This window comes from Roseovarius sp., from assembly GCF_027019125.1.
Lineage (GTDB): Bacteria > Pseudomonadota > Alphaproteobacteria > Rhodobacterales > Rhodobacteraceae > Roseovarius.
On sequence record NZ_JALUXE010000014.1, the window covers coordinates 111,804 to 169,155 of the forward strand.

Here is a 57,352-nt window from a genome sequence, read left to right on the forward strand (position 1 = left end):
CTCGGCAATCCCAAATCGGTGCTTTTCGCCGCCTCCGTGCTGGTGGTGGTCTTTCCCAAGGGCCTTACCGCCACGGAAATCGCGCTCATCACCGCCAATCACATGCTGGTGGAATGGCTCTTTTACGCGGGCTTTGCCACGCTGCTGAGCGGGGCCGCCGCCCGCCGCGCCTATCTCGGCGCGAAACCGATCATCGACCGCGTGGCGGCCCTGTTGCTGGGCGCGCTCGGGCTGAAACTTCTCTTGAGCAGGTAACGACATGATGGACCGCCTCCCCCATGAAAAAGGCTTTCACGTAAGCTGGGATCAACTTCACCGCGACGCCCGCGCACTTGCGTGGCGGCTTCAGGGCGAGGCCCCCGAAGGCGGCTGGCGTGCGGTCGTGGCGATCACCCGCGGCGGCATGGCACCGGCAATGATCGTGGCACGCGAGCTCGACATCCGCACCGTCGACACGATCAGCGTCAAATCCTACAACCATCAAAGCCAGACCGCCCCAGTGGTGATCAAATCCCCCGATATGTCGATCGTTGGCGATGGCGCGGGCGTGCTGATCGTCGATGATCTCGTGGACACCGGCCGCACGCTCGAGGTGGTGCGCCAGCACATGCCGCGCGCCCATGTCGCCACGGTCTACGCCAAGCCGATGGGCCGCGCCCAGGTCAACACCTTCGTGACCGAAGTCAGCCAGGACACCTGGATTTTCTTCCCCTGGGACATGGCCCTGCAATATGTCGAACCCTACCGGGGTGCCTGACATGACCAGCCTGCCCCGCACCGCCTGCACCTTTTCGCCCCCCGTGATGGAGGCGCGGCGCTGGCTCGATGGGGTCACATTCCCGGCCGACCGGCCACTCATCAACGTAAGCCAGGCGGCCCCCGTCGCCCCGCCCCCCGAGGCGCTGCGCCGCGCGGTGGCCGAGGCGGCGCTGCATGAACCGCAGGCGCATCTTTATGGCCCCGTGCTGGGCCTGCCCGACCTGCGCGCCGAAGTGGCCGCACACTGGTCCGCCAGCTACGGCGGCAGCATCGCCGCCGGTCAAGTCGCCATCACCTCGGGCTGCAATCAGGCCTTTTGCGCGGCGATCACCACGCTCTGCGCCGAAGGAGATGAAGTTATCCTTCCAACCCCTTGGTATTTCAATCATAAAATGTGGCTCGACATGGCGGGTGTGCGCGCTGTCCCGCTGCCTGCGGGTGCCGAACTCTTGCCTGATCCGGATCATGCGGCGGCGCTGATCACGTCGCGCACCCGCGCCATCGTGCTCGTCACCCCCAACAATCCGGGCGGCGTGGAATATCCCGCCGACCTCACCCGCGCCTTTTACGCGCTGGCCCAAGAGCGCGGCATCGCCCTTATCGTCGATGAAACCTACCGTGATTTCGATGCCCGCCCCGGCGCGGGCCATGATCTCTTTCACGATCCCGACTGGGCCGACACGCTCATTCAGCTCTACTCGTTTTCCAAAGCCTATCGCCTGACAGGCCACCGCGTCGGCGCGATGGTGGCCTCACCGACCCGGCTGGCAGAGGTCGAGAAATTCCTCGATACCGTCACCATCTGCCCTAACCAACTGGGCCAGATCGCGGCGCTCTGGGGGATGCGCAACCTCGGGCAATGGCTGGCCGGTGAACGCGCCGAAATCCTCGACCGGCGCGCGGCGATCCATGACAACATGCCGAAACTTGCAGGCCAAGGCTGGAGCCTGCTGGGCTGCGGGGCCTATTTCGCCTATATGGCGCATCCATTCGACATGGCTTCGGACACGCTCGCACAGGCGCTGGTGCGCGACGCAGGCGTGCTCCTGCTCCCCGGCACGATGTTCCGGCCCGCCGATGACCCACAGGGGCTGCGCGAATTGCGCGTGGCCTTCGCCAATCTCGATCGCGCGGGGATCGACACGCTCTTTGACCGGCTCGCAGCCCTCCGCTGGCCCCTTGTCGCGGACGGTCACAGCGCGTAGACAGTCGCCCAACACGGGCGCAAGCCACCAACGAACAGGGGGCCATGATGGCGGGCAAAGGTATTTACAAAGGCTCAATGTGGGTTCTTATGGGCCTCTTGATCGTCGGCCTTGCCGGGTTCGGCGCAACGAACCTCTCGGGCAATGTACGCAGCATCGGCCATGTCGGCACCGCCGAGATTGACGTGACCAGCTATGCCCGCGCCCTGCAAAACGAAATCCGCGCCCTCGAAGCCCAACGCGGCAGCGCCATGACCTTTGCCGAGGCCCGCGCCGCCGGGGTGGATACCGATGTGCTGGGCCGCCTGGTGGCGCGCGCCGCGCTGGAACATGAGGCCGATCGCCTTGGTTTCTCGGTCGGCGACGAGAACCTGCGCGAACAGATCCTCGACATCCCCGCCTTTCAGGGCCTTGACGGCAGCTTTGATCGCGAGGCCTATCGCTTTGCGCTCGATCAGGCCGGGCTGAACGAATCCCAGTTCGAGGAAAACATCCGCGCCGAAACAGCAAGCACGCTGGTGCAGGCCGCCGCCTTGGCAGGATTGCAGACGCCCAGCGCCTATATGGACACGATGATGACATATCTGGCCGAGCGGCGCAGCCTGGCCTTTGCCGTTCTCGACCGCAACGCGCTGGAAACCGGTCTGCCGGTCCCGTCAGAGGACGACCTCAAGACCTATCACCAGAGCCATCTGCCCGATTTTACCACGCCGGAAACCAAGACCATTACCTATGCCTGGGTCACGCCCGCGATGATCCTCGACAATGTCGAGGTGGACGAGGCAGCGCTGCGCGAGGCCTATGCCGACCGTGAGGCCGATTTCAACCTGCCCGAACGCCGGCTGGTGGAACGCCTGGCCTTTGCCGATGCCGAGGCCGCGACCCGCGCGCGCGCCCGGATCGACGAAGGCATTGCCCTTGAAATGCTGGTCTCCGAACGGGGGCTCGACATGGCCGATATCGACATGGGCGATGTAACGCGCGAGGAACTGGGCGCAGCCGGGGATGCGGTGTTCTCCGCCGAGGCGGGCGAGGTGGTCGGCCCGATCGAAACCAATCTTGGCCCGGCGCTCTTTCGCGTCAACGCCGTGCTCGCCGCTCAGGTCACGAGCTTTGAAGAGGCGGAACCACGCTTGCGCGAGGAACTCGCCGCCGACCGCGCCCGTCGCGTGATCGAGGCCCAGATTGACGCCGTGGATGACCTGCTCGCCGGCGGGGCCACGCTCGAGGATGTGGCCAAGGAAACCGATCTCGAACTTGGCAGCATCGATTGGCATTCTGGCCTGACCGAGGGCATGGCGGGCTATGACAGCTTCCGCGCCGCCGCCGAGGCCGTGGCCGAAGGCGACTACCCCGAGGTTGCGCAGCTCGCCGATGGCGGCATTTTCGCCCTGCGTCTCGACGGCATCCAGGAGCCGCGCATCCAACCGCTCGAAACCGTGCGCGACGCGGTGCTGGCGGGCTGGCGGGCCGAGGCCACGGTGGCCGCGCTGCGCGCGCAACTCGAACCACAGCTTGCCGAACTGCGCGCGGGCGCGAGCTTTGCCGATCTCGGTCTGACCGCCACGGAAGTGACCGACATGACACGCCGCGACTACCGCCCCGAGGCACCGGCCGAATTCATCGACACGGTGTTTTCGATGACTTCCGGCGAGGTCCGCGTGATCGAGGGCCAAGGCCGCCTCTTCGTGCTGCGCCTCGACAACATCGCACCGCCCCTGCCCGCAGACGAGGACGAGGATATCGCCCGCCTGCGCAGCGCCCTTCAGGATCAGGTTGCCGCCGACCTCGGGCAGGATCTCTTTCAGGTACTGGCCAATGACATCCGCGCCCGCGCGGGCGTCGAGCTGGATCAAGCGGCCCTCAACGCCGTGCATGCCAATTTCAACTGAGGACCGCGCAATTGGAACTGACCCCGTCGTTCGAGGATTTCGCCCGCGCCTATGAGGCGGGCGAAAATCAGGTGGTACATGCGCGGCTTGCGGCCGATCTCGACACGCCCGTGTCGCTGATGCTCAAGCTGACGGGTGCGGCGCGCGATGCCTTCCTGCTCGAATCCGTGACGGGCGGCGAATTGCGCGGGCGCTACTCCATCATCGGCATGAAACCCGATGTCATCTGGCAATGTCATGGCACCGCCAGCCGCATCAACCGTCAGGCCCGGTTCGATCACGACGCCTTCGAGGATCAGCAAGGCGATCCCCTGGCCAACCTGCGTGCCCTCATCGCCGAAAGCCGCATCGCCCTGCCCGAAGGCATGCCGGCCGCGAGTGCCGGTCTCTTTGGCTATCTGGGCTATGACATGATCCGGCTGGTCGAGCATCTGCCGGATGTGAACCCCGATCCGCTTGGCCTGCCCGATGCCGTGATGCTCCGCCCCTCGGTCGTGGCGGTTCTGGATGGCGTCAAGGGCGAGGTGATGGTCGTGGCCCCCGCTTGGGTCAGTAGCGGACAATCGGCGCGTGCCGCCTATGCACAGGCCGCCGAGCGGGTCATGGATGCCGTGCGCGACCTCGAACGTGCCCTGCCGCAATCCAGCCGCAGACTCGGCGAAGCGCGTGAAGACGCGGCCCCGGTGTCGAACTTTACCCGCGAAGGCTACAAGGCCGCCGTGGAAAAGGCCAAGGACTACATTCGCGCAGGCGACATCTTTCAGGTCGTACCCAGCCAACGCTGGACGCAACCCTTTCGCCATCCCCCCTTCTCGCTCTATCGCAGCTTGCGGCGCACCAACCCGTCGCCCTTCATGTTCTATTTCAACTTCGGCGGCTTTCAGGTGATCGGTGCCAGCCCTGAGATCCTCGTGCGCGTCTTCGGCCAAGAGGTGACGATCCGCCCGATCGCGGGCACCCGGCCCCGTGGTGCCACCCCCGAAGAGGATCGCGCGCTCGAGGCCGATCTTCTCGCCGACAAAAAGGAACTGGCCGAGCATCTCATGCTGCTTGATCTGGGCCGCAACGACGCGGGCCGCGTCTGCAAGATCGGCACCGTACATCCGACCGAGAAATTCATCATCGAGCGCTATAGCCACGTCATGCACATCGTCTCGAACGTGGTTGGGGACTTGGCCGAGGATCAGGATGCGCTGAGCGCCCTCTTGGCCGGTCTGCCCGCAGGCACGGTCTCGGGCGCGCCCAAGGTCCGTGCGATGGAAATCATCGACGAGTTGGAGCCCGAGAAACGCGGCGTCTATGGCGGCGGGGTCGGGTATTTCAGTTCGGGTGGCGACATGGATGTCTGCATCGCCCTGCGCACCGCTGTGGTCAAAGAGGACAAACTCTATATTCAGGCCGGCGGCGGCGTGGTCTATGACAGCGACCCCGAGGCGGAATATATGGAAACCGTCCATAAATCCAACGCCATCCGCCGTGCCGCCGCCGATGCCGCGCGCTTTGGCGGCGACACCAACGGCTGAGCCATTTGACTCAGGTCATTGTGCGCGCGCGTTCGCAGGCTTAAGGCTATCCTTTCATATTCCTATTTAGGAATATAATGGAGGGAAGCCCATGACCCACATGACCCGATTCGCCGCACCGGCCCTCTTGGCCCTGTCACTGGCCCTTGCGCCGCTCGCCAGCGCCGCCAGCGAGACCCTGACCCTGCAAGAGCCCGTGGCCGCCGAAACGCTCAGCAAGAGCAAACAGACCGCCCCCGGTCTCTATATCACCGCCGCCGATGCCGCCCGCGTGCTGGCTGACCACCCCAATGTCGCCCTCATCGACGTGCGCACCCCGTCCGAGGTGAACCTGATCGGCTACGCCACCGCCGCCGCCGCCAATATCCCCTCGAAACTGATGGACCCGGCCCTCGCTTTCGATGCCGAGAAGGGCATGTATAAAATGGTCGATAATCCAGCTTTCGTGGACGAGGTGAACGCCTGGCTCGCCAGCGATGCCGCGAAGGGCGTGGATACCCTGCTGGTGATGTGCCGCTCCGGTTCACGCAGCGCCGCGGCAATCTCCCGGCTGGTAGAGGCCGGGGTGGATGTGACGCTCTACAATGTGGTGGACGGGTTCGAAGGCGACACGAACGACGCAGGCGCGCGCGTCGTCAACGGCTGGCGCAACGCCGGTCTCCCCTGGACCTACAAGGTGCGCGCGGGTCTGCGCCCCGGCTATAACTGAGACTTGCGGCGGGCTGTGCCCTCGGGCAAGACAGGCACATGGCCCGCCTCATCCTCTTCAACAAGCCCTATGACGTGCTGTCGCAATTCACCGACCGTGGAAGCGCAGGCAGCCCCCGCGCCACGCTCTCGGATTTCATCGACGTGCCGCGCGTCTATCCCGCCGGCCGGCTGGATCGTGACAGCGAGGGGCTGCTGCTGCTGACGGATGACGGCCAACTTCAAGCGCGCATCGCAAACCCGCGTTTCAAAATGGAAAAAACCTATTACGCCCAGGTCGAGGGCCTGCCCGATGACGCGGCCCTCGCGGCCCTGCGTGCCGGTGTCACGCTCAACGACGGCCCAACACGCCCCGCGCGCGTGGAACGGGCGGCGCCGCCAATTCTCTGGCCCCGCACACCGCCTGTCCGATTTCGCAAATCCGTCCCCGATTGCTGGCTGAAACTGACCATCTCGGAGGGGCGCAACCGCCAAGTGCGCCGCATGACCGCCCATATCGGCCATCCCACGCTCCGCCTGATCCGCTGGCGCATCGGGGAGTGGACGCTGGATGGGCTCAGCCCCGGTCAATGGCGGGGCTGAGACCTCTGTCTCAGAGAAACTCCGCCTTCGCCTCAGGCACCGCGCGCGCAATCGCCAGCGCCTCGCCCAGGTCGACATCCTTGGACATCAGAGCGCGTCCGATCATGGTGCCGGCGATATTCGGAATATAGCGCAGCCGCGCCACATCATCGACCGTCCGAACCGTGCCGCGCGCAATGACGGCATGCCGCGTTCCAGCCGCCAGCCCGGAAATCAGCCCCAGACTGCCATCGCTATCCTCGATATCTGCGTCAATATCGGTGATCAACAAACCCGCCAGCGGCACACCGTCAAAGGCTGCGATGAACTCGGCCGGGCCAAAGGCCGACGCCGTGCGCCAACCATCGGTCATCAACTGCCCTTGATATATGTCGACGGCCACAACGATCTGATCCGGGTGATACTTGGCCAAGGCCTTGACCGCATCGGGGTTCTGCACGGCCATTGTGCCCAGCACGATCCGCCCTGCCCCCTTGTCGATCCAGCGCTCCACCGCCTCACGCGTGCGGAACCCGCCCCCAAGCTGCACGGGAATACCCACGGCACGGATGATCTGCTCGATGAGATCATCGTTGTCGCCCGCACCACGCAGCCCGTTCATGTCCGTCAGATGCATCCACTCGGCGCCCGTCGCCGCATAGCTGCGCGCAGTCTCGACCGGGTCCACATGCCAACGCACCGGTTCGTCCAGCCGCCCACGAGTCAGGGTGACACATTTGCCGTCGAGAATTTCCAAGGTGGGATAGAGGATCATCGCCGTGCCCTTTCGCAATGGATTTGCGCGTAAGGTGGGCGCAATCCGCCATCCCGGCTGTCCCCGGTGCGGCATCATGAGGCCCTTTCGCGGCCTGAGTCGGATACCGGCCCTCGGGGGCTATTCCGCCTCCAACACCGCCGAGATCGGTGCCAGCGCCACGCTCGCCGCCCGGTCCGCCAAGCCCCACAGCAGAAGCGCGCTGATCGTATCGGCCCGCAAACGGCCCAGCATGATCACGCCGCCCTCTTGCTGATCGGCACGCATCGCGGCCTGATCCAGAAATCGGCGGATCGCGGCGGCATTCTGCCCCTGCCCGTCGAAATCCCGGAACAGGCTTGCCGAGGGCACGCCCTCGCGCGCAATCAGCTTTTGCGCGGTGTTGAGGCCATTCGGATGCATCACCAAGCCATGCCCGCTTTCTTTCAGGATCGGGGCGAGTTGCGCCGTGGCCTCGCGATTCGATTGCAGGCCAGCGCCCGTGCCCTCCAGCACCGCCACCGCCTGCGGCACCTGCGCAAACCACGCCTGCATCGCCACCTCGGCATCCTCGGGCCGCGCGCCCTCTGGCAGATCGGCCATGGCCAAGACCTCGAACCCGGCCGCGTGATAACGCTCCGCCGCCGCTGCCGCGCCGGGCCAGGTCACATCGACCGCGAAACTCAGCGGATAGGGAAAACTCTGGAGCGCCTCTATCCCGATCGGACTCTGCCCGTCATCCATCAGGATGATCGCCATCAGCGGCTTGCCCTCGGGATTGTCGAACGCCACCCGATTGCGCGCGAGCGCGCCTTTCACCGTCTCAGGTTCTACGACACTCTCCACCGCAGTCTCTGGCGTCTCCGGCGTGGGTGCGCCGACACTGGGTAAACGGTTGGTTGTCACCCCCTCGGCCCGGTTGCCGATCGTGCCCAGCGCAGGCAGGGTCTTGGGACCGCTCTCGGTTTCTGCGTCAGCCTCGGGCAAGGGTGCCACCTCGGCCTGTGCCTCGGCTTCGGGCGACATATCCGTCACCCCCTCAGAGCCAGAGGCGTCCGGGATCAGCACCGGTGCCGGCTCTTCCTGCGGAAAGATCGAAGCGGTCTCGCTCTCTTCCGTTGCCGCCTCCGGCACAGTCAGCCCCGCGCTCTCCTCGGTTGGCGCAGGTGCAGGCGGCTGCGCGGGATCGGTTGACACCGCCACGGCCCCCTCGCTCGACGGCACCACCGGCGGCGTCCCCTGCGGACTGGGCAACACCGGATCATCGCTCTCGACCGTCACACCGGCCCCCTCGACCGCAACCTCGGGGGCATCGGCCAAAGCCGCCACATCGCCCGTCTCGGGCACTGCCGCCGGTGCGGTTTCGACCGCGCCGATCCCTGCGCTGTCATCCGTTGCGGGCGGGGCCACCTGCGGCACGGCCGCTGCCCCGGGCGCGGGCTGTGTTTCAGGCAGATCCGCTTCCGCATCCTCGCGCCGCAGATCGAACCCCGATCCCGCCGGCACTTCAAGGCTGACCGCCTCGGGCGGGACCTCGCCCGGTGCGCCGCTCAGCACAGACAGCGTGCCCAACGCCAGTCCCGAGACCAGCGTTCCCGTCATCATGCCTGCCAATACTCCGCGTGCCACTGCCTTTGCCCCCTGATCTGCCTGTTTTGCCTGTTATCCGGCCTAGCGCCCCTTGACGGTGCCGCGCAAGACTGAACAAGTATACCGCGACCGGCCCCTTGGCCTCCAGCCCCCTTTGCATGAGGACAGGCGCGAATGCTGCTTCTGATCGATAACTATGACAGTTTCACCTATAATCTCGTCCATTATGTCGGCGAATTGGGTGCACAAACCCGCGTCGTGCGCAACGATGCGCTCAACGTCCAGGAGGCGATGGCGATGCGCCCCGATGGTATCCTGCTCTCGCCCGGCCCCTGCGACCCGGATCAGGCGGGCATCTGCCTGCCGCTGACCCTCGCCGCCGCCGAGGCAGGGATTCCCCTTCTCGGGGTCTGTCTCGGGCATCAGACCATCGGTCAGGCCTTCGGAGGCCGAGTCATCCGCCATTCCGAGATCGTGCACGGCAAGATGGGCCAGATCCACCATGAAGGCAAAGGCGTCTTTGCCGGTCTGCCCTCGCCGTTCGAGGCCACGCGCTATCACTCGTTGGTGGTGGAGCGCTCGAGCCTGCCCGACTGCCTCGAAATCACGGCAGAGCTGGCAGATGGCACCATCATGGGCCTGCAACACCGCGACCTGCCCATTCAGGGCGTGCAGTTTCACCCCGAATCCATCGCCTCTCAACATGGTCACGCCCTGCTCCAGAATTTCATCGACATGATGAAGGTCCCGGCATGAGCGACCGGCTGAAACCGCTGATCGGGGCCACCGCTGATCGCCCGCTGACCCGTGCCGAGGCGGAAACCGCCTTTCAGATCCTGTTCGAAGGCGAGGCGACGCCCGCCCAGACCGGCGGCTTTCTCATGGCGCTGCGCACGCGGGGCGAAACGGTCGACGAATACGCCGCCGCCGCCGCCGTGATGCGCGCCAAATGCAACGCGGTGCGCGCACCCGAGGGCGCGATGGACATCGTGGGCACCGGCGGCGATGGCAAGGGCACGCTCAATATCTCGACCGCCACCGCCTTTGTCGTGGCGGGCGCAGGCGTGCCGGTGGCCAAACATGGCAATCGCAACCTCTCGTCCAAATCCGGGGCCGCCGATGCGCTGACCGAAATGGGGATCAAGGTGATGGTGGGCGTGCCCGTGGTCGAACGCGCGCTGGCTGAGGTGGGAATCGCCTTCATGATGGCGCCCATGCACCATCCGGCGATGGCCCATGTCGGCCCCGTGCGCACCGAACTGGGCACGCGCACCATTTTCAACATCCTCGGCCCGCTCACCAACCCCGCCGGGGTCAAACGCCAACTGACGGGGGCCTTCTCCCGCGATCTCATCCGCCCCATGGCCGAAACGCTGGGGCAATTGGGATCGACCCGCGCCTGGCTCGTGCATGGCTCGGACGGCACCGACGAGATGACCATCACCGGCATCTCTTGGGTCGCCGCCCTCGAAGAAGACGGCAGCATCCACGAGACCGAATTGCACCCGGAGGATTTCGGCTTGCCCGTGCATCCATTCGAGGCCATCTTGGGCGGCACCCCGGCGGAGAACGCCGCCGCCCTGCGCGCGCTGCTCGATGGGGCACCCGGCGCCTACCGCGATGCCGTGCTGCTCAATGCCGCCGCGGCCCTGACCGTGGCCGGACATGCCAGCGACCTGCGCGACGGCGTGGCCAAGGCCGCCGAGAGCATCGACAGCGGCGCAGCCCGCGCCAAGATCGCCGCCCTCGCGAAACTGACATCGGAGACCGTATGACCAGCCCGACCATTCTCGACAAGATCAAAGCCTACAAGCTCGAGGAAATCGCCGCCGCCAAGACGGCACATCCCATGGCCGAGATGGAATCGCTGGCGCATGAGGCAGCCCCCGTGCGCCCCTTCGCCGACGCGCTGCTCAAGGCTGCCAAGACCGGCTATGGCCTCATTGCCGAGATCAAGAAGGCCAGCCCGTCCAAGGGCCTGATCCGTGCCGATTTCGATCCCGCCGCCCTCGCGCAGGCCTACGAGGCAGGCGGCGCGACTTGCCTCTCGGTGCTGACCGACACGCCCAGCTTTCAGGGCGCACCCGAATTTCTTGGGCTCGCGCGCGACGCCTGCAACCTGCCGGTGCTGCGCAAGGATTTCATGTATGACCCCTATCAGGTGGCCGAGGCGCGCGCCTGGGGCGCCGATTGCATCCTGATCATCATGGCCAGCGTTTCCGACGCACAGGCGACCGAACTGGAAGAGGCCGCGACCCACTGGGGCATGGATGCGCTGATCGAGGTGCACAACCGCGACGAACTCGACCGTGCGAGCCGTCTCAAGTCGCGGATGATCGGCATCAACAACCGTGATCTCAACACCTTTGAAACCTCGCTCGACACGACGCGGAAACTGTCCAAATTCGTCCCCCCCGAGCGCATGATCGTCTGCGAAAGCGGTCTTGCCACGCCCGAGGATCTGGCCGACATGGCCCGCTACGGCGCGCGCACCTTCCTGATCGGCGAAACCCTGATGCGCGCCGAGGATGTCACGCAGGCCACCCGCAGTCTGCTCGCCAATCCGCTCACACCGGGCGGATTCTGATGTCCGGGCTCAGCCATTTCGATGGCCAGGGGCATGCCCATATGGTCGATGTCTCGGACAAGGACGTGACCGCGCGCGTGGCCATCGCCGAAGGCCACATCAAGATGGCCCGCGAAACCTTTGAAATCATTTCCGAAGGTCGCGCGAAGAAGGGCGATGTTCTGGCCGTCGCGCGCCTGGCCGGGATCATGGCGGCCAAGCGCACCCCGGACCTGATCCCGCTCTGCCATCCGCTCGCGATCACCAAGGTCACGGTGGACCTGACCCTTGATCCCGACCTGCCCGGCGTCCGCATTGCCGCGACGGTCAAGACCACCGGCCAGACCGGGGTCGAGATGGAGGCGCTGACTGCCGCCTCTGTCACTGCCCTCACGGTCTATGACATGACCAAGGCCGTCGATAAGGCGATGGAAATCGGCGGCCTCCGGGTCATTCTGAAAGATGGTGGAAAATCAGGGCGGTATGAGGCGACATGATCACCGTTGACGCGGCCCTCGCGCATCTTTTCACCCTCGTGCAGCCGCTCGACATCGAAGAGGTGCCGCTGGCGCAGGCCGCAGGGCGCATCCTTGCCCGTGACGTGGCCGCCCGGCGCGATCAGCCACCATTCGCCGCCTCTGCCATGGACGGCTATGCGATCTGCGGCGCTGATGCGGCACCCGGCACCACCCTCACGGTGATCGGCGAGGCCGCCGCTGGCCACGCCTACGCCGGGTCCGTGTCGTCCGGCGAAGCGGTGCGCATCTTCACCGGCGCGCCCATTCCGCACGGGGCCTCCCGCGTGATCATACAAGAGGATGTGACCCGCGACGCCGACCGCATCACCCTAGGCCAAAATCTCGACCGCAAGGATCATATCCGCCCCTTGGGCTGTGACTTTCGCGAAGGCCAGACCATCACCGCCCCGCGCCGCCTGCGCCCCGCCGATATTGCCCTTCTCGCCTCGATGAACGTGGCCTTCGTGCCGGTGCGCCGCAAGCCGCAGGTGGCGCTTATGTCCACCGGCGACGAATTGGTCATGCCCGGAGAAAGCCCCGGCCCCGATCAGATCATCGCGTCCAACACCTTTGGCCTCAAGGCGCTGTTCGACGCCATGGGGGCCGAGGCGCGCATTCTGCCCATAGCGCGCGATACCGTGGCCTCGCTCACCGCCGGTTTTGCCCTGACGCGCGGGGCCGATCTGATCGTTACCATCGGCGGGGCCTCAGTGGGCGATCATGATCTCGTGGGTCGTGTGGCGGGTGATCTCGGCATGGAACGCGCCTTCTACAAGGTCGCCATGCGCCCCGGAAAACCGCTGATGGCCGGGCGCATGAACGGCGCGGCCATGGTCGGCCTGCCGGGCAACCCGGTCTCGGCCATGGTCTGTGGCCATGTGTTCATCGCGCCGATGATCAACGCCATGCTCGGTCTGAGCACAGCGCCTGCGCCGCGCCTGCGCGCGCCGTTGGCCGTTCCCCTGCCGCCCAACGGCCCACGCGAACATTACATGCGCGCGGCCCTCACGCCGCAAGGGATCCACCCCGAGGATAAACAGGATAGCTCGCTTCTGAGCATCCTCGCCAATGCCGAGGCGCTGATGGTGCGTCCGGTCAATGACCCGGCGCGCGAGGTGGGCGAGATGATGGACTATCTCCCGCTTTAGTACGTTTTGCGCGTCATCGAAACCACACCCGTCCCGGGCTTGACCCGGGACCGCACCGAAGCAGCGTCGAGGCCCCGACCCGGGGTCCGGGGCGACATGAACCCGATCAGAAGCAACGGATAGTTTAACTGCGCCCGCCGAAACTGATCACCTCAAGCTCCGTCACCACCATGTCGAGCGGCTGATCGGTCGGCTCAAGCGGCAATTCCGCCGCCTCCTGCGCGCCGTAGGCAAAGCCAATCGCCAATGTTCCACGGCGCGCGCGCAACATTTCCAGCGTGCGGTCATAGAACCCGCCGCCATAGCCCAGCCTCCCGCCGCGCCGATCAAAGGCCACCAGCGGCACAATCAGAATCTCCGGCTCGAAAAAATCGTCAGCCTCCGGCACCATCGCGCCAAACGGCCCTGTCCGCAGCGCGCATCCCGGCCCCCAGCGCGAGAAATCAAGCGGCTGGCCCTCACCCCGGATCACCGGCACGCCCACCGGCCCATGCGCAGCCGCCTCTTCCATCGCGGGCAGCAGATCAATCTCGGACCGGATCGGCATGTAACCCGCCAGCGGCACCCCGCGATAGCCCGCCAGCACCCCCGACAAGAGCGCCGCCGCCCCCGGCCCGCGACCGCGATGCGCCTCGGCCCGCCGCGCAAAGGCTGCCTTGCGCGCCGCTGCCTTCACCTCACTCAGATCGCTCATATCAAAAACACCGTCGCCAGCCCCAGAAACGCGAAAAAGCCCACCACATCCGTCACGGTGGTGACAAAGGTGCCCGATCCCAGCGCCGGATCGACACCCATCCGGTCCATGATCACAGGAACAGCGGCGCCCGCCAATCCGGCAACGACCAGATTGATCACCATCGCGGCACCGATCACATAGCCAAGTTCGGGTCCCCCGAACCAGACCACCCCGACCACGCCCATCACCAGCGCGAATATCAACCCGTTGATCAGCCCCACCAGCGTTTCGCGCCTGAGCACCCGCCAGACATTCGCGCCGGTCAAGTCCTTGGTCGCGAGCGCCCGCACCGCCACCGTCAGGCTCTGCGTGCCGGCATTGCCCCCCATCGAGGCGACAATCGGCATCAAGACCGCCAGCGCCACCAGTTGCGCAATCGCCATTTCGAATTGCGCAATCACAAGCGAGGCCAGAATCGCCGTCGCCAGATTGACCGCAAGCCATGGCACCCGCTGCTTGGAGGTCTCGATCACGGAATCGTTGATCCCCCCCTCGCCCACGCCGGCCAGACGCATGATGTCTTCTTCATGCTCTTCATCCAGCACCGCCATCGCGTCATCAATCGTGATGACCCCCACCAGGCGGCCATCCTCATCCACGACGGGGGCCGAAATCAGGTGATACTGGTTGAACATATAGGCCACGTCGCCGTCATAGCGCGTGACCGGAATGGTGTGGAATGTCTCCTCCACAATATCCATGAGCGGCGTATCGCGGCGCGCGGCCATGATCCGGCCCAGCGTGACATTGCCCACCGGATGCAGCCGGGGATCGACCAGCACGATATGATAGAACTGCTCCGGCAATTCTTGGGCATTGCGCATGAAATCAATGGCATCGCCCACCAGCCAATGCTCGGGGGCCATCACCACTTCGCGCTGCATCAGGCGCCCGGCGGAATATTCCGGATAGGTCAGCGATTGCTCGACCGCTGCCCGGTCGCTGTCCTCGAGGACACTCAGGATCGCCTCTTGCTGCTGATCCTCCAGATCCTCGACCAGATCGACCACGTCGTCGGAGTCCAGCTCGCGGACGGCATCGGCCAGAACCTCGGGCGTCAAGAGGCCGATCACCTCTTCGCGGATCGACTCATCCAGTTCCGACAGGATATCGCCGTCAAACTCCTGCCCGTAGAGTTCGATCAACCGCCGCCGGTCATAGGCATTGCTCTGCTCCAGAAGGTCGGCGATGTCGGCCGCATGCAGCGGCTCCATCTCGGCCCAGAGCATGTCGCGGTTCTGTGTCTCGACCGCATACATGATCCGCGCGATCAGCGATCGCGTGAGCGGCGTGTCATCCTCAAGCTCTTCCACCTCGGGGGTCAGATCGTGTTCTTGTTCTGCCATGGTGCCCCCCTGCAATCCCTGTTGCGGGCAGGATTAAAGAACCGGTTTGCGGAAAACAATCACAATGGGCCAATTTACCCCGGCCCTGTGGCCCCTTATCCTGCTCCCTGCGCAATCCTTCGCCCAAGGGGGGCATATGTCAGCGATCACCCTGCTCACCGGCCAGATTCTCGCCTTCGACCGCTCACCCTTCGCGGACGATCCGCAGGGGGCGGCGCGTCTGCACGAGGCGCTCCTGATCGAGAATGGCCTGATCACCGCCCTCGGCTCCGCGCAGGATCTGCGCGCCATGGCGCCGCAGGCACAAGCGACCGACATGGGGGCCCGTCTCATCACTGCCGGGTTTGTCGATGCCCATGTCCATTACCCCCAGACCGCAATCATCGCCAGTTGGGGCAAACGCCTGATCGAGTGGCTCAACACCTATACATTCCCCGAGGAAATGCGCTTTGCCGATCCCACCTACGCGGCAGAAATCGCTGCCCGCTATCTCGATCTCATGCTCGCCCATGGCACCACCACCTGCGCCAGCTACGCCACCATCCACCCCGCCAGCGTCACCGCGTTCTTCGAGGCGGCCCAGGCACGGGGCCTGCGCGTGGTGGCGGGCAAGACCTGCATGGACCGCAACGCGCCCGATGGGCTGCGCGACACCGCGCAATCCGCCTATGACGACAGCAAGGCGCTGCTCACCCGCTGGCACGGGGTCGACCGGCTCTCTTATGCCATCACACCCCGGTTTTCGCCCACCTCGACGCCCGATCAACTCGCCGCCCTGGGTGCACTCTGGGCGGAATACCCCGATTGCCTGATGCAAACCCACCTGTCAGAGCAGGTGGACGAGGTGGCATGGGTCAAATCCCTCTATCCTGAGGCGCGCGACTATCTCGATACATACGAAACCCACGGCCTCCTCGGCGCGCGCGGGCTCTACGGCCATGCCATCTACCTCGACCCACGCGAGCGCGACCGCCTGCGCGAGGTGGGCGCGGCGCTTATCCATTGCCCCACCTCCAACACCTTCATCGGCTCCGGTTGTTTCAATCTCGCGGCCCGCATGGCCGAAGGGCAGCGCGTTGGCCTGGCCACCGACACCGGCGGCGGCTCCTCCTTTTCCATGCTGCGCACCATGGCCGCCGCCTATGAGATCGGGCAATTGACCGGCACGGCGCTGCATCCCGCCCAGCTTCTGTGGCTTGCCACCGCAGGCTCGGCAGAGGCGCTGCACATGGGCGCACGGATCGGCAATATCGCGCCGGGAATGGAGGCCGATCTTGTCGCGCTCGATCTCGCCTCGACCCCCGCCATCGCCCAACGCAGCGCCCGCGCGACGGATATCTGGGAGGCGCTCTTTCCCACGATCATGATGGGCGACGACCGCGCCATTGCCGGGGTTTGGGTGGCGGGCAAGGCGGTGTGAGCGGGCAACGCGAGAGCAACGCAACACCCGGTCACGCAGGGGGATTGGAGCTATCGGCAAAAGCCGCCGTCACACCACTTTCGACAGAATCTCCAGCGCGGCCTCGTGTTGCATGCGCCCGGCGGCGGCTATCGCACGGCCACCCTGATGCGCCGGACCACCCTGCCAATCCGTGACAATACCGCCCGCCGCCTCGATCACGGCAATCGGTGCCTGAATGTCATAGGCCGCCAACCCCGCCTCGATCACAAGATCGACATGCCCCGCCGCAACAAGAGAATAGGCATAACAATCAAGCCCATAGCGCGTCAACTTCGCGTGCCTTGCCACCTCTGCAAATCCGGCCGCCTCGGCCGGGCTGCCCAATTCCGGAAAGGTGGTAAAGACAATCGCCTCGGACAGCGGCCGCGCGCCCATGACCCGCAATTCCCGCGCGCCCATCGGCCCGGCCATCCGCGCCGCGCCCCAACCGCCTTCGAACCGCTCGCCGATATAGGGCTGGTCAATGATCCCGTAGAGGGGGCCGGTCTCATCGGAAACCGCGATCAAGACACCCCATGTCGGCGCGCCAGACATGAACGCCCGCGTGCCGTCAATCGGGTCCAGCACCCATGTCAGGCCGCTGGTGCCTGCAACCGCGCCGTATTCCTCGCCAAGGATGCCATCCTGCGGGCGCAACTGCGCCAGAGCCGCGCGCATGGCGCGTTCCGCAGCGCGGTCGCCTTCCGTCACCGGATCGAACCGCCCATCGGGCAGCTTGTTATCCGCCGTCAGCCCAGCCATGCGAAAAAACGGCAAAACAGCCTCACGCGCGGCATCGGCCACCGCATGGGCTGTCTTGACTATATCTGTCTTGTCCATTCCGGCCCGCCTTTCCTACCGCTTGCGCAGAGGGATAGACCCAAGGCCGGTCCGGCTCAAGCCACCTCGCTCAAAACCCGCGCAAGGTCGAACAAACGCCGACGTTGGTTTTCGGGAATGGCGTAATACGAACGCACCAGATCCAGCGCTTCCTTGTCGCCCATCAGATCGGCCCGTGCCGGATCGCTCTTTTCGCGCTCCACACCGCCGTCCTGATCCAGACCTTCGAAGAAAAAGCTGATCTCGACGTCCAGAGATTCGGCAATATCCCAAAGCCGCGACGCGCTGACGCGGTTCGCACCTGTTTCATATTTCTGAATCTGCTGAAATTTGATTCCAACGCTTTCGGCCAACTGTTGCTGGGTCATACCAACCAGCCAGCGGCGGTGTCGAATGCGTTTGCCAACGTGCACATCAACGGGGTGCGGCATATAATGTTCCTTCTTACCTACTCTGAGACTTAATCGTAATTCGACGACCCGAAACACACGTCCCGGACCAGACGCCACGCATCCCAGCAGCGCGTGCTGGACCCTACCAAGTTGACATTAAAATTCAAGAAATATCGCTATCCGTTTGCGTGACCTATACCAATGAAACACAATCTATACGAGCACCTATCCTTTTGGATAGGGTGAATCCCCGTTTTTCCGCTTGCCTGTTGCCAGTTTGACAGGACGAATCGAATTCGTCTAACCACCGCTTCAGCATTATCCCGCAACGGTAGAATCACAAGGGTCCACAATGCGCGCCTATCACCTGCCCGCCAAGGGCGCCGAGCCCATCCTGACCGACCTGCCCCGCCCGACCCCCGGTTCGGGCGAAATCAGCCTGCGTATCGCGGCCTGCGGGCTCAATTTTGCCGATCTCCTGATGATCAAGGGGGCCTATCAGGACACGCCAGAGGCCCCCTTCACCCTCGGAATGGAGGTGGCTGGCACGGTCGAGGCCCTGGGCCCCGACACCGACGGCCCTGCGCCGGGCACCCGCGTCGCAGTCTTTGGCGGTCAGGGCGGGCTTGCCGATTTTGGATGTTTTCCCGCCGCCCGTGCCGTGCCCCTGCCCGATGCCATGAGCTTTGCCGAGGCAGCAGCCTTTCAAGTCGCCTATGGAACGAGCCATGTGGCACTGGATCACAAGGCGCGGCTGCAGCCGGGGGAAACCCTGCTGGTTCTGGGCGCAGCCGGGGGTGTCGGCCTCACCGCCGTGGAAATCGGCAAACAGATGGGCGCGCGCGTCATCGCCTGCGCCCGAGGCGCGGACAAGCTCGATGTCGCAAAACGGGCCGGGGCCGACCACCTGATCGACGCCGCCAGCCAGGACATCCGCGACACCTGCCGCGCCCTTGGCGGGGTCGATGTGGTCTATGATCCGGTCGGCGGCGATCAATTCACCGCCGCCATGCGCGCCTGCAACCCCGAGGCGCGCATTCTGGCGATCGGCTTTGCATCCGGCGACGTGCCGCAAATCCCCGCCAATCATCTTCTGGTCAAGAATATCAGCGTGATGGGCCTCTATTGGGGCGGCTATCTCAAATTCCGCCCCGAGGTCCTGACACAGAGCATGGCCACGCTCTTTGACTGGTATGCGGCCGGTCGCCTGCGCCCGCATGTCTCGCACCTGCTGCCGCTTGAACAGGCCGCCGAGGCGCTCGATTTGCTGCGGTCACGCAAATCCACCGGCAAGGTTGTCGTCACGCTGGAATAGACACCGGCGGCGTCAACGCGCCGAATCCCTGCCGCAACATGCGCATCAACGCGGCGCGGACCTCGTCGCGCCCGACACCGGCATAGAGGTTTATCTTCTGCACGCCCAGTTCGGGCAGCGCCCCGCCAGGGTGAATCGCCTCCAGATGGGGCGGGATACTGCTTTCAAGCAGCGCGCCGACCGCCAGATCGGCGCTCACCAGCGCCTCGACCGCGCGGTCATCCTCGGAATCCACCGCCAGTTCCCAATCCACTCCCGCCGCATCCAGCTTGCGCAGAACGATGGGCCGGAAAATGCACTGACGGCAAAACGCCAGGCGCAACGGCCGCCGTTTCCACGATACGCCCCCCTGTGCGCCGGTCCAGCGCAGGTTCATTTCGGTCAGCGTCTCGCCCCCCTCGCCCACGCCCTCTTCGGTGGTCAGGATCACATCAACCTCGCCCCGCGCCAAGGCCTCGCGCAGCCGCATCGTGCTTGATGAGCGCAGGTTGACCTTGACCCGCGGAAAGGCGGCGTTGAACTGCTTGAGCACGCGCGGCACCACCGGGTAAACGATGTCATGCGGGACCCCGAGCGCCAATTCCCCCTCAAAGTTTTCCTCCGTCAGCCGCCCCACCACCTCGTCATTGAGATCGAGCATACGGCGCGCATAGCCCACCAATTGCTCTCCGGGCGCGGTCAGAGACACTCGCCGATTGGCGCGTTCCAGGAGCGTCACATCCAGCATCTCCTCCAACCGTTTGATCTGCATCGAGACCGCAGATTGCGTCAGGTTCAGCGCCGTCGCGGCACGAGTCACGCCGCCATGATCGGCGACCGCCACCAACGAACGCAGCGTGGTGATGTCGAGATTTCGCATTTATCACAATCCTTGATGATGAATCGGCCAAACATTCATTTTTAAAATTGAACGAAACGAGGCAAAAGATCAACATCCGAAATGCGAACCCTTCGCCACATCACCAAAGGGAAAGGAAAGACCATGACCGTCCACGCCCAAACCTCTGCCCTCCGCACCGTCCTGCGCACCCCGCGCATTTCGGAAATGCTGGCAGTATGGGCGCAGCGCCGCGCCCTCTACCGGCTCGACGATGCGGCCCTCGAGGACCTCGGTCTGACGCGCGAGGCCGCGCTGCGCGAGGCAAGCCGCCCCTTCTGGGATTTGCCCCATCGGCTGCACTGCTGACGCCCCGTTTCGCGACGCCTCCCCCTCACCGGGGAGGCAGCAGAAATACCGGCATAAAACCTGTCGAAAACAGTCATGAACGCTTGAAATTGCAAGCATGCCTTCCGATATTACTGGCAATGTCCCAAAATCGGGACCGCCATTCACATATCGGAGGGTTACATGGCAGAGTTGAACACGATCCGGACGGCGACGAGCACACGCACCGCCCAGATTGACGCGGGCCTGCGCGCGCACATGAACAAGGTCTACGGCACGATGTCCGTGGGCATGCTCATCACGGCGCTTGCGGCATGGGCCATCGCGGGGCTTGCCGTGACAACCGATCCTTCGGCAGCCGCCGCACAATTGCCCAATGGCAAGATGCTGTCGGGCCTTGGTGCAGCACTGTATCTCTCGCCGCTCAAATGGGTGGTGATGCTGGCTCCGCTGGCCTTCATCTTCCTCGGCTGGGGCGCGCTTCTGCGCCGGGCCTCCGCTGCCGCCGTGCAGCTTGGCTTCTTCGCCTTCGCAGCACTGATCGGCATCTCGCTCAGCTCGATCTTCCTGATGTTCACCAGCTTCTCGATCGTGCAGACCTTCATCGTGACCGCCATCGCCTTTGCGGGTCTCTCGCTCTTTGGCTACACCACGAAAAAGGACATCTCGGGCTGGGGCTCGTTCCTGATCATGGGCGTGATCGGCCTTGTCGTGGCAATGCTGATCAACCTCTTCCTGCAAAGCCCGGCCATGATGTTCGCCATCTCGGCCATCGGCCTCTTGATCTTCGCGGGCCTGACCGCCTTTCACACGCAAGAGATCAAGAACACCTATGTCGCGCACGCGGCACATGGCGATCAGGAATGGCTGGACAAATCCGCCTATGACGGCGCGCTCAGCCTCTACATCAGCTTCCTGAACATGTTCCAGTTCCTGCTGATGTTCATGGGGCAACAGGAATAACACTCGCCCTTCGCGACACGCGAAACCCGCCGGAGCATCCTCCGGCGGGTTTTTTCATGGCCCTCGCCCATCCCTGACCCAGATCAAGGCAAGGTGCCCCACGTCCCATCAAGATGACGCAAAACAACCGCATAGAAAGCCTCGTCATGCTCCGACTTAGCCTGATCCTGCACCTCTTCATCGGTTCCACACTCGCAGGGTCTGCGGTCATAGCGGCGCTCTTGATCGGGCAGGATACACTCCGACCAATCCTGATCGCTGCCGCCTTGGGGTTCATCGCGGCCTTTCCGGTGTCCTATATCGTCGCCAGGAAGCTCTACGAACTGCGCTGAGGCCCGCCGCTACCGTTCACCCCAGCCAGGTCCGCACCGCCGCTTCGAACTCGCGCGGCTTCTCGGCATGGAGCCAATGGCCCGCACCGGGGATCTTGGCGAATTGCGCCGCCGGGAACAGCGCCTTGATCCGGTCGCGATGCTCGCGCGTCACATAGGCCGACTCCGCCCCGGTGAGGAACATCACCTTTCCCTCATAAACCCCTGCAATATCTGGAAAACTCAGAATCTTTGGCATCTCGCGCGCCAGCGTATCCAGATTCAGCAGCCACCGCTTTTCCGCCACATCCAGCGCCTGCAGAAAGAACGGCACCAGCGCCGGATTATCCACCGTGGCCTGCAATTGCGCCGCCGCGTCCGAGCGCCGCTCGACCCGCGTCAAATCCACCGCCTGCATTGCCTTGATATATTGCAACTGGCTGTGCCCATAGGTCACGGGCGCAATATCCGCCACAACCAACCGGTTGACCAGCTCTGGCCGCGTCAGCGCCAGCACCATCGCCGCCTTGCCACCCATCGAATGGCCCAGCACGTCGTAAGGCCCCTCAAGGCTCTCGATCACCTCGGCCAGATCACCGGCCATATCGGCGTAGGAATGCGTATCAAACCAGGGGCTTGCACCATGATTGCGCATATCCACCGCAACCACGTGGCGACTGTCCGACAGCCGTTTGGCAATCACGCCCCAATTGCGCGCCGAACCATATAGCCCGTGCACAATCACCAATCCCGGCCGCTCGGTCGGCGCGCCATATTCGATCCGGTTCAACATAGCCTGTCATACCGCCACCTCACGCCTGATTCCAGCCCTATTGCCGCGCCTCGTCACAGCCGGTAAACTGCCGCAAGAGGGGTTATTAAGTGATTGATACCGAAGAGTTTCAGGGCCGAGTCACAGGGTTGCAACAGGCCCTCGCGGATCGTATGCGCCTGCGCAGCGCCACGCTTGAGCGGCAAGTGCGCCGCGCCGGTCGGCGTCTTCCCCGCCGCCAACGCCGGGCTGCGGCCATCATTCTCGGCGCTCAAGACTGGATGTCCCATCCGAAACTCGCCCGCGTGCTCGACCGCGCACAGGTCGACCGCGCCTTTGCCGATCTGCACGCCTATCTCGAGACGCTCAACCCGCAAGAGGCGCGCAAGACGGCCGTTCTGCGCCTGATCGGGGGAATCGTGCTGAACCTGATGCTGCTATCCGGGCTGATCTATGCCCTCGTCCGCTGGCAAGGGTAAGCTCAAGAGCGCCCCACAACACGTTGAAAAAAAACAAAACCCTGCGCAAGACGATGCTCGCGCAGGGCAATCTCGTGATCCGGAATCAGAGGTTCGGATAGATCGGGAACCGCTTGCAGAGCGCCTCGACCTCGGCCTTGACCTTGGCCTCGACCGCTCCGTTGCCTTCGGCCCCATTCGCCGCCAGCCCATCGACGACCTCGATGATCCAATCGGCAATCTGCCGGAACTCCGCTTCGCCAAACCCGCGCGTCGTCCCCGCAGGAGAGCCAAGCCGGATGCCGCTGGTCACGGTGGGTTTTTCCGGATCGAACGGCACGCCGTTCTTGTTGCAGGTGATATGCGCCCGGCCCAAGGCCTTTTCGGTGTCATTGCCCTTCACACCCTTGGGGCGCAGGTCGACCAGCAGCACATGCGTGTCGGTGCCATGCGTGACCGTGTCCAGACCCCCCTTGATCAACTGGTCGCTCAGCGCCTGCGCGTTGCGGATCACCTGTTGAATGTATGATTTGAATTCGGGGCGCAGCGCCTCGCCAAAGGCCACCGCCTTGGCCGCGATCACATGCATCAGGGGTCCACCCTGAATGCCGGGGAAAATTGCCGCGTTGATTTTCTTGGCCAGCCCCTCGTCATTGGTCAGGATCATGCCACCGCGCGGCCCGCGCAGCGTTTTATGCGTCGTGGTCGTGGCCACATGCGCATGGGGGAACGGGCTCGGATGCTCTTTCGCGGCCACGAGACCCGCGAAATGCGCCATATCCACAAGCAGATAGGCCCCAACGCTGTCGGCAATCTCGCGCATCCGGGCAAAGTTGATCTGGCGCGGAATAGCCGATCCGCCCGCGATGATCAGCTTGGGCTGATGCTCGGTCGCCAGCGCCTGCACCTGATCGTAGTCAATCAGGTTGTCCTGCTTGCGCACCCCGTATTGAATGGCCTTGAACCATTTGCCCGACTGGTTCGGCGCCGCCCCGTGGGTCAGGTGCCCACCCGCATCAAGGCTCATGCCGAGGATCGTATCGCCCGGCTGCAACAGGGCCGTGAACACCCCCTGGTTGGCCTGGGATCCGGAATTGGGCTGGACGTTGGCATAGCTGCACCCGAACAGCGCACAGGCCCGCTCGATCGCCAGGTTTTCCGCAATATCGACATACTGACAGCCGCCATAATAGCGCTTGCCGGGATAACCTTCGGCGTATTTGTTGGTCATCACGCTGCCCTGCGCTTCCATCACGGCGGCGGATACGATGTTTTCCGACGCGATCAGTTCGATCTCGTCGCGCTGCCGACCCAGTTCCGAGCGGATTGCGCCAAAGAGATCAGGATCGCGCGAGGCGAGGGATTCGGTGAAAAAGCCTTGATCTGCAACAGGCTGATGTCCGTCGTGGGGCATTTGGGCAACTCCAAAGATTGGTGAATTGGTCATTTTCCTAAAGGAAACTCGTTCGGTTTGAAAGAATGTAAAGCGACGATTTCACCTGTAACTCCGGCATGGCTGGTCTTGGCAGGGGAATTGTGTTTCGATCCGGGCCAGAGCATCGCCTTTTGGAAACAGGACCGCCCATGCACCGCAAGATCGCCTTTGTCGCCAGCGATGCCCCAATCGCCCAGACCGCGCGCGCCACCCTTGCCAGCCGCTTTGGCCATGCGCCCGAGGATCAGGCCGACGTGATCGTGGCACTAGGCGGCGACGGCTTCATGCTGCACACGCTCCACCGCACGCAGGCCCTCGACACCCCCGTCTACGGCATGAATCGCGGCACCGTCGGTTTCCTGATGAACGAATATAGCGAGACCGACCTGATCGACCGCCTCATCGCCGCCGAGGAAGAGGTGATCAATCCCCTCGCCATGCGCGCCGAATCCCTCGACGGCACCCTGCACGAGGCGCTGGCCATCAACGAGGTCTCGCTCCTGCGCGCAGGTCCTCAAGCGGCCAAGCTGCGCATCACCATCGACGGCCGCCTGCGCCTCGAAGAGCTTGTGTGCGACGGCGCGCTCGTTGCCACACCGGCCGGCTCTACCGCCTACAACTACAGCGCCCATGGTCCGATCCTGCCCATCGGCTCGGATGTGCTGGCGCTGACGGCGGTGGCCGCGTTCCGCCCCCGCCGCTGGCGTGGCGCGCTCCTGCCCAAGACCGCCGTGGTGCGCTTCGATGTGGTCGATCCCGAAAAACGCCCCGTGATGGCCGACGCCGACAGCCGCTGGGTGGAAAACGTGCTCTGGGTCGAAATCCGCTCGGAAAACCGCATCAAGCACCGCATCCTGTTCGATCCGGGTCATGGGCTAGAAGAGCGCCTGCTGCGCGAGCAGTTTACATAAACCGACTTTTCGCAGAGATTTTAGCGTAAATCAGCCCGTAGATTTTACATTATCCATCAATACACCCCGATCCACTCGAACGACAGATCGGCCTGATGATCCCGCCCATAGGCCACCGCGGCAAGGCTCTTTATATCACCCGCGCGCGGCACATCCCGCAACATCGCCCCCGAGGCGCGAAAGGCCGTAAAGGGCACGCGCAACTCTTGCCACTCAGGCCCGCTTGCAATCGGAGCCTGATAATACTGCCAGGGCAGGACCGTGCCGCGCGTGCGCAAATGGATGAAATAGCCTTCACCATTGCCCCGGACGCGCACCACCACGCCTTGCGCCCCCTCGGGCAAGGGGGCCAGCAACTCGCCCCGCACCTGAATGAACCCGCCCCGGTTGGCCGTGCTGACCGTTCCGGTCAGGCGCAGATGCCGCGCGCCCTCTGGCCCCGCAACCTGCGCCTGACCTTCGGAGATACCGCCCATCACCTGATCGCTGATATAGCGCCACGTCTCTGCCGGGGGTGGGGTATAATCGAGCATGCCGCCCTCCTGCGCCACACCGGGTGCCGCCAAAACTCCTAGGACAAGGGCCAGCACCCGCCTCATTCCGCCATCTGCGCCGCCCGCGCCAGGGCCGCCGGATTGCAGAGCACGATGCCCATGCCCTCGCGCGCGATCACCCCGGCCTGTTCCCAGTCGCGGATTTGCCGGTTCACGCTCTCGCGGCTCAGCCCCACCAGATCACCGAGATCGGATTGCGAAAACCGCTCCGCCAGGCGCAGCTTGCCCCCCGGAAGCGTTTCGCCCCATTTCTCGGACAGATGCAGCAGCAGCCGCGCCAGACGCGCCTGCCCATCCGCCAACATATGCGCGGTATACATCCCCGAGGTCTGGCGTAGCCGTTGGCACAGCATCCCGATCAAATCGAGCGCGGCATCGGGTTCCTCACGCAGACGTTGCAGGACAAGCGCCCCTTCAAGGACGCGCCCCCGCACCCCGGTTGCCGCCACCGCATCGGCACTGCGTGCGCCGCCATCCAGCGCGGCCAACTCACCCAACATATCCCCAGGCCCAAGATGCGTGAGGATCGAGCGTCGCCCGTCGACAGAACTGCGGCTGATTTCAACCCGGCCCTTGGTAATCAGCATCATCGTGCTGTCATGGGCCCCCGTGGCATAGATCATTTGACCCTTGGGATAGTCAACGAAGCGACCGTGCCGCTCCAGAATGCCGGCCAGCCCCCGTGCCCCGGTTTTCGGCGCGGCCTCACCTGCCATGGGTCAAACTCCTCTTTTTTCTCACAGCTGTGAGATGCCTCACAGAAGCGTCCGACACAACCTGTCATAAAGTAAAGGTATCTCGCGTGTCAGGGTGTCCCAAGCCCTTTTCTTATCGCAAACCCTTACCCTTTATGGCGGGATATACCGGTCAAGTGCCACCCGGTCTTCATGACGGGTATTTATCGACCGGTCCCGCTGTCTGGCCTGACGTTTGTGAGTGCGTCGCGCCAGGCAGCACTTCTTCCAGTGTCCCTTCTGGGGGATGAGGGTTCCGGCTTTCTCCGGAACCCTCTTTTTCCGGTTTATTTCGCCAAACCAAGACTTTGCAGGGCAACCTTGATCTCGTCGAGAATGGCGGGATCGTCGATGGTCGCCGGCATCTTGTACTCTTGGCTATCGGCGATCCTGACCATGATCGCACGCAGGATCTTGCCCGAGCGCGTCTTGGGCAGACGGTCCACCACCACCGCCAGCTTGAAGGCCGCAACCGGGCCGATCTGGTCGCGCACCAGCTTGACGCATTCCTTGACGATCTCGTCATGCGCCCGGTTGACGCCCTTGGTCAGACACAGGAACCCGACCGGCGTTTGCCCCTTCAACTCGTCCGCCGCCCCGATCACGGCACATTCGGCCACGTCCGGATGGCTGGCCAGGACCTCTTCCATCGCGCCCGTGCTCAAACGGTGGCCCGCGACGTTGATCACGTCATCGGTGCGCGCCATGATCCAGAGATAGCCGTCCTCGTCCTTCATCCCCGCATCGCCAGTCTCGTAATAGCCGGGAAAGGTGTTGAGATAGGATTTGCGGAACCGCGCTTCTGCATTCCACAGCGTCGGCAACGTCCCCGGCGGCAACGGCAGTTTCACCGCAATAGCCCCAAGCGTGCCCGGAGCCACCTCATGCCCGCCCTCGTCCAGAATCCGCACGTCATAGCCCGGCATCGCCACCGTGGGCGAACCGATCTTGACCGGCAAGGCCTCCAGCCCGGCAGGATTGCCCGCGATGGCCCAGCCGGTCTCGGTCTGCCACCAATGGTCATAGACCGGCACCTGCATCACGCGTTGCGCCCATTCGATCGTGTCCGGGTCGGCCCGCTCCCCCGCGAGATAGAGCGCGCGCAATTGCGACAGATCGTAATTCTTGATCAACTCGCCCTTGGGATCATCGCGCTTGATCGCCCGGAGCGCTGTCGGCGCGGTAAAGAAACTGCGCACCTTGTGCTCGGACATCACGCGCCAGAAGGTGCCCGCGTCGGGCGTGCCCACCGGCTTGCCCTCGAACACGATGGTCGTGTTGCCATGGATCAGCGGCCCGTAACAGATATAGCTGTGCCCCACGACCCAGCCCACATCGGAGGCCGCCCAGAACACCTCGCCGGGGTTCACGTTGTAGATGTTCTTCATCGACCAGTTGAGCGCCACCAGATGGCCTGCCGTCGCCCGCACCACGCCCTTGGGGGCGCCGGTGGTGCCCGAGGTATAGAGAATATAGGCCGGATGATCGCCCGACACCGGCACACAATCTGCCGGCTCCACCCCGTATTGGAACGCGTGCCAGTCGAAATCGCGCCCCTCGATCAGCTTGGCCACCTCTTCTTCGCGCTGAAAGATAACGCAAAATTCGGGCTTGTGCGCGGCCTGCTCAATGGCCCCGTCAAGAAGCGGCTTGTAATGCACCACCCGTCCCGGCTCGATCCCGCAAGAGGCGGCGATGATGGCCTTGGGCTGACAATCGTCGATCCGCACCGCCAGCTCATGCGCGGCAAAGCCGCCGAAAACCACCGAATGCACCGCCCCCAGCCGCGCGCAGGCCAACATCGCCTCCAGCGCCTCGGGCACCATCGGCATATAGATGATGACGCGGTCGCCCTTTTCCACGCCCTTGGCCCGCAGCGCCCCCGCCAGTCGCGCCACGCGGCTGCGCAGTTGCGAATAGTTGATCTTTTGCTTGATGCCGGTCACGGGGCTGTCATGGATGATCGCGGTCTGCGCGCCGCGCCCCGCCGCCACATGCCGATCCACCGCATTCCAGCAGGTGTTGACCTCGCCATCCTTGAACCACTCATAAAGCGGGGCGGCTTGGTCGAACAGCGCCTTCGAGGGCTTTTTCACCCAGTCAATGGCCTCTGCCGCCTCCATCCAGAAGCCTTCGGGATCTGCAAGCGACCGCTCGTAAACCTCAGTGTATCCCATGGTATCCTCCTCCGATCCGTTGGCTATGTGTTACGGATCACCCCGCCTTGGGGCAAGCATCATGCAGGGCCACGGGACAGAAGGTCGCAAAAATTTTGCAGAAATGACCAAAGCCGCCCTGCAAATTTTTGCAAAGCGGCTTTTTTTGTTCACGCCACCGGAAATTGTAAGAAACTTTGCAAATCCGCAAAGATTTTTCCTGCAAACCCTGATTCTACCCGTAATGCGCCACCGGTGTTCCCGCGATCGCCGCCATGTTGAGCAGACCCCGCGCGGTGATCGACGGCGTGACGATATGCGCACGGTTGCCCATCCCCATCAGGATCGGCCCCACTTCGAGCCCCCCCGCTTTCATCTTGAGGATGTTGCGCACGCCCGACGCGGCATCGGCATAGGCAAACACCAGCACATTCGCAGCCCCCTGCATCCGGTTGCCCGGCAACAGCCGCTCGCGCAACTCGGGGTCAAGTGCGGCATCAATCGTCATCTCACCCTCATAGGTGAAATCACGCGGCGCCTCGTCCAGGAGTGCAATCGCCTGCCGCAACCGCTCTGCCCCCTCGTCCGGCTGGTTGCCGAATTGCGATTGCGAACAGAACGCAACCTTGGGCGCGATGCCGAACCGCCGCACATGTCGCGCGGCCCCGATCGCGGTCTCGGCCAGTTGCGCCGGATTCGGCGTCACCCGCACATGGGTATCGGCGATAAAGAGCGGCCCGTCTTCGAGGATCATCATGCTCAGCGCCCCATGCGGGCGGCGGGTTTCGTCCTGGAGAACCTGATTGACGTATTTCATATGCCAGCGGAATTCGCCAAAGGTCCCGCAGATCAGGCTGTCGGCCTCGTTGCGATGCACCATGACCGCGCCAATCGCTGTGATATTTGTGCGCATGATGGCGCGTGCCAGATCCGGCGTGACCCCCTTGCGCGCCATGAGCCCATGATAGGTCTCCCAATAATCGCGATAGCGCGGATCGTCCTGCGGGTTGACGATGTTGAAATCCCGCTCCGGCCGGATCGAGAGCCCGGCCCGCTCGCAGCGTCGTGCAATCACCTCGGGACGGCCGATCAGGATCGGCTGCTCCGTGGTTTCCTCCAGAATGGCCTGCGCTGCGCGCAGCACCCGCTCATCCTCGCCTTCCGCGAACACGATCCGCCGCGAGGCGGTGGACGCCGCCTGAAAGACCGGCCGCATGAGCAGCGCCGACTTGAACTTGCTGGCATCGAGCCCTGCCTTGTAGGCCTCCAGATCCGCAATGGGACGCGCCGCCACACCGCTCTCCATTGCCGCCCGCGCAACCGCGGTCGAGACAACCCCGGACAGGCGCGGATCGAACGGCTTGGGGATCAGGTAATCCGCGCCAAACGTCATCTGCTCGCCGTGATAGGCCGCCGCCGCCTCGGCGCTGGTCGAGGCGCGCGCCAATTCCGCGATCCCCTGCACACAAGCCACCTGCATCGCATCATTGATCTCGGTCGCGCCTACATCGAGCGCACCCCGGAAAATGAACGGGAAACACAGCACGTTGTTGACCTGGTTGGGAAAATCGGACCGCCCCGTGGCAATGATCGCATCCGGCACCGCTTCGCGCGCCGCGTCGGGCATGATCTCGGGGTCCGGATTGGCCAGCGCAAAGACGATAGGTCGCTTGGCCATCGACTTGACCATGTCGGGGGTCAGGATATTGGGCCCCGACAGCCCGAGGAACAGGTCCGCCCCGCCGATCACCTCGCCCAGCGTCCGCAGCTCGGTCGCCTGCGCAAAGGCGGCCTTTTCCGGATTCATGTCCACCTCGCGGCCCACATGCACCAGCCCGTGAATATCGCAGAGCCAGATGTTCTCGCGCTTGACGCCCAACTTGACCAGCATGTTGAGACAGGCAATCCCCGCCGCCCCGCCGCCGGTCGAGACCACCTTGATGTCCTCGAATTTCTTGCCCGCCACATGCAGCGCATTGGTGGCCGCAGCGCCCACCACAATCGCCGTGCCGTGCTGATCATCGTGGAAAACCGGGATGTTCATCCGCTCGCGGCAAATTCGTTCAACGACAAAACAATCCGGCGCCTTGATGTCCTCAAGGTTGACCGCTCCGAATGTCGGCTCCAGCGCGCAGACAATCGCGGCCAGCTTTTCGGGATCGCTTTCGTTCACTTCGATGTCGAAACAGTCGATGTTGGCGAATTTCTTGAAGAGAACCGCCTTGCCCTCCATCACCGGCTTGGAGGCAAGCGCCCCGATATTGCCAAGCCCGAGCACCGCAGAGCCATTGGTGACAACCGCCACCAGGTTGCCGCGCGTCGTGTATTTCGAGGCAGTGGCCGGATCGGCCTTGATCTCAAGACAGGCCTCCGCCACGCCGGGGCTGTAGGCGCGCGACAGATCGCGGCCATTGGCCATGGGCTTGGTTGCGCGGATCTCCAGCTTTCCGGGCCGGGGCAACGCGTGATAATCGAGCGCCGCCTGACGGGTGGCTTCCTTTTGGCTGTCGGTCATGATCCTCATCTCCCTGCGGGCAATATAGTTTAATATTAAACTACCGCTACGGCATGCTCATATCACGCCCCCGCGATTTTTCAAGCCCGAGCTTGCACTGCCACGCCGCGCCGTGCAATCCCGTTTGCGCGCGGCACATCCCGACGTTGCCCTCGGGCGCGTTTTCTGGAATGACGGAACGCACCGCAGCGCAAGAGGCCCGCCATGTTTCCGAATCTCACCATCGTCGATCACCCGCTCGTGCAACACAAGCTCACCCTGATGCGGCAAAAGGAAACCTCCACCGCCGTCTTTCGCCAGCTTCTGCGCGAAATCAGCCAGTTGCTCGCCTACGAGATCACGCGCGAATTGCCGATGACCACACGGGCCATCGACACGCCGCTGATGGAAATGGACGCCCCTGTCCTCGCCGGGCGCAAACTCGCGCTCATTTCGATCCTGCGCGCGGGCAACGGTCTGCTCGATGGCATGTTGGAGCTGATCCCCTCGGCGCGCGTCGGCTTTGTCGGCCTCTACCGTGACGAGGTCACGCTTCAACCGGTCAAATATTACTTCAAGGTTCCCGAGCAACTTGGCGAACGCCTCTCGATTGTGGTCGATCCGATGCTGGCCACCGGCAATTCCTCCGCCGCCGCCGTGACCATGCTGAAAGAGGCGGGCGCCCGCGACATCCGCTTTCTCTGCCTGCTTGCCGCCCCCGAAGGTGTCGCACGCATGCAAGAGGCGCATCCCGATGTGCCCGTCGTCACGGCCGCTCTCGACAAGCGCTTGAATGACAAGGGTTATATTCTGCCAGGGCTAGGGGATGCGGGTGACCGCATGTTCGGCACTAAATAAGCCAATTACTGTTTACTAAACAGCAAAAATAAGGCAACCTGCCCCCAATTGATGTTGGGGGCGTAATGAGACTTTCACCACTTGCCATTTTGGCGTCGACCGTCCTGCTGCTTGGCACGGTCGATCTGTCCGCACAGACCCTGCGCACTCCTGCGGAACCCGCCGAATTCCCGCCCAGCAGCTATCAGGGTCGGCAATATGTCGATAGCGCCGGATGCGTCTTTGTGCGCGCGGGCGTCGCGGGGAATGTCACTTGGGTTCCACGCATCACACGGGGCCGCGATCAGCTCTGCGGCTTCCAACCCAGCCTCGCCCCCAGCGCTCAGGCCGCCGCCCCGGCAGCCGCGCAGCCCGTGGCACAGGCCGCCCCCAAACCCACGCCGCCAGCCCGTACCGCACCGGCACCCACCGCACCCCGCGTCGCCACGGCGCCCGCACCGTCCCCGGTCGCCGCCCCCGTGGTCGCGACCCAGCCGCGGCCTCGCACAGCCCCGGTCCAGGTGGCCTCTGGCACACCGCTCAGCGCCCTGCGCCCCGAGGCCGATCCGCGCCCCGTGGCCCTGCGCCCCGCCACAACCAGCGCGGCCCCTGCCCCCTCTGCCCGCGCCGTGCGCCTGACCCAACCGGATCCCGCACGCAGCGCCTGCGCCAACCTCTCGCCCGTGTCCGCCGCCTACACCGTCCAGCACAAGGGCTCTCCGGTGCGCTGCGGCCCGCAAAAATCGGCACATGTGACCTATGGCAACGGCGGCAGCCGCTCGCTTGCGCCGCGCCCGGGCACTCCGGCCACGCCCGAAACCGTGCCGCCCTTTACCCGCGTCGCCCCGGCCCGCGTCTATGCCAGCCAGCAGACCAGCCTCGCCGGCATCTCGGTCCCCCCCGGCATGCAGCCGGTATGGGAGGATGACCGCCTCAACCCCTACCGCGCGCACCAGACCTTCGAAGGGCGCGACCAGATGCTGCTGATGTGGACCAACTCCGTGCCGCAGCGCCTGATTGACCGGCGCACGGGAACCGACGTGATCCACCAGTACCCCGGCCTGCAACCGCCCTACACCAGTTTCGAGGCGCAGCGCGCCGCCGGTGTCACCGTCGCCACCCAAGGCCGCTACGTCCCCGCCCCGATCACGGCCCGGCAAGTGGCACAGGCCAATACGCAACGCGCCACGGTCTCGACCCGTTCGACGCCCGCCAAGGATGCACCGAGCGCACCCAGCCACCGCTATGCACAGGCCGGTCTCTTTGCCGATCCGGCACAGGCGCAGGCCGCAGCCCAGCGTATCGCCGCCTCCGGGCTTCCGGCACGGCGCGGCAGCGTCACGCGTGACGGGCGCACGCTTACCCTCGTGCTGGCCGGCCCCTTCGCCACGCAATCGCAACTCAGCGCCGGGGCCGACCGCCTGCGCGCCATGGGGTTCAGCAACGTCACCTTGCGAAAGTGAGGCAAGGGCGGCGGCTTAGCCCCGCCGCCCGATCAGCCGTGCCATATCCAGCATGCGGCAGGAAAATCCCCACTCATTGTCATACCAGCCAAAGACCCGCAGCAGCCCGCCGACCGAAACCGAGGTCTGCGGCCCTGCCACGATCAGGCTCTCGGCACGTGCGCGCAGGTCCGACGACACCAGCGGCGCCTCGGTCCAGCCCAGCCACGCATGCCGCGCCGCCGCCTCTTGCAGGTGGGCATTGACGCCCTCCGCCGTCACATCGGCGCGCAGTTGCACCACCAGATCAATGCAGGACACGCTCGCCACCGGCACGCGGATGGCCCGCGCCTCGATCCGCCCCTCAAGACCGGGCAGAACCAGCCCCGTCTGATGCTGGGCGCTCGTGGTCGTGGGCACCATCGACAGGGCAGCGGCGCGGCTGCGCTCGGGCGCATCGCGTGGCTTGTCCACCGTGGGCTGACTGCCGGTGTAGCAATGTACCGTCGTCATCTGCCCGCTGACGATGCCATAGGCCTCGTCCAGAAGCCGCGCCAAAGGTGCCAGCGCATTGGTCGTGCAAGAGGCATTGGAAATGATCCGGTGATCACCCAGATCGCCCTCGTTCGCCCCGATCACCAGCGTCACATCCGCCTCCGCCGAGGGGCCAGAGACCAGAACCGCCCGCGCACCCGCCTGCAAGCCCCGCTCGGCCACCGCGCGCTTGCCGCCCATGCCGGTGCATTCCAGCACGAGATCGACGCCGCTCAGGTCCAGCGTGCTCAGATCGCGCGCCGCATGAAACGGAATCTCCTGCCCGTCCACCACCAGAACACCGGGCCGCGTCGTGACCACACCGGGCCAGGGGCCAAACACGCTGTCATATTGAAAGAGATAGGCGCAGGTCTCGAGCGGCTCGATATCGTTGATGCAGACCAGCTCAAACGCCGCCCCCTCGCGCATCAGGATACGCAGGATGGTGCGGCCAATCCGGCCAAACCCGTTGATGGCAATACGAATACGGTCCTCAGACATGGTGCCCTCCCGGCAGACAGGTCAACACCGCTGACATTGCTGTGCCGATCCGGGAAACACCAGCCCCGAAACATAATTTGATCAAATCCGGGCGCGCTACCCCCGCTCAGGCCTGAACCCAAGGATCAGATTGGGCCACATCGCGCGGGGCCGCCGTCAGACCGTTCATCCGCGCCATGGCCAGAACCAGCCCCCGCGCCTCGGTCAGCGACAACACCTCATAGCGTGGCCCCGCGCGCTCTTGCGCATAGTCCAGCAGGTTGCAAGACGCCGGGCAGAGCGCCATCAGGCCGTTCTCCGCGAAAATCACCTGCTCGCTCTCGAAGTGCAGCACGACCACCTCGGCGCCCGGTTCGGGCATCACCCGTGCAACCCCCGGTGCTGCCTCCAGCGCCACACCGGGCAAGAGCGCAAAGGGATCGCCCCACAGCGTCTCGGCCAGATCGCTCTCAACCATCAGCACCTGATGTGGCATCACGCGCAGCGGCGCACGATTGCCCAAAACCCCGCGCCCGACGTCCAGTGGCCAGAACCGCTGAGGACAGGCGGTCTCACCCGTCCAGACCCGATGCCGCGTCACACCGCATAGCTGCTGCATACCCGAGTCAAAGGTCACGACGCGATCACCCGCGCAAAGCGCCTGCACCGGACGCCAACCATGGCTCGTGGCCACCCGCGTCCCGCTCAGCAGGCCGCTCAGCACCCCGGCAGGTTCCTCCACCCGTTCCCGCGCTGTTTCGCGTTCCGTTATACCAAACAAACCCAGCATACAGGTCCCGGCCCCTTTGCATGAATTTCTACTGCCCCACAACGATGGGCGCGCTCTCGGACCCGACGACTAAGGCATAGTTAACGTGACCCGTTTTGGGTCGAATTCAGGCAGGAATGTGGCACCGTCGCAGCCGGGTGGACAACGCGATCATAGCCGCATGATTGGCATCCAAGGCCCGGGCAATCTCACGAACTTGTCAGCGGCGCTCAGAACCGATAGCCGAATCGTGCGATGTCCTCGGCGGCACACTCCGCCACGATCTGCACCGTCCGGGCGTCATAATACTCGGCATAGGGGCCCCGCTCCGAGCGATTGGCCGGGGTCACCTCCAGCGTGAATCCCAGATGCGCCCAGAGCGGTGCTGCATCCTCTTCCAGATGCTCGAGCCGGATAAAGAGCCGACAATACTCGCGCCCGTCCGCCGCCGTCATGTAATGCCGCGCCGGGGTCGCGCGGAGCGCGGCCTGCGTCTCGGGCGCCGCCAGAAAGCCATTGAAATCGCGGTCCTTGGCCAGATGCACCGCCGGGTGATCGAAATCCTGCCCGCGCAGCCAGTGATAATAGCTCACCATCCGGTCCCAGGGGTTGCGCACCAGCGTAAAGGTAAAGGCTGCCGCAACCTGCTCGGCGCTCACCAGCCCGTCGATGTCGCTCAGCGTCGAATGTTTCCACAGCCGCCCACGCGTCTCGACACCGCGCAACCGCGCCCGCCTGCGGCGCGCCTTGGGTGTGTCGCCGATCAGAATATCCTCGGCCTGCGCGCGCGCCTCCAGCGCCAGCGACAGTGCGGTGCCGCCGGTCTTGGGAATATGCACGAAAATGTAATTGCGGCCGGGCGAAATGATCATGCCTCCACCCTAGCCGCTGCACCGCCACGCGAAAGCCCTTTTCGCCCGCGTCCCCTCAGCGCATCGCGTCAACCAGCACCCGCGCCTCATGGGCACGCAGATCAGACCGTGCGCTCGGCCCGTAATCTGCGCCGCCTTGGGCAAATATATCTGGAAAAAGCCTGCGCAGCTCCGCCTCTGTCTCGGCATCGAAACTGCCCCGCGTCATCTGGCCGGGATGATAGCTCTCACTCCAGAGCCCATTGCCGCGCACGATTTCATGCTGGTCAAACAGCAGATGCACATAGATCACCGCCGCGCCGTCACAGCGCCGCGTGATCGAGCACTCATTGATCAGCGCCACCGCCTTGACCAGCACCTGAGGCGCCCCAAACAGCAATTCCGCATGCGGCGAGGCCACGAGGATACGGTGATTGGGCGACAGTTCCAGCGCCGCGTGCCGCCCCAGCGCGTTGGCGGCCAGAGCCACCGGCGCATCCGCGCCCATTGCCCGCCTCGGGCTCCGCCCGATCCAGCGCAGGGGCTGCGGCCCATGATCCAGCGTCAGCACCAGATCGCCGGGGCGCAGCGCCTCGATCGCGACCGGGCCCGTGGGCGTGTCGATCAGCGTGCCTTGGGTAAAGCAGGGCGCCACCGTGTTCAGCGTGACAAAGCCCACGTCGGTATTGCCGAACTCGTCGGCCACCGTATAGGACAGCATGTTCGACGTGCCCACCGCCTCGGCGGAGGTCACAAGCACGAACCCCGTCGCCGTCATCTCAAGCGTCTCGCCCGTGGCAAGCGTGATCGTATCGCCCACGACCACCGGCTGACCGTTGACCTCGGTTATGGTCAGCGTCCCGCCCACCGAACTCGTGTCATTGGCCAGCAGATCGGTTTCCACCGGCGAAAACGGCGTCACGTCGATCACGTCATCCCCGGCAATCAACGAGGTCTGGATCGAATTCCCGGCGATCAGCAGGTTGCTGTCCAACGCCCCGTCGCCCCCATCGGCAATGCCGATCTTGATCGTATTGACCTCACCGGCCACCACCGGTGCCTTGAGCGTGAGGGTGACGGTGAACCCGTCCATCTCGGTATTGTAGGTGTCGGCCGTCGCGGCGTTATCGACATAGAGGTTGGAGTTGCTGACATCGTTGATGTTGTTGATGGTGATGTCACCGCTGCCCACCGTCAATTCGGCCTGCACCCCGTTGACCCAGACCCCCACGGTATCGTTGAACCCGGAATTGACCCATTCGAGGTATTCCTCGGACGAGAACACGATCTGCATGGTCAGCGTGCTGCCCTGGGGCACAAACTCGGCCTCAAAGACCGCCGCGTCGAACGTCGCCTGCCCCGAGAGCGCGGACAGATCCGCATCCCCCGCCAACCCATGATCGGTCGAGGTATCGGCCACAAGGTTCGGATCCGCCAGAAGGTTCAGCAGACCGGGATCGTTGGTGACATCCACCGCGTTGCCCGTGGACAGGATCACGCCCGTATCGGATGGCGTCAGATCCGGCGCGACCGTGTCTCCATCGCTATAGATCCCCGACGCGCTTGCCGCCCCCGTGTAGCTGGCCGAAACGATCGTGATGCCATGGCCGAACATGGCCACGGCCATGTCCATCGCGCTGGCCGTGGTATCAATCGGCAGTTCCGAGGCTGTGGCCATCTCAAGTCTCCGTGCAGCTTTGCAGAGAGACTGGCACCCGAATTCTCAAGAGCCGTTTAACGCGCACACGCCAAACGCTCCCAATTTTAAGTAACCCGGCCACCCGCCGGACACTTGCAAGCCCTGCGTCAACCGCCATATTTGGCTCAGAAACATGGGGAAATCCGATGGGCTATCTGCGTACTGGCATTCTGATGGCGGCGATGACCGCGCTCTTTCTGGGCATCGGCGCGCTCTTGGGCGGCATGGGCGGGGCGATGGTGGCGCTGATCGTGGCGCTCGCCATGAACGCCTTCAGCTGGTGGAATTCCGACCGCATGGTGCTGCGCATGCACAATGCCCGCCCCGCCTCGGGGCCAGAGGGTGCGGCGCTCACCCAGATGGTGCATGACATGGCCGATGCCGCCGGCATGCCGCGCCCGGCGGTCTACATCCTCGACAACGATCAGCCCAACGCCTTCGCCACCGGGCGCAACCCCGCCAATGCCGCCGTCGCCGCCACCACCGGCCTGCTGCGCAGCCTCAGCCGAGAAGAGATTGCCGCCGTCATGGCGCATGAGCTGGCCCATATCCGCAACCACGACACCACGATCATGACCGTGACCGCGACCTTCGCGGGTGCCATCTCGATGCTCGCCAATTTCGCGATGTTCATGGGCGGCAACCGCAACAACGGCATGGGGCTGATCGGCACGCTGGCCCTGATGATCCTCGCCCCCCTCGCGGCGGGCCTCGTGCAAATGGCCATCAGCCGCAGCCGCGAATACGAGGCCGACCGCATCGGCGCCGAGATCTGCGGCAACCCGCTCTGGCTCGCCTCCGCGCTCGAGAGGATCTCGGGGCTGGCCCAGCGCATCGACAATGACACCGCCGAGCGTAACCCCGCCACGGCGCATATGTTCATCATCAACCCGCTGCACGCCCATGCCCATGACCGGCTCTTCTCCACCCACCCCAACCCCGCCAACCGCATCCGCGCCCTGCGCGAAATGGCCGGCGTACGCGCCCAAAGGGGGCCTTGGGCGTGAGGGGGTAGGCCGGAGTCTTCACCCCAAGGCCGAGGTTATTAAAGCTGTCATGCGCCCCAGTCCCCAATGCGCGGAATCAAGGTGCCGCAGGCACCGCCGCGCAGAGGCGCACGCCTTGGACACGAGGGGGGAGTAGGGTGTCGCCGCGCGGCGCCCGTCCGCCGGGTGGGCGCTGAACCCGTGCAGTCTGGCAATTAATCCCAGCCAAACACCTCCGCGCTGGCAGCATGTTGCAACGCTGCAAAGGCGCCCGCCCGAGGGGGCGGTCGGGCGCCGCGCGGCGGCACCTGCGGTGCCTTGATTCCGCGCATTGACTAGGGCCGCACGGCGCTGAAGCGCTGCCACAGCGCATGTTCTCACGTCATCAATGCTGCACTACGCACCAAGGTCACCAATGCGCAGGGAGCGGACCTTGCAAAGTTGTAGTACATCATTGTGTTGTGTGATCATGACGACTCGCAATGTTCGACTCTTCAGGGGAGATCACCAAACAATGCCTAGCATTCGTCTCGGGCTCGCAAGGGCGCCTGATTTCTTAGCCAAAGCTCGCCGAGAGCTTCAAAGATACCAGAATGCCGATGACCCAGCCGATCGAGCCGACCATGCTCTTAACCTCGCGGTGACCATCCATCATCTAGCCGATTGGACATATCATCATGGCTTAGAGCTAGGATGCGAGCTCGGCAATATTGGAAATTTCCTAGGTCGAGCCCGGGATGCCAACGGCTCTTTAAAACTTCTCCATAAGATCGCTGACACGACAAAGCACCACACATTAAGCCGACAGAATGTTCTTAATATTCAGGTCGATGAAGTCGGCCACGGCAGGCTAACGGTGCATCAAGATTTCTTAGGGATTGATGTTCAACGACCACAAACCAGCGTGCCGGGGGGCAGGCTCCTTGGCGTACGTACATTGATTGATGATGATGAAGTCGTGGGATACGAGTCGATCTTCGAAGGAACGAAGGTGACAAACAGAGGTGTGGGCCGGTTCTTTGACCCAATCTGCGAAGAAGCAATCACCTTTTGGGATGAAGTGATACGCGAACTAGAAGCTGGCAATCGACCGATTTGGCTATGAAGAATTAACCTATTCCACCGGTCGGCTCCATGGCTGCTTCGGGCCAGCGCTCACACTTGATGTGTTAATCGCGACTGTCAGAAAGGGCTGGAATCCGTCATAACACGGATTAGACCCGAGGCTCCACTAAGCCCCCCTACCCCTCCCCCTTCAACACCTCAGGCCACCGCGCATCCCCCCGCGCGATGAACCCCGGCACATCCGCCTGCCACTTCTCCTGAATGTCGTCGTTGAAGTTGAGGTAAAGCTTGCCCTCCACGATCGCCCAATTCTGCGGTTGCGTTGAGTAAAGCTTGCCCTTCTCCGCCACCGCCCAGGCGCAGAAGCCGCCATATTGCGGCGCGTAGCGGGCGGGGTCGGCGGCAAAGGCGTCGCGGTTCTCGGCACTGGCGAAATGCCAGGTCGCGCCGTTCCAGTCGTAACGATGCGCAGGGGATCCCGCCACCGGGCGTCCCTCGCTGAAATAGCCCACCGGATCGGTGCCGCCCAGCGCCACGCCCTCCGGGGCATAGACCGGGGCTGCCGCCAGTTCCTCGAACCCGCCCCGCCCCCATACGAGATAGCCCGCCGCCCCGGCCCCAACCAGAACCGCTGCCGCCAAAACGCCCCGCCGTGTGATCATCGCGCGTCTCCCCTGCCGATCCAACTCTGCGCTCACCTAAGCACGGGTTCGTGAAATCCAAATCACGAAACCGCCAGCGCCCCCTTGCCATTGCCTTTGCCGCCGCAAATCCCCTAAAAGATGCGCAAACCCCAACGCCCGGAGGTCCAATGCCCGACGCCCAGCCCTTCCTCTCCGCTTTCCACCCGGTCGAAGAGGGCTGGATCGACTACAACGGTCATATGAACATGGGCTATTACACCGTGCTTTTCGACCGCTGCGCCGATGAGGCATTCGAGGAAATGGGCTTTGGTCCCGAGTATCGCGCCACCCGCAACCTCACCACCTTCAGCGCCGAATTCCACATCCGCTATCTGCGCGAGGTGAAACTGGGCGATCAGCTTCGCAGCAGCTTTTATCTTCTCGACCACGATGGCAAGCGCTTTCACTTCTTTCAGGAACTCTATCACAGCGATGGCTGGATTGCCGCCACCGGCGAAGGGCTGACCCTGCATGTGGATCTCAACGGCCCGCGCGTCGTGCCCATGCCCGAGGATGTCGCCGCGCGTGTGGCCGCGATGGCCAAGGCGCACGCCGCCCTGCCCCGCCCCGATGGCATCGGCCGCCGCATCGGCCTCAAACCCAAGGGCTGACCCGAACGATGCCCACCGTCCTGCTCATCGAACAGGCCCTCAACGGGCTGCAATTCGGGGTGATGCTGTTTCTCATGGCGGCCGGGCTCACGCTCATTTTCGGCGTGATGGGGCTCATCAACCTGGCCCATGGCTCGCTCTACATGATCGGTGCCTTCGCCGCCGCCTGGGTCGCAGGGCTGACCGGCTCGTTCCTCTTGGCCCTCGCCGCCAGCCTTGCCGCTGCGGCCGTGGCGGGCGTGCTGATCGAACTGCTCGTCATCCGCCGCCTCTACGACCGCGACCATCTCGATCAGGTCCTGGCCACCTTCGCCCTCATCCTGATCCTGTCTGAGGGCACCCGCTGGGTCTTTGGCTCTTTTCCGCTCTATCTCGACACGCCCGACTGGCTCTCGGGCACGCTGCGCCTGCCGTTTGGCATCGACTATTCGCGCTACCGCCTTGCGATGATCGGCGCAGGGCTGGTGATCGCCGCCGCCCTCTTTGCCATGATCTCGAAAACCCGCCTCGGCATCCGCATCCGCGCCGGCGAGAATGACCGCGAGATGATCGCCGCCCTGGGCGTGAATATCTCGGCGCTCTACACGCTGGTTTTCGCCCTCGGCGCGGCCCTTGCGGGCTTTGCGGGGGCGCTCATCGGGGCGGTGCAATCGGTGCAGGTCGGCATGGGCGAGCCGGTGCTCATTCTCGCCTTCGTCGTCATCGTGATTGGCGGCATCGGCTCGATCAAGGGCGCGTTCATCGGCGCGCTTCTCGTCGGTCTGACCGACACCATGGGCCGCGCCCTTCTTCCAACCGTCTTCGCCACCTTCATGGACCCGGCGGCGGCCAATTCCGTCGGCGCCTCTCTCGCCTCTATGGCGATCTATATCCTCATGGCGGGCGTCCTGACCTTTCGGCCCCGTGGCCTCTTCGGGGCCGCGACATGAGCCGCGAAACCCTGCTCAACGCCGCCCTGATGGCCATACTTCTGCTCTTCCCCCTCTACGCTTGGGTCATGGACGAGCCGTTTCTGATCACCCTCACCACCCGCGCCGTGATCCTCGCCATCGCCGGGGTCGGGCTCAACATCGCGCTCGGATTCGGCGGGCTCGTCAGCTTTGGGCACGCGCTCTTCTTCGGGCTGGGCGGCTATGCCATGGGCATCCTCGCCTATCACGCCCAGACCTACACCAGCGTCACCGACTGGCCCCTGACAATTCCCGGCACCAAATCCATGCCGGTGATCTGGGTCATCGCCACGCTCACCTCGGCCCTCGCCGCGCTCGCCGCCGGCGCGCTCTCCCTGCGCACCACGGGGGTCTACTTCATCATGATCACCTTGGCCTTTTCGCAGATGTTCTATTATTTCGCGATCTCCTGGCCCACCTATGGCGGCGAGGACGGTCTTTCGATCTATGTCCGCAACGGCTTTCCCGGCCTCAACACGATGGACCCGATCCAGTTCTTCGCGCTCTGCTATGGGCTTCTGGCGCTGATCCTTTTCTTCACCACGCGGCTTGCCCGCTCGAACTTTGGCCTCATGCTGGGCGCCGCACGGCAGAACGAGGCGCGCGTTGCCGCCGTTGGCCACCGCCCCTACCGCCTCTATCTCATCGCCTTCACGCTCTCAGGCGCGATCACCGGACTTGCCGGCGCGCTTTTTGCCGATCTCAACCGCTTTGTCAGCCCGGTGATGTTCTCCTGGCAGACCTCGGGCGAGATCATGGTTTTCGTGATCCTGGGCGGGGTTGGCCGTGTCTTTGGCCCGGTCGCCGGGGCCGCACTCTTCATCCTGCTCGAACACAGTCTCGGCGGGCTCAGCGATTATTGGCACATCTACTTGGGCGCGATCCTGCTTGGCACCGTGCTTTTCGCACGCGGCGGGCTCTACGGGCTCATCGCCGGACGGGAACAGCCGCATGACTGATCCCATCCTCGACATTCAGGGGCTGACCAAGAGCTTTGGCGCGCTCACCGCCAGCCGCGACATCACGCTCGATCTCAGACCCGGCGAGATTCACGCCCTGATCGGCCCCAACGGCGCGGGCAAATCCACCCTCATTGCCCAGATCGCCGGCGCGCTGCGCCCTGACGCAGGCCGCATCCTCTTTGCCGGGCAGGATGTCACCGCGCTAGATACGGCGGCGCGCGCGCGGCGCGGCATGGCGCGCACCTTCCAGATCTCGGCGCTGCCGATGGACTATACCGTGCTGCAAAACGCCCTGCTTGGCGCGCTTGGCCAGCGCGGCGATGTGGTGCGCTTTCTGCGCCCCGTGCTGCGCGATGCCGATCTGCGCGCCCGCGCCGAATCCGCACTCGAAACCGTGGGCCTGATTGACGCCCGCAACACCCGCTGTGCAGAGCTGTCGCACGGGCAACGCCGCCAGTTGGAGGTGGCCATCGCCCTCACCCTGCGCCCGCGCGCCTTTCTCATGGATGAACCCATGGCCGGGCTTGGCGCCGATGGCACCCGCGCCCTGACCACGCTGCTCGACGGTCTGCGCGCCGAGGCCCCGATCCTCTTGGTCGAACATGACATGGACGCGGTCTTTGCCCTCGCCGACCGGATCAGCGTACTGGTCTATGGCCAGATCATCGCCACCGGCACCGTGGACGAGATCCGCCGCGATCCCGAGGTGCGCAGCGCCTATCTCGGCGATGATACGGACGAGGTCGCGCCATGACGCTTCTGTCCCTCACACAGATCACCGCCTCTTACGGTGCAAGTCAGGCGCTGTTCGATGTGAACCTCTCGGTGCGCGAAGGCGAGGTCGTGGCCCTCATGGGCCGCAACGGCATGGGCAAATCCACCACCGTCAAGGTGATCTGCCGCCTCCTGCGCCAGAGCGGCGGCACCGCGACCTTTGCCGGGCGTGACCTCAGTGGCATGCCCGCCCACCGCGCCGCCCGCGCAGGCGTCGGCCTTGTCCCCGAGGGGCGACGCTGCTTTGCCAGCCTCACCGTGCGCGAGAACCTCATCGCCGCCGCCCGCCCCGGCACATGGGACATGGCCGCCGTCACCCGCCTCTTTCCGCGCCTGGCCGAACGTCAGGATCAGATCGCCGCCTCTCTCTCGGGGGGCGAACAGCAGATGCTGGCGATTGGCAGGGCGCTCATGACCAATCCCCGCCTCCTCATCCTCGACGAGGCGACCGAAGGGCTGGCCCCGGTGGTGCGTCAGGAAATCTGGGCCGCGCTCGCCCGTCTCAAATCCGAAACCGGCATGGCGCTCTTAGTGATCGACAAATCCATCCGCGAACTCGGACGCGTTGCCGACAGCGCCGTGATTCTCGAAAAGGGACGGACCGTCTGGAGCGGACCGTTTGGCGCGCTCACCCCGGATCTCACCGATACCTATCTCGGGGTCTGACACCACCGCCCGACCTTACAAAACTCGCGTGAAATTGTAAGTTTTGTCAGGTCGCCCCCCCAAGAAGTCCTCGACGGGCGCGCCAAGGCTGGTCTAGTCTGCCCGCAGGCATGGGCTGGGGACCTGTGCCCGATTGGGGACAGAACGGATGTTTGCTCTGATTTTCAAGCGGTTGGCGCTTGGGCTGGTCACAATCTGGCTGGTCTCGGCGCTTATCTTCCTCGGGGTCGAGGCCCTGCCCGGCGACGCGTGCACCGCCGTCCTGGAACGCGACGCACATGGCGAGGCTCTGGAAAAATGCCGTGAAATCATGGGGTTGAATGCACCTGCGCTCAATCGCTACCTCTCTTGGGCGGCCTCTGCGCTACAGGGCGATTTCGGTGTTTCCGCGAATGGTCAGGAAAGCATCTCGGAACTCGTCGGTTTTCGCGTTCGCAACTCGTTCTTGCTGGCAGCGGGGGCGCTAAGTGTTGGAATTCCCTTGTCTATTTTCCTTGGCACCGTCGCCGGTCTGCGCCGTGATACCTGGGTCGACATTCTTTTCTCCACTGGCGCAATCCTCGCCATGACCATTCCCGAATTCGTCGCCGCCACCATCCTGATCCTTGTCTTTGCCATCTGGCTGGGTTGGGTTCCAGCCATCGTCCTTACCCCCGCCGACGCGCAACCCCTTGAATTTTTTCCTGAATTCATCCTTGCTGCGGTGGTACTGACCATGCTTATGGTGGCTCATATCATGCGCATGGTGCGTTCATCCGTGATAGACGCCATGGCCAGCGATTATGTTCAAATGGCCACGCTCAAGGGCGTCCCCTATTGGCGGATCGTGTTTCGCCATGCCCTGCCCAATGCCCTTTTGCCCGCAATCAACATCATCGCCCTCACCGTGGCTTGGCTCTTGGGTGGGGTGGTTGTGGTCGAAGTTGTCTTTAATTATCCGGGACTTGGCCGGCTTCTGGTCGATGCCATCTCGGGCCGTGACCTGCCCGTCGTGCAGGCCATCACCCTGATCGTGGCCGCGACCTATGTCGCCATCAACCTGATTGCCGACATTCTCAGCCTCGCCCTCAACCCGCGCCTGCGCAGCCACCACATGAGGCGGGGATGAACCGCACCTTCGCCATCCTCCGCGCCATGGCGCATCGCCCCTCGGGTGCCATCGGCCTTGCCCTGGTCCTCAGTCATCTTGTGCTGGCCCTCATCAGCCCTTGGATAGTTCCCTTTGATTACAAGGCGATGAACGCCCTCCAGACCCTCACCGGGCCCTCGTCCGAGCATTGGCTCGGCACCGATCACCTCGGCCGCGACGTGCTGACGCGCGTGCTCTTGGGCGGGCGCGAGGCCTTGGTGATCACCGGCATCGCCACTCCGATTGCCCTTCTCTGGGGCGGTCTCCTGGGCGTCTACCTCGGTTTGCGCGGCGGTTGGGCGGACGACATCACCCTGCGTCTTGTCGATGCGTTCCTTGCCCTGCCCGGTATCCTGCCGCTCTTGGTCTTGATCACCGTCTTTGGCAGCGGCGGCGAGGTTCTGATGCCCACATTGGCGTTTTTCTTCGGGATTCCAGTGATCCGCGTCGCCCGCGCCGCAGCGCATGAGGTGGTTGCCCGCGATTTCATCGCCGCCGCGCGCGCCCGTGGGCACCGCCCGATGGACATCGTGCGCCGCGAACTCTTGCCCAATGTCACCGATGTTTTGTTGGTGGAAGGCGCGATGCGCTGGTCCTGGATGCTCTTGGGCTTCTCCGCGCTGTCCTTTCTGGGTTTTGGCGTCGCCCCGCCACGCCCCGACTGGGGGCTGATGGTTTCCGACGCCCGGGTCTACATGTCGTTGGCCCCTTGGGGCGTGATCGCACCGGTTGTGGCCCTCTCCAGCCTTATCATAGGCATCAACCTCTCGGCGGACGCGCTCGCCAAGACGCTCGGCCTTGATCAAAGCCGGGCGGCGGTGGTGTGACATGAGCACGCCCCCCCTTCTCGCCATTCGCAAGCTCTGCGTCGGCTTTCGCGGGCGATCCGGTCGCATCCTGCCTGTGCTGCATGAGGTCGACCTGACGGTCTGCCGCGGAGAAAGCCTTGGTATCGTTGGAGAAAGTGGTTCGGGAAAGAGCACGCTGGCACTGGCGGCCATGGGTTATCTGAAACACGGGCTCGTCAGGCTGTCCGGCGAAGTGATCTATAACGGCTCTGATACCTTTGCCCTCTCCGCGCAAGAGCTGTCGAAGGTCCGCGGCGGGCAACTGGGCCTCATCCCGCAGAACTCCGGACAGGCCCTGACGCCGACCCTGCGGATCGGGCAGCAAATCAATGAGGCACTGCGCCTGCACTGCGCCCTGCCAGAGAGCGCGCATGCGGCACGGGCGCTGGATCTTTTGACCCAGGTGCGCCTGCCCGACCCCCAAGCAATCCTGCACCGCTATCCGCATGAATTGTCGGGCGGCCAGCAACAGCGCGTGGCCATCGCCATGGCCCTCGCCGGAGAGCCGGACGCGCTCTTGCTGGATGAACCGACTACCGGACTCGATGTCACCACACAGGCGCATATCCTCGATCTGTTGCGCGATCTGGCGCGCGCGCGCAACATGGCCATGGTCTATGTCAGCCACGATCTGGGCGTCATCGCGCGGGTCTGCGACCGCGTTCAGGTGCTCTACGCCGGGGAAACCGTGCTGACGGGCCCCACCCGAAGCGTGCTCCGCCACCCTGCTCACCCCTACGCCCGCGGCCTTCTGGCTTCGATCCCTCGACTTGGCGACAGCACCCTCCCACGGGCATTGGAGGGGCGTCCGCCCGGACCAGAGAGCGCCCGCGCGGGATGTGCCTTTGCTCCGCGCTGCACCATGGCGACCGAGACCTGCCAGACCACCCGTCCCCCAATGGTTGCAGGCGAGGCGGATCAAATGACGCGCTGTCACTACCCGGCCGAAGTTGAGAGTATGCGCTCCGGACATGCCGGAACGGCGCTGACCTGCTGCTCCGCAGATAGTCCACTTGCCCTCTCACTCGACAGCCTCGCGATCTGCTACGGGCGTCCCGGTTTCTTTGCGCGACTGACGGGGCAACCTGCCCCGCCAGCAACAGTAGACGGGATCACGCTTGACCTTCGGCGCGGCGAGACACTGGGATTGGTGGGCGAGTCCGGAAGCGGCAAATCGACGATCCTGAAATCTATCGCCGGTCTCCTGGCCCCCGCAAAGGGCCGGATCAGCCTCGACGATGGCGCGGCCCTGCCGTCTTTGGCCGACGATCGCCGCCCCGATCAGTTGCGGCGCATCCAGATGATTTTCCAGAACCCCGACGACAGCCTCAATCCACGCCAAACGGTCGGCGAGATTCTGGCCCAACCCTTGCGGCTCTATTTCGGGCTCAGGGATAACGCGCTGCGCGATCGTGCCGCCGAACTGCTCGAAACGGTGCGGCTTGGGGCGCATTACCTGGACCGCCGCCCGGGGCAGCTTTCGGGCGGTGAGAAACAGCGCGTGGCGGTAGCACGCGCCTTTGCCGCGGGGCCTGACATCGTGCTCTGCGACGAGATCACTTCGGCGCTCGACGTTTCGGTGCAGGCGGCGGTTCTGGAATTGTTGAACGATCTCAAAGGGATGCACGGCACCGCTTTTGTCTTTGTCAGCCATGATCTGACCGTGGTGCGTGCGCTGTCAGACCGGGTTGCCGTGCTCTATCAGGGGCGGATATGCGAAACAGGCCCGGTTAATGCGGTCTATACGCAGCCCTCGCACCCCTATACCGAGGCGCTCTTGGGCGCGGTGCTAGAACCTGATCCGGATCAGGTTCCCCGGCTTTTGGCCGAAGATTCGGTGGAGCTTTCACCACCCGCGCGGGGCTGTCCTTTCCAGCGGCGTTGCCCGGTCAAACAGGGCGCGGTCTGCGAAACAGACACACCACCCGCACAAGAGGTCGGGGACGGCCATGTGATCCATTGCCATATCCCGCTGCATGAGCTGCGTCGCATGGGACAGCTCGCCCGGAAAACCTGAAATGACGTCACTTCATCTTCGGTGAAGAGAACCGACCGCCCCAACGAAAAAGCCCGGCCGAATGGCCGGGCTTTTCCATATCTTGTCAGCGATCCTTACTGATCGCGGCTCTCCGGGGTTTCGACGAAATTGTCGAAATCATCACCACCAACCACGTCATTGTCGATCACAGGGGCCGCGAGAGCAGCGGCAGCAGCAGCCTCTTCCTGCCGGGCCTCGATCACGATGTTGTCACGCGACTGAGCAATCCGACGCATTTCCTGGGTTGCCCCACCCGTGCCCGCCGGGATCAGGCGGCCCACGATGACGTTCTCCTTGAGACCCACCAGCTTGTCGCGCTTGCCCTGAACCGAAGCCTCGGTGAGGACGCGGGTGGTTTCCTGGAAGGACGCCGCCGAGATGAACGACCGGGTCTGCAGCGAAGCCTTGGTGATCCCGAGAAGGATCGGCTCGCCCGATGCCGGACGCCCGCCCTTGGCCTCTGCCTTGGCATTGGCCTCGTCGAACTCGACCTTGTCGACATGCTCTCCCTTGAGCAGCGTGGTATCGCCCGAGTCCTGGATTTCCCACTTCTGCAGCATTTGGCGTACAATGACTTCGATGTGCTTGTCGTTGATCTTCACACCCTGCAGACGGTAAACCTCCTGCACCTCGTCGATCATGTAGTTTGCAAGCGCTTCGACCCCCATGATGGCGAGAATGTCATGCGGCGCGGGGTTGCCGTCCATGATGTAATCGCCCTTCTGGACATAGTCACCTTCCTGTACCGGAATGTGCTTGCCCTTGGGCACCATGTATTCCACCGGCTCAAGGCTCTCGTCGGTGGGTTCAATGGTGATGCGACGCTTGTTCTTGTAGTCGCGGCCATAGCGGACATAGCCGTCGATTTCCGCGATGATGGCGTGATCCTTGGGGCGACGTGCCTCAAAGAGTTCGGCCACACGCGGCAGACCGCCGGTGATGTCCTTGGTCTTGCCGCCCTCGCGCGGGATACGTGCGATGACGTCACCGGCTTGGACCTGCTGACCTTCTTCAACCGAGAGAATGGCATCCACGGACATCGGGTAGGTCACGGGATTGCCTGCGTCATTGCGCATCGGCTCGCCGTCGTCGCCAACGATGAACACTTCGGGCTTCAGCTCGTTGCCGCGCGGGGCCGCGCGCCAGTCGGTCACGATCTTCTGGGTCATGCCGGTGGCTTCGTCGGTCACGTCCCGCACGGATACGCCCGAGGTCAGGTCCACGAATTTCGCGGTACCGGATTTCTCGGCGAGGATCGGCAGGGTATAGGGATCCCACTCGAACAGCTTCTGACCGCGCGTTACCCGTGCGCCTTCCTTGACGAAGAGTTTGGTGCCATAGCCGACCTTGTGGCTGGCCAATTCAACACCCTTGTCGCCGATGATCCGGATCTTCATGTTCCGGCCCATGACGAGGGTCTCGCCATTGGCGTTCTCCAGCGTCTGGGGCTGATCATAGGCAATCGTGCCCTCTTGGCTTGCCTCAAGGAAGGATTGCTGGCCACCCTGCGCCACGCCGCCGATGTGGAAGGTCCGCATCGTAAGCTGGGTGCCGGGTTCACCGATGGACTGGGCCGCGATGATGCCGACCGCTTCGCCGATGTTGACCATGGTGCCGCGTGCAAGGTCACGACCATAGCACATGGCGCACACACCATCCTCTGCCTCGCAGGTCAGGGGTGAGCGCAGGCGCACGGTCTGCACAGCCGCCTCTTCCAACGAATCCGCCATGCGCTCGTCGATGAGTTGCCCCTTGGCGACCAGAACCGCCTCGCTCACCGGATCGATGATGTCCTCAGCCGCCACACGGCCAAGGCAACGCTCGGCCAGAGAGGCCACGATCTCACCGTCGTTGACAGCAGCTTCGACTGTGACCGCACGCTCGGTGCCGCAATCATGCTCGCGCACGATGCAGTCCTGCGCCACGTCCACCAGACGCCGCGTCAGATAACCCGAGTTCGCGGTTTTGAGAGCGGTATCCGACAGACCCTTACGGGCCCCGTGGGTCGAGTTGAAGTATTCAAGAACGGTCAGACCTTCCTTGAAGTTCGAGATGATCGGCGTCTCGATGATGTCGCCGTTCGGCTTGGCCATCAGGCCGCGCATGCCGCCCAACTGCTTCATCTGCGTGACCGAGCCCCGCGCGCCCGAGTGCGCCATCATATAGACGCTGTTGGGTTCCCGCACGGCACCGTTCTCGTCGCGCGCCTCAGCCGAGATGGTGGACATCATGGCCTCAGTCACCTGATCGTTACACTTCGACCAGGCATCGACGACCTTGTTGTACTTTTCACCCTGGGTGATCAGGCCGTCCATATACTGCTGCTCAAAGCCTTTGACCTGGGCGCGGGTCTCTTCGACGATGCTCCATTTGTTGTCTGGAACGACCATGTCATCCTTGCCAAAGGAAATGCCCGCCTTGAACGCTTCGCGGAAGCCGAGGGTCATGATCTGGTCACAGAAAATGACGCTCTCTTTCTGACCGCAATAACGATAGACAGTGTCGATGACCTGCTGCACCTCTTTCTTGCGCAAGAGGCGGTTGACAAGGCTAAAGGGCGCCTTGGCATTCTGCGGCAGCAGCGCACCGAGACGCGCGCGGCCCGGCGTGGTGACAACCCGCACCATGACCTCGTTGCCATGCTCGTCGATCTGCGGAACGCGGACCGTGACCTTGGCATGCAGATGAACCTCGCCTGCGTCCAGCGCATGCTGGACCTCGCCGAGGGACGAGAACACCATGCCCTCACCCTTCATCCCGTCCCGCTGAAGCGACACGTAATAAAGGCCGAGGATCATGTCCTGCGACGGCACGATGATCGGGGCACCGTTGGCGGGCGACAGCACGTTATTGGTGGACATCATCAGTACGCGCGCTTCCAACTGCGCCTCAAGGCTCAGCGGCACGTGCACGGCCATCTGGTCGCCGTCAAAGTCCGCGTTGAAGGCCGAACAAACGAGCGGGTGGAGCTGGATGGCCTTGCCTTCGATCAAGACCGGCTCGAACGCCTGAATACCCAGACGGTGCAGGGTCGGCGCGCGGTTGAGCATCACGGGATGCTCGCGGATCACCTCGTCCAGAATATCCCAAACCTCGGGACGCTCTTTTTCCACCAGCTTCTTGGCCTGTTTCACGGTGCTCGACAGCCCCTTGGCCTCGAGCCGCGAATAGATGAAGGGCTTGAAGAGCTCGAGCGCCATCTTCTTGGGCAGGCCGCACTGATGCAGCTTGAGTTCCGGACCGGTCACGATAACCGAACGACCCGAGAAGTCGACGCGCTTGCCCAGAAGGTTCTGACGGAAGCGGCCCTGCTTGCCCTTGAGCATGTCCGAGAGCGATTTCAGCGGGCGCTTGTTGGCGCCGGTGATCACGCGGCCACGGCGGCCGTTGTCAAAGAGCGCGTCGACGGATTCCTGCAACATCCGCTTTTCGTTGCGCACGATGATGTCCGGCGCGCGCAATTCGATCAGCCGCTTGAGGCGGTTGTTCCGGTTGATGACCCGGCGATAGAGATCGTTGAGGTCGGAGGTCGCGAACCGGCCCCCGTCCAGCGGCACCAGCGGGCGCAATTCTGGCGGAATGACCGGGATGACCGTCATCACCATCCACTCCGGACGGTTGCCGGATTCGATGAAGGACTCAACCACCTTGAGACGCTTGATGATCTTCTTTGGCTTCAGCTCGCCCGTCGCTTCCTTGAGGTCGGCGCGCAGTTGCTCGGCCTCGGCCTCGAGGTCGATGTTCTGGAGCATCTCGCGGATCGCTTCGGCGCCGATATTGGCGGTAAAGGCGTCCATGCCATAGGCATCCTGGGCATCCATGAACTCTTCTTCGGTCAGCATCTGGCCATAGGTCAGATCGGTCAGACCGGGCTCGATCACCACGTAGTTTTCGAAATAGAGCACGCGCTCCAGATCACGCAGCGTCATGTCCAGCATGAGACCGATGCGCGACGGCAGCGATTTCAGGAACCAGATATGGGCGCAGGGTGCGGCCAGTTCGATATGGCCCATGCGCTCGCGCCGGACCTTCTGCAGCGTGACTTCAACGCCGCATTTCTCGCAGACAACGCCGCGATATTTCATGCGCTTGTATTTGCCGCAGAGGCATTCGTAATCCTTGATCGGGCCAAAGATACGCGCACAGAAGAGACCGTCACGCTCGGGCTTGAACGTGCGATAGTTGATGGTCTCGGGCTTCTTGATCTCGCCATAGGACCAGCTGAGGATACGCTCGGGGCTGGCAAGGCTGACCTTGATTTCGTCGAACACCTTGGCCGGTGCCACAGGGTTGAACGGGTTGTTTGTCAGTTCCTGGTTCATTTTCAAATCCTTAGAGGCTGGCAGTGGAAAGAGTTGAAACGCCGTTTTCTTGAAAAGAAAACGGACCGGACCCCTTCAAAGGGTCCGGCGCGCGCTTACTCGTCTTCCTCCGCATCCAGGAGTTCCATGTTGAGGCCGAGGCCACGGACCTCTTTCACAAGAACGTTGAACGATTCCGGAATACCGGCCTCGAAATTGTCCTCGCCCTTGACGATGCTCTCATAGACCTTGGTCCGGCCAGCAACGTCGTCCGACTTGACCGTCAGCATCTCTTGCAGGGTGTAGGCGGCACCATAGGCTTCGAGTGCCCAGACCTCCATCTCCCCGAACCGCTGGCCGCCGAACTGGGCCTTACCGCCCAGAGGCTGCTGCGTGACAAGGCTGTAAGGCCCGGTCGAGCGTGCGTGGATCTTGTCATCGACAAGGTGATGCAGCTTGAGCAGATACTTGATGCCCACCGTCACAGGACGCGAGAACTGCTCGCCCGTGCGCCCGTCGAACAGCACCGACTGACCGCTCGTGTCAAACCCGGCACGCTTGAGCGCATCGTTGACATCCGCCTCTTTGGCCCCGTCAAAGACGGGGGTGGCAATCGGCACGCCGCGCGTGACGGTGCCGGCGGATTCGACCAGAGCGGTCTCATCCATGCCTTCGATGCCTTCGGCATAGACGTCATCGCCATAAGCAATGCGCATCGCCTCGCGTACGGGGGTCAGATCGCCGGTGCGGCGATAGTCCTGCAACGCTTCGTCGATCTTGAGACCGAGTGCCCGCGCAGCCCATCCCATGTGGGTCTCCAGAATCTGCCCCACGTTCATCCGGCTCGGCACGCCGAGCGGGTTGAGACAGATGTCAACCGGGGTGCCATCCGCAAGGAACGGCATATCCTCGATCGGGATCACCTTGGACACCACCCCCTTGTTGCCGTGACGACCGGCCATCTTGTCACCCGGCTGCAGCTTGCGCTTCACCGCGATGAACACCTTGACCATCTTCATCACACCCGGCGGCAGATCATCGCCCCGGCGGACCTTTTCGACCTTGTCCTCGAACCGTGCATCCAGAGTGCGCTTTTGCGCCTCGTACTGATCATGCAGAGCCTCGACGATCTTTGCGTCGGCCTCGTCCTTGAGGGCAAGCTGCCACCACTGGCCTTTGGTCAGGGTCGAGAGCAATTCTTCGGTGATGTCCGAATTGGCCTTGACGCCCTTGGGGCCTTTGACTGCGACCTTGCCGAGGATGAGCGCGCGCAGACGAGCATAGATGTTCCGATCCAGGATCGCCAACTCGTCATCGCGGTCGCGCGCCAGACGCTCGACCTCTTCCCGCTCGATCTGGAGCGCGCGTTCGTCCTTTTCCACACCGTGACGGTTGAACACACGCACCTCGACGACCGTGCCATAATCACCCGGCTTGACACGCAGCGAGGTATCGCGCACGTCGCTGGCCTTTTCCCCAAAGATGGCGCGGAGGAGTTTTTCCTCCGGTGTCATCGGGCTTTCGCCCTTGGGGGTGATCTTGCCCACGAGGATATCGCCCGGCTCCACATCGGCACCGATATAGACGATGCCTGCCTCGTCGAGGTTGCGCAGGGCTTCCTCGCCGACGTTCGGGATATCGCGCGTGATCTCTTCCGGCCCCAGTTTGGTATCGCGGGCGGCAACCTCGAATTCCTCGATATGGATCGAGGTAAAGACGTCATCGCGCACGATCCGCTCGGAGATCAGGATCGAGTCTTCGTAGTTATAGCCGTTCCACGGCATGAAGGCCGTGATCACGTTCTTGCCAAGCGCCAGTTCGCCCATATCGGTGCAAGGACCATCGGCGATGACCTCACCCTTTTGAACGGTATCGCCCACCTTGACCAGCGGCTGCTGGTTGATGCAGCTGTTCTGGTTCGAGCGCTGGAACTTGCGCATCCGGTAGATATCCACGCCCGGATCGCCGATTTCCAGATCGGCCGTGGCGCGGATCACGATCCGTTGCGCATCGACCTGGTCGATCACACCGGCGCGTTTCGCCATGATGGCGGCCCCGGAGTCGCGGGCAACGACACCCTCGATCCCGGTGCCGACCAGCGGCGCCTCGGCGCGAAGCGTCGGCACGGCCTGCCGCTGCATGTTCGAGCCCATAAGCGCGCGGTTGGCGTCGTCATTCTCAAGGAAGGGAATGAGCGAAGCCGCGACCGACACAAGCTGCTTGGGGCTGACGTCGATCAGGTCCACGCTTTCGCGGGGGGCGAGCATGTATTCGCCCGACTGACGGGTCGAAACCAGATCGTTGACGAAGCGGCCCTCGGTGTCGAGATTGGCGTTGGCCTGCGCCACGGTGTGACGCATCTCTTCCGTGGCGGACATGTATTGCACTTCGTCCGTCACCTGGCCGTTGATCACCTTGCGATAAGGCGTTTCGATAAAGCCGTATTTGTTGACCCGCGCAAAGGTCGCGAGGCTGTTGATCAGACCGATGTTCGGACCTTCCGGCGTCTCGATCGGGCACATCCGGCCATAGTGGGTCGGGTGCACGTCGCGAACCTCAAAGCCCGCGCGTTCGCGTGTCAGACCACCCGGCCCGAGCGCGGAAAGACGGCGCTTGTGGGTCACTTCCGAGAGCGGGTTGGTCTGGTCCATGAACTGCGACAGCTGCGAAGAGCCGAAGAATTCACGCACCGCCGCCGCCGCCGGCTTGGCGTTGATCAGGTCCTGCGGCATCACCGTGTCGATCTCGACCGACGACATCCGTTCCTTGATCGCACGTTCCATCCGCAAAAGGCCAACGCGATACTGGTTTTCCATCAATTCGCCGACAGAACGCACCCGGCGGTTGCCGAGGTGGTCGATATCGTCGATGTCGCCTTTGCCGTCCCGCAATTCCACCAGAGCCTTGACGCAGGCGACGATATCGTCGCGATCCAACGTGCGCTGAGTGTCCGGCTTATCGAGGTTGAGGCGCATGTTCATCTTGACCCGGCCAACGGCCGACAGGTCGTAGCGCTCGGCATCAAAGAACAGCGTATCAAAGAGCGCCGCCGAGGCCTCTTCGGTGGGCGGCTCGCCGGGGCGCATGACGCGGTAGATGTCCATGAGCGCGCTCTCGCGGTTCATGTTCTTGTCCGCCGCCATGGTGTTGCGGATATAGGCGCCTACGTTGATGCCATCGATGTCGAGAACCGGAATATCGGTGATCCCGGCATCAAGCAGGTCCTGGAGCGTGCCGCCAGAGATCTCGCCATCCTTGCCATATTCCAGCGTCAGCTCATCGCCCGCCTCGACATAGATCGCGCCGGTTTCCTCATCAATGATATCGCGCGCCACGAACTTGCCGACGATATGCTCGAAGGGCACCAGAAGCTCGGTTACATTGCCCTCGTCGATCAACTGTTTGACCGCGCGCGGCGTGATCTTCTTGCCTGCTTCGAAAATTACTTCGCCGGTGTTGGCATCGACCAGATCATAGGTCGGGCGGGTGCCGCGAACGCGCTCCGGGAAGAACTTGGTGACCCAGCCCTTCTTCTTTCTGAGCTTGAATTCGACGGTGTCGTAATAGGCATTCATGATGCCTTCCTGATCGAGACCGAGCGCATAGAGAAGCGTCGTCACCGGCAATTTGCGGCGACGGTCAATCCGGGCAAAGACGATGTCCTTGGCGTCGAATTCGAAATCGAGCCACGACCCGCGATAGGGGATGATCCGGCAGGTAAACAGCAGCTTGCCCGACGAATGGGTCTTGCCCTTGTCATGATCAAAGAACACGCCGGGGCTGCGGTGCATCTGGGACACGATCACACGCTCGGTGCCGTTGACGACAAATGTGCCGTTGGGCGTCATCAGGGGCATATCGCCCATGAACACGTCCTGCTCCTTGATGTCCTTGACCGATTTGGCGCCGGTATCCTCGTCGACATCGAAAACGATCAAGCGCAGTTTGACCTTGAGCGGGGCCGCATAGGTCATGTCGCGCTGCATGCACTCATCGACGTCATACTTGGGCTTTTCCAGCTCGTAGCTGACGAATTCGAGCACGCTTGTCTCGTTGAAATCCTTGATCGGGAAAACCGACTGGAAGACGCCCTTGATGCCTTCGCCGTCTTGCGGCTGAGGCTGGTCGCCGGATTTCAGGAACAGGTCATACGAGGATTTCTGAACCTCGATCAGATTCGGCATCTCCAGCACTTCGCGGATTTTGCCGTAGTATCTGCGCAAGCGTTTCTGGCCAAGGAAGCTTTGAGCCATGGTCGATGTCACCTTTCATTTCTCACCGGTCGCGCGCGCTGTTGGGGCTCAGCACCGCGTCCATCCGAGACGGCTGGGTTTGATCCATTCATGGCCATCGTCCCAATGACGGCCTCCCGATCGTGTAAACCTCGCCTTAGAAAAGCCCCGAATAGTGCAGGACCTCTCTGAGACAGGTTTGGCCGGAACCGGGAATGCCCGGATCCAGCCGCAATATCCTACCCGGA

51 protein-coding genes (1 of these 51 running past the window's edge) are annotated in these 57,352 nt (G+C 63.6%); 31 read left to right on the forward strand and 20 right to left on the reverse strand.

The annotated features are described in order from the left end of the window. From MVC20_RS06605 to MVC20_RS06635, 7 genes are all read left to right on the forward strand, one after another. On the forward strand, positions 1-255 hold the final stretch of the coding sequence (locus MVC20_RS06605) for a LysE family translocator (RefSeq protein WP_297539602.1). Its footprint begins 351 nt before the window's first position; the window shows 255 of its 606 coding nt (coding positions 352-606); the start codon falls outside the window, past its left edge; it ends in the stop codon at positions 253-255. 4 nt (positions 256-259) lie between these two features. Continuing rightward, positions 260-757, forward strand: a complete 498-nt coding sequence (gene gpt / locus MVC20_RS06610; protein WP_297539604.1) for a xanthine phosphoribosyltransferase — start codon at positions 260-262, stop codon at positions 755-757. A 1-nt stretch (position 758) separates the two neighbouring features. Further along, positions 759-1,964 carry an aminotransferase gene (locus MVC20_RS06615; RefSeq protein WP_297539606.1) on the forward strand — a complete coding sequence of 402 codons (1,206 nt, stop codon included), beginning with the start codon at positions 759-761 and terminating at the stop codon, positions 1,962-1,964. 77 nt (positions 1,965-2,041) lie between these two features. Then, positions 2,042-3,856 (forward strand): peptidyl-prolyl cis-trans isomerase, encoded by a 1,815-nt coding sequence (locus MVC20_RS06620; protein ID WP_297539608.1) that lies wholly within the window; start codon positions 2,042-2,044, stop codon positions 3,854-3,856. Positions 3,857-3,867: 11 nt separating this feature from the next. Continuing rightward, positions 3,868-5,379, forward strand: coding sequence for an anthranilate synthase component I (gene trpE / locus MVC20_RS06625; RefSeq protein ID WP_297539610.1), 1,512 nt, complete (start codon positions 3,868-3,870; stop codon positions 5,377-5,379). A 100-nt stretch (positions 5,380-5,479) separates the two neighbouring features. Further along, positions 5,480-6,088 carry a sulfurtransferase gene (locus tag MVC20_RS06630; protein ID WP_297539612.1) on the forward strand — a complete coding sequence of 203 codons (609 nt, stop codon included), beginning with the start codon at positions 5,480-5,482 and terminating at the stop codon, positions 6,086-6,088. A 38-nt stretch (positions 6,089-6,126) separates the two neighbouring features. Next, the gene (locus tag MVC20_RS06635; RefSeq protein ID WP_297539614.1) at positions 6,127-6,669 is read left to right on the forward strand and encodes a pseudouridine synthase; all 543 of its coding nucleotides are present in this window, start codon (positions 6,127-6,129) and stop codon (positions 6,667-6,669) included. Positions 6,670-6,679: 10 nt separating this feature from the next. Here MVC20_RS06635 and MVC20_RS06640 read toward each other — a convergent pair whose 3' ends face one another. Then, on the reverse strand, positions 6,680-7,423 hold the full coding sequence (locus MVC20_RS06640; protein ID WP_297539616.1) for a 1-(5-phosphoribosyl)-5-[(5-phosphoribosylamino)methylideneamino] imidazole-4-carboxamide isomerase: 744 nt from the start codon (positions 7,421-7,423) through the stop codon (positions 6,680-6,682). Positions 7,424-7,543: 120 nt separating this feature from the next. Then, entirely contained in the window at positions 7,544-9,004 is a 1,461-nt protein-coding gene (locus tag MVC20_RS06645; RefSeq protein WP_297539618.1) for a divergent polysaccharide deacteylase family protein, read from the reverse strand. 162 nt (positions 9,005-9,166) lie between these two features. Here MVC20_RS06645 and MVC20_RS06650 point away from each other — a divergent pair, with 162 nt between their 5' ends. Genes MVC20_RS06650 through glp form a run of 5 tightly spaced genes read left to right on the forward strand, consistent with a single transcriptional unit; the run spans position 9,167 to position 13,224 of the window. After that, a complete protein-coding gene (locus MVC20_RS06650; protein WP_297539620.1) occupies positions 9,167-9,748 on the forward strand; it encodes an aminodeoxychorismate/anthranilate synthase component II in 582 nt (193 codons plus the stop codon). Next, entirely contained in the window at positions 9,745-10,767 is a 1,023-nt protein-coding gene (gene trpD / locus MVC20_RS06655; RefSeq protein ID WP_297539622.1) for an anthranilate phosphoribosyltransferase, read from the forward strand. The genes MVC20_RS06650 and trpD overlap by 4 nt, the downstream gene beginning before the upstream one ends. Then, complete coding sequence (trpC, locus tag MVC20_RS06660) at positions 10,764-11,579, forward strand: indole-3-glycerol phosphate synthase TrpC (RefSeq protein ID WP_297539624.1); 816 nt, start codon at positions 10,764-10,766, stop codon at positions 11,577-11,579. The genes trpD and trpC overlap by 4 nt, the downstream gene beginning before the upstream one ends. Beyond that, the gene (gene moaC, locus MVC20_RS06665) at positions 11,579-12,055 is read left to right on the forward strand and encodes a cyclic pyranopterin monophosphate synthase MoaC (protein ID WP_297539626.1); all 477 of its coding nucleotides are present in this window, start codon (positions 11,579-11,581) and stop codon (positions 12,053-12,055) included. The genes trpC and moaC overlap by 1 nt, the downstream gene beginning before the upstream one ends. Further along, positions 12,052-13,224 (forward strand): gephyrin-like molybdotransferase Glp, encoded by a 1,173-nt coding sequence (gene glp, locus MVC20_RS06670; protein WP_297539628.1) that lies wholly within the window; start codon positions 12,052-12,054, stop codon positions 13,222-13,224. The genes moaC and glp overlap by 4 nt, the downstream gene beginning before the upstream one ends. Positions 13,225-13,348: 124 nt before the next feature. Here glp and MVC20_RS06675 read toward each other — a convergent pair whose 3' ends face one another. Together MVC20_RS06675 and mgtE are read right to left on the reverse strand one after the other, a co-directional pair. Then, positions 13,349-13,918: a 5-formyltetrahydrofolate cyclo-ligase gene (locus MVC20_RS06675; protein ID WP_297539630.1), complete on the reverse strand. Its 570-nt coding sequence runs from the start codon at positions 13,916-13,918 to the stop codon at positions 13,349-13,351. Next, on the reverse strand, positions 13,915-15,306 hold the full coding sequence (gene mgtE, locus MVC20_RS06680) for a magnesium transporter (RefSeq protein ID WP_297539632.1): 1,392 nt from the start codon (positions 15,304-15,306) through the stop codon (positions 13,915-13,917). Before mgtE ends, MVC20_RS06675 begins: the two co-directional genes overlap by 4 nt. 136 nt (positions 15,307-15,442) lie before the next feature. Here mgtE and guaD point away from each other — a divergent pair, with 136 nt between their 5' ends. Next, entirely contained in the window at positions 15,443-16,726 is a 1,284-nt protein-coding gene (gene guaD, locus MVC20_RS06685) for a guanine deaminase (protein ID WP_297539634.1), read from the forward strand. 69 nt (positions 16,727-16,795) lie between these two features. Here guaD and MVC20_RS06690 read toward each other — a convergent pair whose 3' ends face one another. Together MVC20_RS06690 and MVC20_RS06695 are read right to left on the reverse strand one after the other, a co-directional pair. Next, positions 16,796-17,587, reverse strand: coding sequence for an inositol monophosphatase family protein (locus MVC20_RS06690; protein WP_297539636.1), 792 nt, complete (start codon positions 17,585-17,587; stop codon positions 16,796-16,798). A gap of 56 nt (positions 17,588-17,643) precedes the next feature. Continuing rightward, complete coding sequence (locus MVC20_RS06695; protein WP_297539638.1) at positions 17,644-18,018, reverse strand: helix-turn-helix transcriptional regulator; 375 nt, start codon at positions 18,016-18,018, stop codon at positions 17,644-17,646. A gap of 313 nt (positions 18,019-18,331) precedes the next feature. Between MVC20_RS06695 and MVC20_RS06700 the strand changes: the two genes are divergently transcribed. Next, positions 18,332-19,294 (forward strand): NADPH:quinone oxidoreductase family protein, encoded by a 963-nt coding sequence (locus tag MVC20_RS06700; protein WP_297539640.1) that lies wholly within the window; start codon positions 18,332-18,334, stop codon positions 19,292-19,294. Here MVC20_RS06700 and MVC20_RS06705 read toward each other — a convergent pair. Then, complete coding sequence (locus tag MVC20_RS06705) at positions 19,281-20,153, reverse strand: LysR family transcriptional regulator (protein WP_297539642.1); 873 nt, start codon at positions 20,151-20,153, stop codon at positions 19,281-19,283. The genes MVC20_RS06700 and MVC20_RS06705 overlap by 14 nt on opposite strands. 123 nt (positions 20,154-20,276) lie before the next feature. On the opposite strand from MVC20_RS06705, the gene MVC20_RS06710 reads away from it, so the two are divergent. From MVC20_RS06710 to MVC20_RS06720, 3 genes are all read left to right on the forward strand, one after another. After that, positions 20,277-20,480 carry a DUF1127 domain-containing protein gene (locus tag MVC20_RS06710; RefSeq protein WP_287000347.1) on the forward strand — a complete coding sequence of 68 codons (204 nt, stop codon included), beginning with the start codon at positions 20,277-20,279 and terminating at the stop codon, positions 20,478-20,480. A 162-nt stretch (positions 20,481-20,642) separates the two neighbouring features. Beyond that, entirely contained in the window at positions 20,643-21,422 is a 780-nt protein-coding gene (locus MVC20_RS06715) for a Bax inhibitor-1/YccA family protein (RefSeq protein ID WP_297539645.1), read from the forward strand. Positions 21,423-21,568: 146 nt separating this feature from the next. Next, a complete protein-coding gene (locus MVC20_RS06720; RefSeq protein ID WP_297539647.1) occupies positions 21,569-21,754 on the forward strand; it encodes a CTP synthetase in 186 nt (61 codons plus the stop codon). A 16-nt stretch (positions 21,755-21,770) separates the two neighbouring features. Here MVC20_RS06720 and MVC20_RS06725 read toward each other — a convergent pair whose 3' ends face one another. Next, entirely contained in the window at positions 21,771-22,526 is a 756-nt protein-coding gene (locus tag MVC20_RS06725; protein ID WP_297539649.1) for an alpha/beta fold hydrolase, read from the reverse strand. 89 nt (positions 22,527-22,615) lie between these two features. On the opposite strand from MVC20_RS06725, the gene MVC20_RS06730 reads away from it, so the two are divergent. After that, positions 22,616-22,984, forward strand: coding sequence for a hypothetical protein (locus MVC20_RS06730; RefSeq protein ID WP_297539652.1), 369 nt, complete (start codon positions 22,616-22,618; stop codon positions 22,982-22,984). Positions 22,985-23,069: 85 nt separating this feature from the next. On the opposite strand, the gene glyA is transcribed toward MVC20_RS06730, so the two are convergent. Continuing rightward, positions 23,070-24,377 carry a serine hydroxymethyltransferase gene (glyA, locus tag MVC20_RS06735; RefSeq protein ID WP_297539654.1) on the reverse strand — a complete coding sequence of 436 codons (1,308 nt, stop codon included), beginning with the start codon at positions 24,375-24,377 and terminating at the stop codon, positions 23,070-23,072. A 170-nt stretch (positions 24,378-24,547) separates the two neighbouring features. Here glyA and MVC20_RS06740 point away from each other — a divergent pair, with 170 nt between their 5' ends. Beyond that, on the forward strand, positions 24,548-25,309 hold the full coding sequence (locus tag MVC20_RS06740; RefSeq protein WP_297539656.1) for an NAD kinase: 762 nt from the start codon (positions 24,548-24,550) through the stop codon (positions 25,307-25,309). Between the two features lie 56 nt (positions 25,310-25,365). On the opposite strand, the gene MVC20_RS06745 is transcribed toward MVC20_RS06740, so the two are convergent. The 4 genes from MVC20_RS06745 to MVC20_RS06760 form a co-directional block, all read right to left on the reverse strand. Beyond that, positions 25,366-25,842: a CIA30 family protein gene (locus tag MVC20_RS06745; protein WP_297539658.1), complete on the reverse strand. Its 477-nt coding sequence runs from the start codon at positions 25,840-25,842 to the stop codon at positions 25,366-25,368. A 62-nt stretch (positions 25,843-25,904) separates the two neighbouring features. Then, positions 25,905-26,579: a Crp/Fnr family transcriptional regulator gene (locus tag MVC20_RS06750; RefSeq protein WP_297539659.1), complete on the reverse strand. Its 675-nt coding sequence runs from the start codon at positions 26,577-26,579 to the stop codon at positions 25,905-25,907. Between the two features lie 305 nt (positions 26,580-26,884). Beyond that, positions 26,885-28,774, reverse strand: coding sequence for a propionate-CoA ligase PrpE (prpE, locus tag MVC20_RS06755; RefSeq protein ID WP_297539660.1), 1,890 nt, complete (start codon positions 28,772-28,774; stop codon positions 26,885-26,887). Positions 28,775-28,988: 214 nt separating this feature from the next. Continuing rightward, on the reverse strand, positions 28,989-31,268 hold the full coding sequence (locus tag MVC20_RS06760) for an NADP-dependent malic enzyme (RefSeq protein WP_297539662.1): 2,280 nt from the start codon (positions 31,266-31,268) through the stop codon (positions 28,989-28,991). Between the two features lie 204 nt (positions 31,269-31,472). Here MVC20_RS06760 and upp point away from each other — a divergent pair, with 204 nt between their 5' ends. Together upp and MVC20_RS06770 are read left to right on the forward strand one after the other, a co-directional pair. Next, a complete protein-coding gene (gene upp, locus MVC20_RS06765; protein ID WP_297539664.1) occupies positions 31,473-32,105 on the forward strand; it encodes a uracil phosphoribosyltransferase in 633 nt (210 codons plus the stop codon). A gap of 65 nt (positions 32,106-32,170) precedes the next feature. Continuing rightward, positions 32,171-33,547: an SPOR domain-containing protein gene (locus tag MVC20_RS06770; protein WP_297539666.1), complete on the forward strand. Its 1,377-nt coding sequence runs from the start codon at positions 32,171-32,173 to the stop codon at positions 33,545-33,547. Positions 33,548-33,562: 15 nt separating this feature from the next. Here MVC20_RS06770 and MVC20_RS06775 read toward each other — a convergent pair whose 3' ends face one another. The 4 genes from MVC20_RS06775 to MVC20_RS06790 all read right to left on the reverse strand — a co-directional run bounded on the left by MVC20_RS06775 (position 33,563) and on the right by MVC20_RS06790 (position 37,838). After that, on the reverse strand, positions 33,563-34,561 hold the full coding sequence (locus tag MVC20_RS06775) for a type I glyceraldehyde-3-phosphate dehydrogenase (RefSeq protein WP_297539668.1): 999 nt from the start codon (positions 34,559-34,561) through the stop codon (positions 33,563-33,565). A gap of 106 nt (positions 34,562-34,667) precedes the next feature. Further along, a complete protein-coding gene (locus MVC20_RS06780) occupies positions 34,668-35,330 on the reverse strand; it encodes a Hint domain-containing protein (RefSeq protein WP_297539670.1) in 663 nt (220 codons plus the stop codon). A 209-nt stretch (positions 35,331-35,539) separates the two neighbouring features. Then, on the reverse strand, positions 35,540-36,181 hold the full coding sequence (locus MVC20_RS06785) for a sulfotransferase family 2 domain-containing protein (protein ID WP_297539672.1): 642 nt from the start codon (positions 36,179-36,181) through the stop codon (positions 35,540-35,542). Between the two features lie 55 nt (positions 36,182-36,236). Continuing rightward, a complete protein-coding gene (locus MVC20_RS06790) occupies positions 36,237-37,838 on the reverse strand; it encodes a choice-of-anchor L domain-containing protein (RefSeq protein ID WP_297539674.1) in 1,602 nt (533 codons plus the stop codon). Between the two features lie 167 nt (positions 37,839-38,005). Here MVC20_RS06790 and htpX point away from each other — a divergent pair, with 167 nt between their 5' ends. Together htpX and MVC20_RS06800 are read left to right on the forward strand one after the other, a co-directional pair. Continuing rightward, the gene (gene htpX / locus MVC20_RS06795; RefSeq protein WP_297539676.1) at positions 38,006-38,866 is read left to right on the forward strand and encodes a zinc metalloprotease HtpX; all 861 of its coding nucleotides are present in this window, start codon (positions 38,006-38,008) and stop codon (positions 38,864-38,866) included. A gap of 448 nt (positions 38,867-39,314) precedes the next feature. Beyond that, positions 39,315-39,950, forward strand: coding sequence for a hypothetical protein (locus MVC20_RS06800; protein ID WP_297539677.1), 636 nt, complete (start codon positions 39,315-39,317; stop codon positions 39,948-39,950). Positions 39,951-40,086: 136 nt separating this feature from the next. On the opposite strand, the gene MVC20_RS06805 is transcribed toward MVC20_RS06800, so the two are convergent. Next, the gene (locus MVC20_RS06805) at positions 40,087-40,572 is read right to left on the reverse strand and encodes a YHS domain-containing (seleno)protein (RefSeq protein ID WP_297539679.1); all 486 of its coding nucleotides are present in this window, start codon (positions 40,570-40,572) and stop codon (positions 40,087-40,089) included. 149 nt (positions 40,573-40,721) lie between these two features. Between MVC20_RS06805 and MVC20_RS06810 the strand changes: the two genes are divergently transcribed. From MVC20_RS06810 to MVC20_RS06845, 8 genes are all read left to right on the forward strand, one after another. Next, on the forward strand, positions 40,722-41,204 hold the full coding sequence (locus MVC20_RS06810) for a thioesterase family protein (protein ID WP_297539681.1): 483 nt from the start codon (positions 40,722-40,724) through the stop codon (positions 41,202-41,204). Between the two features lie 8 nt (positions 41,205-41,212). Next, a complete protein-coding gene (locus MVC20_RS06815; RefSeq protein ID WP_297539683.1) occupies positions 41,213-42,133 on the forward strand; it encodes a branched-chain amino acid ABC transporter permease in 921 nt (306 codons plus the stop codon). Next, positions 42,130-43,113 (forward strand): branched-chain amino acid ABC transporter permease, encoded by a 984-nt coding sequence (locus tag MVC20_RS06820; protein WP_297539685.1) that lies wholly within the window; start codon positions 42,130-42,132, stop codon positions 43,111-43,113. Before MVC20_RS06815 ends, MVC20_RS06820 begins: the two co-directional genes overlap by 4 nt. Further along, the gene (locus MVC20_RS06825; RefSeq protein WP_297539687.1) at positions 43,106-43,870 is read left to right on the forward strand and encodes an ABC transporter ATP-binding protein; all 765 of its coding nucleotides are present in this window, start codon (positions 43,106-43,108) and stop codon (positions 43,868-43,870) included. The genes MVC20_RS06820 and MVC20_RS06825 overlap by 8 nt, the downstream gene beginning before the upstream one ends. Next, on the forward strand, positions 43,867-44,556 hold the full coding sequence (locus MVC20_RS06830; RefSeq protein WP_297539689.1) for an ABC transporter ATP-binding protein: 690 nt from the start codon (positions 43,867-43,869) through the stop codon (positions 44,554-44,556). The genes MVC20_RS06825 and MVC20_RS06830 overlap by 4 nt, the downstream gene beginning before the upstream one ends. 148 nt (positions 44,557-44,704) lie before the next feature. Next, positions 44,705-45,664 (forward strand): ABC transporter permease, encoded by a 960-nt coding sequence (locus MVC20_RS06835; protein WP_297539691.1) that lies wholly within the window; start codon positions 44,705-44,707, stop codon positions 45,662-45,664. Beyond that, a complete protein-coding gene (locus tag MVC20_RS06840) occupies positions 45,661-46,512 on the forward strand; it encodes an ABC transporter permease (RefSeq protein ID WP_297539693.1) in 852 nt (283 codons plus the stop codon). The genes MVC20_RS06835 and MVC20_RS06840 overlap by 4 nt, the downstream gene beginning before the upstream one ends. Before the next feature lies 1 nt (position 46,513). Further along, positions 46,514-48,550, forward strand: a complete 2,037-nt coding sequence (locus MVC20_RS06845; protein ID WP_297539695.1) for an ABC transporter ATP-binding protein — start codon at positions 46,514-46,516, stop codon at positions 48,548-48,550. A 95-nt stretch (positions 48,551-48,645) separates the two neighbouring features. Here the strand turns inward: MVC20_RS06845 and rpoC are convergent, their stop codons facing one another. Together rpoC and rpoB are read right to left on the reverse strand one after the other, a co-directional pair. Next, complete coding sequence (rpoC, locus tag MVC20_RS06850) at positions 48,646-52,893, reverse strand: DNA-directed RNA polymerase subunit beta' (RefSeq protein ID WP_297539697.1); 4,248 nt, start codon at positions 52,891-52,893, stop codon at positions 48,646-48,648. A 95-nt stretch (positions 52,894-52,988) separates the two neighbouring features. After that, positions 52,989-57,125 carry a DNA-directed RNA polymerase subunit beta gene (gene rpoB / locus MVC20_RS06855; RefSeq protein ID WP_297539699.1) on the reverse strand — a complete coding sequence of 1,379 codons (4,137 nt, stop codon included), beginning with the start codon at positions 57,123-57,125 and terminating at the stop codon, positions 52,989-52,991. Positions 57,126-57,352: the final 227 nt, after the last annotated feature.

Excerpts from the sequence above, each read along its gene's own strand:
- MVC20_RS06815 (WP_297539683.1), top strand. The coding sequence starts at position 41,213 with ATGCCCACCGTCCTGCTCATCGAACAGGCCCTCAACGGGCTGCAATTC.
- MVC20_RS06635 (WP_297539614.1), top strand. The coding sequence starts at position 6,127 with ATGGCCCGCCTCATCCTCTTCAACAAGCCCTATGACGTGCTGTCGCAA.
- MVC20_RS06645 (WP_297539618.1), bottom strand. The coding sequence starts at position 9,004 with ATGACGGGAACGCTGGTCTCGGGACTGGCGTTGGGCACGCTGTCTGTG.
- MVC20_RS06690 (WP_297539636.1), bottom strand. The coding sequence starts at position 17,587 with ATGGACAAGACAGATATAGTCAAGACAGCCCATGCGGTGGCCGATGCC.
- htpX (WP_297539676.1), top strand. The coding sequence starts at position 38,006 with ATGGGCTATCTGCGTACTGGCATTCTGATGGCGGCGATGACCGCGCTC.
- MVC20_RS06840 (WP_297539693.1), top strand. The coding sequence starts at position 45,661 with ATGAACCGCACCTTCGCCATCCTCCGCGCCATGGCGCATCGCCCCTCG.
- MVC20_RS06760 (WP_297539662.1), bottom strand. The coding sequence starts at position 31,268 with ATGACCGACAGCCAAAAGGAAGCCACCCGTCAGGCGGCGCTCGATTAT.
- gpt (WP_297539604.1), top strand. The coding sequence starts at position 260 with ATGATGGACCGCCTCCCCCATGAAAAAGGCTTTCACGTAAGCTGGGAT.
- MVC20_RS06835 (WP_297539691.1), top strand. The coding sequence starts at position 44,705 with ATGTTTGCTCTGATTTTCAAGCGGTTGGCGCTTGGGCTGGTCACAATC.
- MVC20_RS06740 (WP_297539656.1), top strand. The coding sequence starts at position 24,548 with ATGCACCGCAAGATCGCCTTTGTCGCCAGCGATGCCCCAATCGCCCAG.
- MVC20_RS06780 (WP_297539670.1), bottom strand. The coding sequence starts at position 35,330 with ATGCTGGGTTTGTTTGGTATAACGGAACGCGAAACAGCGCGGGAACGG.
- MVC20_RS06800 (WP_297539677.1), top strand. The coding sequence starts at position 39,315 with ATGACGACTCGCAATGTTCGACTCTTCAGGGGAGATCACCAAACAATG.
- trpD (WP_297539622.1), top strand. The coding sequence starts at position 9,745 with ATGAGCGACCGGCTGAAACCGCTGATCGGGGCCACCGCTGATCGCCCG.
- rpoB (WP_297539699.1), bottom strand. The coding sequence starts at position 57,125 with ATGGCTCAAAGCTTCCTTGGCCAGAAACGCTTGCGCAGATACTACGGC.
- MVC20_RS06745 (WP_297539658.1), bottom strand. The coding sequence starts at position 25,842 with ATGCTCGATTATACCCCACCCCCGGCAGAGACGTGGCGCTATATCAGC.
- MVC20_RS06845 (WP_297539695.1), top strand. The coding sequence starts at position 46,514 with ATGAGCACGCCCCCCCTTCTCGCCATTCGCAAGCTCTGCGTCGGCTTT.
- MVC20_RS06650 (WP_297539620.1), top strand. The coding sequence starts at position 9,167 with ATGCTGCTTCTGATCGATAACTATGACAGTTTCACCTATAATCTCGTC.
- MVC20_RS06770 (WP_297539666.1), top strand. The coding sequence starts at position 32,171 with ATGAGACTTTCACCACTTGCCATTTTGGCGTCGACCGTCCTGCTGCTT.
- MVC20_RS06720 (WP_297539647.1), top strand. The coding sequence starts at position 21,569 with ATGCTCCGACTTAGCCTGATCCTGCACCTCTTCATCGGTTCCACACTC.
- MVC20_RS06675 (WP_297539630.1), bottom strand. The coding sequence starts at position 13,918 with ATGAGCGATCTGAGTGAGGTGAAGGCAGCGGCGCGCAAGGCAGCCTTT.
- MVC20_RS06750 (WP_297539659.1), bottom strand. The coding sequence starts at position 26,579 with ATGGCAGGTGAGGCCGCGCCGAAAACCGGGGCACGGGGGCTGGCCGGC.
- MVC20_RS06640 (WP_297539616.1), bottom strand. The coding sequence starts at position 7,423 with ATGATCCTCTATCCCACCTTGGAAATTCTCGACGGCAAATGTGTCACC.
- trpC (WP_297539624.1), top strand. The coding sequence starts at position 10,764 with ATGACCAGCCCGACCATTCTCGACAAGATCAAAGCCTACAAGCTCGAG.
- MVC20_RS06810 (WP_297539681.1), top strand. The coding sequence starts at position 40,722 with ATGCCCGACGCCCAGCCCTTCCTCTCCGCTTTCCACCCGGTCGAAGAG.
- MVC20_RS06820 (WP_297539685.1), top strand. The coding sequence starts at position 42,130 with ATGAGCCGCGAAACCCTGCTCAACGCCGCCCTGATGGCCATACTTCTG.
- MVC20_RS06715 (WP_297539645.1), top strand. The coding sequence starts at position 20,643 with ATGGCAGAGTTGAACACGATCCGGACGGCGACGAGCACACGCACCGCC.
- upp (WP_297539664.1), top strand. The coding sequence starts at position 31,473 with ATGTTTCCGAATCTCACCATCGTCGATCACCCGCTCGTGCAACACAAG.
- MVC20_RS06620 (WP_297539608.1), top strand. The coding sequence starts at position 2,042 with ATGTGGGTTCTTATGGGCCTCTTGATCGTCGGCCTTGCCGGGTTCGGC.
- MVC20_RS06825 (WP_297539687.1), top strand. The coding sequence starts at position 43,106 with ATGACTGATCCCATCCTCGACATTCAGGGGCTGACCAAGAGCTTTGGC.
- rpoC (WP_297539697.1), bottom strand. The coding sequence starts at position 52,893 with ATGAACCAGGAACTGACAAACAACCCGTTCAACCCTGTGGCACCGGCC.
- MVC20_RS06830 (WP_297539689.1), top strand. The coding sequence starts at position 43,867 with ATGACGCTTCTGTCCCTCACACAGATCACCGCCTCTTACGGTGCAAGT.
- moaC (WP_297539626.1), top strand. The coding sequence starts at position 11,579 with ATGTCCGGGCTCAGCCATTTCGATGGCCAGGGGCATGCCCATATGGTC.
- MVC20_RS06805 (WP_297539679.1), bottom strand. The coding sequence starts at position 40,572 with ATGATCACACGGCGGGGCGTTTTGGCGGCAGCGGTTCTGGTTGGGGCC.
- MVC20_RS06725 (WP_297539649.1), bottom strand. The coding sequence starts at position 22,526 with ATGTTGAACCGGATCGAATATGGCGCGCCGACCGAGCGGCCGGGATTG.
- MVC20_RS06705 (WP_297539642.1), bottom strand. The coding sequence starts at position 20,153 with ATGCGAAATCTCGACATCACCACGCTGCGTTCGTTGGTGGCGGTCGCC.
- MVC20_RS06695 (WP_297539638.1), bottom strand. The coding sequence starts at position 18,018 with ATGCCGCACCCCGTTGATGTGCACGTTGGCAAACGCATTCGACACCGC.
- prpE (WP_297539660.1), bottom strand. The coding sequence starts at position 28,774 with ATGGGATACACTGAGGTTTACGAGCGGTCGCTTGCAGATCCCGAAGGC.
- MVC20_RS06700 (WP_297539640.1), top strand. The coding sequence starts at position 18,332 with ATGCGCGCCTATCACCTGCCCGCCAAGGGCGCCGAGCCCATCCTGACC.
- MVC20_RS06785 (WP_297539672.1), bottom strand. The coding sequence starts at position 36,181 with ATGATCATTTCGCCCGGCCGCAATTACATTTTCGTGCATATTCCCAAG.
- MVC20_RS06775 (WP_297539668.1), bottom strand. The coding sequence starts at position 34,561 with ATGTCTGAGGACCGTATTCGTATTGCCATCAACGGGTTTGGCCGGATT.
- mgtE (WP_297539632.1), bottom strand. The coding sequence starts at position 15,306 with ATGGCAGAACAAGAACACGATCTGACCCCCGAGGTGGAAGAGCTTGAG.
- guaD (WP_297539634.1), top strand. The coding sequence starts at position 15,443 with ATGTCAGCGATCACCCTGCTCACCGGCCAGATTCTCGCCTTCGACCGC.
- MVC20_RS06630 (WP_297539612.1), top strand. The coding sequence starts at position 5,480 with ATGACCCGATTCGCCGCACCGGCCCTCTTGGCCCTGTCACTGGCCCTT.
- glp (WP_297539628.1), top strand. The coding sequence starts at position 12,052 with ATGATCACCGTTGACGCGGCCCTCGCGCATCTTTTCACCCTCGTGCAG.
- MVC20_RS06790 (WP_297539674.1), bottom strand. The coding sequence starts at position 37,838 with ATGGCCACAGCCTCGGAACTGCCGATTGATACCACGGCCAGCGCGATG.
- MVC20_RS06710 (WP_287000347.1), top strand. The coding sequence starts at position 20,277 with ATGACCGTCCACGCCCAAACCTCTGCCCTCCGCACCGTCCTGCGCACC.
- glyA (WP_297539654.1), bottom strand. The coding sequence starts at position 24,377 with ATGCCCCACGACGGACATCAGCCTGTTGCAGATCAAGGCTTTTTCACC.
- MVC20_RS06615 (WP_297539606.1), top strand. The coding sequence starts at position 759 with ATGACCAGCCTGCCCCGCACCGCCTGCACCTTTTCGCCCCCCGTGATG.